This is a genomic window from Pseudomonas umsongensis (assembly GCF_002236105.1).
GTDB classification, from domain to species: Bacteria; Pseudomonadota; Gammaproteobacteria; order Pseudomonadales; family Pseudomonadaceae; genus Aquipseudomonas; species Aquipseudomonas umsongensis.
Genome location: NZ_NIWU01000008.1, coordinates 228,847 through 276,224, shown reverse-complemented (window position 1 = coordinate 276,224; position 47,378 = coordinate 228,847). Strand labels below are relative to the sequence as shown.

Annotated in this window: 22 protein-coding genes and 2 rRNA genes (1 of these 24 running past the window's edge); 17 read left to right on the top strand and 7 right to left on the bottom strand. The window is 61.9% G+C overall.

Annotated features, from left to right (window positions below; genetic code table 11):
• The first annotated feature begins 163 nt into the window (after positions 1 to 163).
• The 3 genes from PSUM_RS28365 to mrdA all read left to right on the top strand — a co-directional run bounded on the left by PSUM_RS28365 (position 164) and on the right by mrdA (position 5,532).
• A 23S ribosomal RNA gene (locus tag PSUM_RS28365) occupies positions 164 to 3,057 on the top strand.
• A 168-nt stretch (positions 3,058 to 3,225) separates the two neighbouring features.
• Positions 3,226 to 3,341: ribosomal RNA gene (gene rrf, locus PSUM_RS28360) — 5S ribosomal RNA — on the top strand.
• A gap of 298 nt (positions 3,342 to 3,639) precedes the next feature.
• Positions 3,640 to 5,532 carry a penicillin-binding protein 2 gene (gene mrdA, locus PSUM_RS28355; RefSeq protein ID WP_020795728.1) on the top strand — a complete coding sequence of 631 codons (1,893 nt, stop codon included), beginning with the start codon at positions 3,640 to 3,642 and terminating at the stop codon, positions 5,530 to 5,532.
• A 265-nt stretch (positions 5,533 to 5,797) separates the two neighbouring features.
• Here mrdA and sorB read toward each other — a convergent pair whose 3' ends face one another.
• Both sorB and sorA read right to left on the bottom strand, forming a co-directional pair.
• A complete protein-coding gene (sorB, locus tag PSUM_RS28350) occupies positions 5,798 to 6,445 on the bottom strand; it encodes a SorB family sulfite dehydrogenase c-type cytochrome subunit (RefSeq protein ID WP_020795726.1) in 648 nt (215 codons plus the stop codon).
• 10 nt (positions 6,446 to 6,455) lie between these two features.
• The gene (gene sorA / locus PSUM_RS28345; protein WP_083349553.1) at positions 6,456 to 7,697 is read right to left on the bottom strand and encodes a SorA family sulfite dehydrogenase catalytic subunit; all 1,242 of its coding nucleotides are present in this window, start codon (positions 7,695 to 7,697) and stop codon (positions 6,456 to 6,458) included.
• A gap of 426 nt (positions 7,698 to 8,123) precedes the next feature.
• Between sorA and PSUM_RS28340 the strand changes: the two genes are divergently transcribed.
• Genes PSUM_RS28340 through qhpG form a run of 4 tightly spaced genes read left to right on the top strand, consistent with a single transcriptional unit; the run spans position 8,124 to position 13,727 of the window.
• Positions 8,124 to 10,028, top strand: a complete 1,905-nt coding sequence (locus PSUM_RS28340; protein WP_083349552.1) for a sigma-54-dependent Fis family transcriptional regulator — start codon at positions 8,124 to 8,126, stop codon at positions 10,026 to 10,028.
• Positions 10,028 to 11,746, top strand: coding sequence for an ABC transporter ATP-binding protein (locus PSUM_RS28335; protein WP_083349551.1), 1,719 nt, complete (start codon positions 10,028 to 10,030; stop codon positions 11,744 to 11,746). The genes PSUM_RS28340 and PSUM_RS28335 overlap by 1 nt, the downstream gene beginning before the upstream one ends.
• 5 nt (positions 11,747 to 11,751) lie before the next feature.
• Positions 11,752 to 12,429, top strand: coding sequence for a subtilisin-like serine protease QhpE (gene qhpE / locus PSUM_RS28330; protein ID WP_083349550.1), 678 nt, complete (start codon positions 11,752 to 11,754; stop codon positions 12,427 to 12,429).
• Positions 12,426 to 13,727: a flavin-dependent monooxygenase QhpG gene (gene qhpG, locus PSUM_RS28325; RefSeq protein WP_020795721.1), complete on the top strand. Its 1,302-nt coding sequence runs from the start codon at positions 12,426 to 12,428 to the stop codon at positions 13,725 to 13,727. Before qhpE ends, qhpG begins: the two co-directional genes overlap by 4 nt.
• Before the next feature lie 116 nt (positions 13,728 to 13,843).
• Here the strand turns inward: qhpG and PSUM_RS28320 are convergent, their stop codons facing one another.
• Positions 13,844 to 15,334 (bottom strand): aldehyde dehydrogenase family protein, encoded by a 1,491-nt coding sequence (locus PSUM_RS28320; protein ID WP_020795720.1) that lies wholly within the window; start codon positions 15,332 to 15,334, stop codon positions 13,844 to 13,846.
• Between the two features lie 500 nt (positions 15,335 to 15,834).
• Here PSUM_RS28320 and peaA point away from each other — a divergent pair, with 500 nt between their 5' ends.
• The 4 genes from peaA to peaD all read left to right on the top strand — a co-directional run bounded on the left by peaA (position 15,835) and on the right by peaD (position 20,396).
• A complete protein-coding gene (peaA, locus tag PSUM_RS28315; RefSeq protein WP_083349549.1) occupies positions 15,835 to 17,415 on the top strand; it encodes a quinohemoprotein amine dehydrogenase subunit alpha in 1,581 nt (526 codons plus the stop codon).
• Positions 17,416 to 17,497: 82 nt separating this feature from the next.
• Complete coding sequence (gene peaB / locus PSUM_RS28310) at positions 17,498 to 18,928, top strand: quinohemoprotein amine dehydrogenase maturation protein (RefSeq protein WP_083349548.1); 1,431 nt, start codon at positions 17,498 to 17,500, stop codon at positions 18,926 to 18,928.
• A gap of 1 nt (position 18,929) precedes the next feature.
• Positions 18,930 to 19,253, top strand: coding sequence for a quinohemoprotein amine dehydrogenase subunit gamma (gene qhpC / locus PSUM_RS28305; protein WP_007971075.1), 324 nt, complete (start codon positions 18,930 to 18,932; stop codon positions 19,251 to 19,253).
• A gap of 24 nt (positions 19,254 to 19,277) precedes the next feature.
• Positions 19,278 to 20,396: a quinohemoprotein amine dehydrogenase subunit beta gene (peaD, locus tag PSUM_RS28300; protein ID WP_020795717.1), complete on the top strand. Its 1,119-nt coding sequence runs from the start codon at positions 19,278 to 19,280 to the stop codon at positions 20,394 to 20,396.
• 119 nt (positions 20,397 to 20,515) lie between these two features.
• Here the strand turns inward: peaD and PSUM_RS28295 are convergent, their stop codons facing one another.
• On the bottom strand, positions 20,516 to 20,917 hold the full coding sequence (locus PSUM_RS28295; RefSeq protein ID WP_020795716.1) for a lysozyme inhibitor LprI family protein: 402 nt from the start codon (positions 20,915 to 20,917) through the stop codon (positions 20,516 to 20,518).
• A gap of 146 nt (positions 20,918 to 21,063) precedes the next feature.
• Between PSUM_RS28295 and PSUM_RS28290 the strand changes: the two genes are divergently transcribed.
• Positions 21,064 to 21,552, top strand: coding sequence for an SRPBCC family protein (locus tag PSUM_RS28290; protein ID WP_033042975.1), 489 nt, complete (start codon positions 21,064 to 21,066; stop codon positions 21,550 to 21,552).
• 261 nt (positions 21,553 to 21,813) lie between these two features.
• Here the strand turns inward: PSUM_RS28290 and inhA are convergent, their stop codons facing one another.
• Positions 21,814 to 22,494, bottom strand: a complete 681-nt coding sequence (gene inhA / locus PSUM_RS28285) for an isonitrile hydratase (protein ID WP_083349547.1) — start codon at positions 22,492 to 22,494, stop codon at positions 21,814 to 21,816.
• 89 nt (positions 22,495 to 22,583) lie between these two features.
• Here inhA and PSUM_RS28280 point away from each other — a divergent pair, with 89 nt between their 5' ends.
• Positions 22,584 to 23,567: a GlxA family transcriptional regulator gene (locus PSUM_RS28280; protein ID WP_033042973.1), complete on the top strand. Its 984-nt coding sequence runs from the start codon at positions 22,584 to 22,586 to the stop codon at positions 23,565 to 23,567.
• 12 nt (positions 23,568 to 23,579) lie between these two features.
• Here PSUM_RS28280 and PSUM_RS28275 read toward each other — a convergent pair whose 3' ends face one another.
• Positions 23,580 to 23,969, bottom strand: coding sequence for a hypothetical protein (locus PSUM_RS28275; protein ID WP_033042971.1), 390 nt, complete (start codon positions 23,967 to 23,969; stop codon positions 23,580 to 23,582).
• A 237-nt stretch (positions 23,970 to 24,206) separates the two neighbouring features.
• Entirely contained in the window at positions 24,207 to 26,033 is a 1,827-nt protein-coding gene (locus PSUM_RS28270) for a glycoside hydrolase family 15 protein (RefSeq protein ID WP_083349546.1), read from the bottom strand.
• A 259-nt stretch (positions 26,034 to 26,292) separates the two neighbouring features.
• Here PSUM_RS28270 and PSUM_RS28265 point away from each other — a divergent pair, with 259 nt between their 5' ends.
• From PSUM_RS28265 to PSUM_RS28250, 4 genes are all read left to right on the top strand, one after another.
• The gene (locus PSUM_RS28265) at positions 26,293 to 27,489 is read left to right on the top strand and encodes an MFS transporter (protein WP_020795708.1); all 1,197 of its coding nucleotides are present in this window, start codon (positions 26,293 to 26,295) and stop codon (positions 27,487 to 27,489) included.
• A gap of 120 nt (positions 27,490 to 27,609) precedes the next feature.
• Positions 27,610 to 28,344 (top strand): thioesterase II family protein, encoded by a 735-nt coding sequence (locus tag PSUM_RS28260; RefSeq protein WP_083349545.1) that lies wholly within the window; start codon positions 27,610 to 27,612, stop codon positions 28,342 to 28,344.
• Positions 28,345 to 28,573: 229 nt separating this feature from the next.
• Positions 28,574 to 39,553, top strand: a complete 10,980-nt coding sequence (locus PSUM_RS28255) for a non-ribosomal peptide synthetase (protein ID WP_083349544.1) — start codon at positions 28,574 to 28,576, stop codon at positions 39,551 to 39,553.
• Positions 39,553 to 47,378 carry the 5' portion of an amino acid adenylation domain-containing protein gene (locus tag PSUM_RS28250; protein ID WP_083349543.1) on the top strand. The gene runs 3,928 nt beyond the window's last position, so 7,826 of the gene's 11,754 nt are visible here — the first part of the coding sequence; the start codon lies at positions 39,553 to 39,555; the stop codon falls past the right edge of the window. Before PSUM_RS28255 ends, PSUM_RS28250 begins: the two co-directional genes overlap by 1 nt.

Here is a 47,378-nt window from a genome sequence, read left to right as displayed (position 1 = left end):
CGTTCTTTAAAAATTTGGGTATGTGATAGAAAGATAGACTGAACGTTACTTTCACTGGTAACGGATCAGGCTAAGGTAAAATTTGTGAGTTCTCTTAGTTGAGAAATTCGAATTTTCGGCGAATGTCGTCTTCATAGTATAACCAGATTGCTTGGGGTTATATGGTCAAGTGAAGAAGCGCATACGGTGGATGCCTTGGCAGTCAGAGGCGATGAAAGACGTGGTAGCCTGCGAAAAGCTTCGGGGAGTCGGCAAACAGACTTTGATCCGGAGATGTCTGAATGGGGGAACCCAGCCATCATAAGATGGTTATCTTGTACTGAATACATAGGTGCAAGAGGCGAACCAGGGGAACTGAAACATCTAAGTACCCTGAGGAAAAGAAATCAACCGAGATTCCCTTAGTAGTGGCGAGCGAACGGGGACTAGCCCTTAAGTGGCTTTGAGATTAGCGGAACGCTCTGGAAAGTGCGGCCATAGTGGGTGATAGCCCTGTACGCGAAAATCTCTTAGTCATGAAATCGAGTAGGACGGAGCACGAGAAACTTTGTCTGAATATGGGGGGACCATCCTCCAAGGCTAAATACTACTGACTGACCGATAGTGAACTAGTACCGTGAGGGAAAGGCGAAAAGAACCCCGGAGAGGGGAGTGAAATAGATCCTGAAACCGTATGCGTACAAGCAGTGGGAGCAGACTTTGTTCTGTGACTGCGTACCTTTTGTATAATGGGTCAGCGACTTATTTTCAGTGGCGAGCTTAACCGAATAGGGGAGGCGTAGCGAAAGCGAGTCTTAATAGGGCGTCTAGTCGCTGGGAATAGACCCGAAACCGGGCGATCTATCCATGGGCAGGTTGAAGGTTAGGTAACACTGACTGGAGGACCGAACCGACTACCGTTGAAAAGTTAGCGGATGACCTGTGGATCGGAGTGAAAGGCTAATCAAGCTCGGAGATAGCTGGTTCTCCTCGAAAGCTATTTAGGTAGCGCCTCATGTATCACTGTAGGGGGTAGAGCACTGTTTCGGCTAGGGGGTCATCCCGACTTACCAAACCGATGCAAACTCCGAATACCTACAAGTGCCGAGCATGGGAGACACACGGCGGGTGCTAACGTCCGTCGTGAAAAGGGAAACAACCCAGACCGTCAGCTAAGGTCCCAAAGTTATGGTTAAGTGGGAAACGATGTGGGAAGGCTTAGACAGCTAGGAGGTTGGCTTAGAAGCAGCCACCCTTTAAAGAAAGCGTAATAGCTCACTAGTCGAGTCGGCCTGCGCGGAAGATGTAACGGGGCTCAAACCATACACCGAAGCTACGGGTATCATCTTCGGATGATGCGGTAGAGGAGCGTTCTGTAAGCCTGTGAAGGTGAGTTGAGAAGCTTGCTGGAGGTATCAGAAGTGCGAATGCTGACATGAGTAACGACAATGGGTGTGAAAAACACCCACGCCGAAAGACCAAGGTTTCCTGCGCAACGTTAATCGACGCAGGGTTAGTCGGTCCCTAAGGCGAGGCTGAAAAGCGTAGTCGATGGAAAACAGGTTAATATTCCTGTACTTCTGGTTATTGCGATGGAGGGACGGAGAAGGCTAGGCCAGCTTGGCGTTGGTTGTCCAAGTTTAAGGTGGTAGGCTGGAATCTTAGGTAAATCCGGGATTCCAAGGCCGAGAGCTGATGACGAGTTACCTTTCAGGTGACGAAGTGGTTGATGCCATGCTTCCAAGAAAAGCTTCTAAGCTTCAGATAACCAGGAACCGTACCCCAAACCGACACAGGTGGTTGGGTAGAGAATACCAAGGCGCTTGAGAGAACTCGGGTGAAGGAACTAGGCAAAATGGCACCGTAACTTCGGGAGAAGGTGCGCCGGTGAGGGTGAAGCATTTACTGCGTAAGCCCACGCCGGTCGAAGATACCAGGCCGCTGCGACTGTTTATTAAAAACACAGCACTCTGCAAACACGAAAGTGGACGTATAGGGTGTGACGCCTGCCCGGTGCCGGAAGGTTAATTGATGGGGTTAGCTAACGCGAAGCTCTTGATCGAAGCCCCGGTAAACGGCGGCCGTAACTATAACGGTCCTAAGGTAGCGAAATTCCTTGTCGGGTAAGTTCCGACCTGCACGAATGGCGTAACGATGGCGGCGCTGTCTCCACCCGAGACTCAGTGAAATTGAAATCGCTGTGAAGATGCAGTGTATCCGCGGCTAGACGGAAAGACCCCGTGAACCTTTACTATAGCTTTGCACTGGACTTTGAATTTGCTTGTGTAGGATAGGTGGGAGGCTTTGAAGCGTGGACGCCAGTTCGCGTGGAGCCATCCTTGAAATACCACCCTGGCAACTTTGAGGTTCTAACTCAGGTCCGTTATCCGGATCGAGGACAGTGTATGGTGGGTAGTTTGACTGGGGCGGTCTCCTCCTAAAGAGTAACGGAGGAGTACGAAGGTGCGCTCAGACCGGTCGGAAATCGGTCGTAGAGTATAAAGGCAAAAGCGCGCTTGACTGCGAGACAGACACGTCGAGCAGGTACGAAAGTAGGTCTTAGTGATCCGGTGGTTCTGTATGGAAGGGCCATCGCTCAACGGATAAAAGGTACTCCGGGGATAACAGGCTGATACCGCCCAAGAGTTCATATCGACGGCGGTGTTTGGCACCTCGATGTCGGCTCATCACATCCTGGGGCTGAAGCCGGTCCCAAGGGTATGGCTGTTCGCCATTTAAAGTGGTACGCGAGCTGGGTTTAGAACGTCGTGAGACAGTTCGGTCCCTATCTGCCGTGGACGTTTGAGATTTGAGAGGGGCTGCTCCTAGTACGAGAGGACCGGAGTGGACGAACCTCTGGTGTTCCGGTTGTCACGCCAGTGGCATTGCCGGGTAGCTATGTTCGGAATAGATAACCGCTGAAAGCATCTAAGCGGGAAACTAGCCTCAAGATGAGATCTCACTGGGACCTTGAGTCCCCTGAAGGGCCGTCGAAGACTACGACGTTGATAGGTTGGGTGTGTAAGCGCTGTGAGGCGTTGAGCTAACCAATACTAATTGCCCGTGAGGCTTGACCATATAACACCCAAGCAATTTGATACTCCTAGTTGAAAAGACGAAAGAGACCAGATTGCGGTGTGTGAAGACGAAACGAACCGAAAGTTCGAAGCTCACAAAACACCGAAGCTATCACATACCCAATTTGCTGATGCGAGGCCATCTGGTCACGACTCAGTACCCGAATTTCTTGACGACCATAGAGCGTTGGAACCACCTGATCCCATCCCGAACTCAGAAGTGAAACGATGCATCGCCGATGGTAGTGTGGGGTTTCCCCATGTGAGAGTAGGTCATCGTCAAGATTAAATTCCAAAACCCCTATCTGCGCATGCAGGTAGGGGTTTTGTCTTTGTGCCCGATTTTCCCCCTGTAGGAGCGAGCATGCTCGCGAAGAACCGGAGAGCGCCACGGAATATCAGGCCCCAGCCTTATCGTTAACGCCCACCGTCGAAACGCCGCCCGGAGCATGCTCGCGCCTACACACTTAAAGAAAATGACACGAAAGCGATCACTCCGTTTTGGTATGGTGCAGCTCGTTTTTTTAGCGGCCCGTTTTCAAACCAGGGATCGGTGTTTTTTTTCCAAAGAGTTGCCACAGAAATGCCTCAGCCGATTCCGATCAAAGACCACGAAAAAGAGACGCGACTGGTCAACAAGCGACTGATGGCCTGCGCCTTGTTAGTCGGCGCCATTACCTGTGCTCTGGTGGTGCGCCTGTACGTCCTGCAGGTGGTGGAATTCGAGTATCACTCCACGATTTCCGAAAACAACCGTGTGCATGTGCTGCCGATCACGCCTACCCGTGGCTTGATCTATGACCGCAATGGCGTGGTCCTGGCGGACAACCGACCCAGCTACAACCTGACCATCACTCGCGAACGCGCCTCCGATGTCAACCAAGAGCTGGACGAAGTGGTCAACCTGCTGCACCTGCCGGCTGAAGACCGCACGCTGTTCGACAAGGCGATGAAACAGGCGCGGCACCCGTTTGTGCCGGTAACCTTGTTCTATGAACTGAGCGAGGAGCAGATCGCGGTGTTGGCGGTCAATGAGTTCCGCTTGCCGGGCATCGATGTCGAGCCGCAGTTTGTGCGCCATTATCCGTTGGGCGAACACTTCGCGCATTCAGTCGGCTATGTCGGACGGATCAACGAGAAAGAATCCAAGGTGCTGGATACGGTCGAGTATCGAGGCACCCAATCCATCGGCAAGACCGGGATCGAAAAATTCTACGAGTCGCAACTGCACGGTCATGTCGGTTACGAGGAAGTTGAAACCAATGCCCAGGGCCGCGTGTTGCGCGTACTCAAGCACACGGACCCGGTGCCCGGTGAAAACATCGTCCTGAGCCTGGACGTCAAGCTGCAGGAGGCCGCCGAGCACGCCTTGGGCGATCGTCGTGGCTCGGTGGTCGCGCTTGATCCGTCGACCGGTGAAGTGCTGGCCATGGTCAGCAACCCGAGTTTCGATCCCAACCTGTTCGTCACCGGCATCAGCTCCAGGGAATATTCGACGCTACGCGATTCCATTGACCGACCGCTGTTCAACCGCGTGCTGCGCGGGCTCTACGCGCCGGGCTCGACCATCAAGCCCGAAGTCGCGATTGCCGGGCTCGACGCCGGCATCGTCACGCCGCAGACCCGAGTCTTCGATCCGGGGTATTACCAACTCCCGGACTTCGATCACAAGTACCGCAACTGGAACCACAGCGGCGACGGTTGGGTGGACATGGACGCGGCGATCATGCGTTCCAACGACACCTACTTCTACGACCTCGCGCACAAGCTGGGCATCGATCGGCTGCATGACTACATGGCCATGTTCGGCCTCGGGGAAAAGGTCTCGCTGGACATGTTCGAAGAGTCTCCCGGCTTGATGCCGTCCCAGGCCTGGAAGCGCGCCACGCGTCGTCAGCCATGGTTCCCTGGTGAAACCGTGATCCTTGGCATCGGCCAAGGCTACATGCAGGTCACGCCGCTGCAACTGGCCCAGGCCACGGCGCTGATCGCCAACAAAGGCGTGTGGAACCGTCCGCACCTGGCCAGGACCGTGGACGGTGTCGCGCCCGTAGACGAGCATCCGATGCCGAACATCCTGCTCAAGGACCCGCGCGACTGGGAGCAGGTCAACCACGGCATGCAGATGGTCATGCACGATGCCCGCGGTATCGCCCGCGCGTCGGCAGCGGGGGCGCAATACCGTATTGCCGGCAAGAGTGGTACCGCGCAAGTGGTGGCGATCAAGCAGGGCGAGCGTTATAACCGCGAGAAAACCCGCGAGCGCAACCGCGACAATGCCCTGTTCGTCGGTTTCGCCCCGGCCGAACATCCGCAAATCGTGATTTCGGTGATGATCGAAAACGGCGAGGCCGGCGGTCGTGTCGCCGGCCCTGTTGTGCGGCAGATCATGGACGCCTGGCTACTTGATCAGGACGGTCATCTCAAGCCGCAATACGCAGTGCCGAGCAAGGTACCGGGCGATCCTCACGTCTGAATCCTGTGTTCGGCATGGATGATCCCATGCCACCATGCCTTCAAGATCGATCCTTTGTCAGGCCCTGTGTCGCGTTCTCTAATGTCGGAAAGCTGAGTGATCCAGGTCACGCTCCTCTGTAGGAGCGAGCCTGCTCGCGATGGACTTCCAGACAACGCGCACATCCAGGCAGGGCGCGGTATCGTTCACGTCCATCGCGAGCAAGCTTGCTCCTGCAATGGATTGCGTCCAGACCTGTAATCAGGTCGGCTGTCTTACGGCCGGCTCACTGGTGCAGGATGAACGTCGCCAGGCTGTGCAGATTCTCCGGGCTTAACTGCGCAAAAGGTGGCATCGGGATATCCCCCCATTTGCCGCTACCGCCGTGCGCAATGCTGGACGTAACCTTGGCTAGTGCCTGCGGGTCGTTGGCGTATTTGGCAGCCACATCTTTATAAGCCGGGCCGACGACCTTGTGATCGATCGCATGGCAGGACAGGCACGCGTTGTTCTGCAGCAAGGCCGTGGCGTCGACTTTTGCCACAGGGGCTGGCGTGGGTTGGCCCGCCGACGGATTCGAGGCGGCTTGCACATCGGCATCGCTCGCCTTTGCACTGCCGTACGTGGCCGCCAGGTAGGCGCCGATAATGGTCACGTCCTGATCGCTGATCGGCGCACCGTACACGTGTTGCATCTTGCCCGCTTCTGCCGTCCACTGCGCCAGGCTCATGCCCGGAGGCTGGAAGCTGATGTAATCGGCAGAATGGCAGGTGGAGCATTTCTGCTGGGCCAATGGGTAGCCGGGCAGCGCACTGGGTTTGAACGCAGCCGTTTCGGGCGGCAAGGTGATCGACAGTGGCGCTGCGCTGGCCATGCCAGCCAGGAAAATTTGCGCCGCGCACAGCCAGCGGGTCATGAATTTCATGGATTTCATGCAGCTCTCCTCAAGCGACGGTCACGTGGCTGGTTTCGATGACGTGGCGGCGGTAACCGGCAGGGTTCCAGTCGGCTTGCAGCGGTTGCGTCTCGCCCGCGCTGTTGCTGGCTCGTACCATCAACTGCGTGGCGCCCTTGCTGGTGAAGGTGATTGCCAGCGTCCACTCGCGGAAAGAGAAACGGCCAAGGTCCTGCCCGAGGGTGGCTTCACGCCAGACTTTTCCGCCGTCGATGGATATTTCCACCTTGTTGACCCCGGCACCGCCATCGAACGCAATGCCCTTGAGCACCACGCTTTTATTCAACGGCAACACATCGCCCTGCTTAACGCTGGTGATGAAGCTGCGCACCGGTAGCTTGGAGATCGGCCGGGTTTGCGTCGGCGTGGTGCCGGGGGCGATGCAGAAACAATCGTTATCCGGGACTCGATAACCTTTAGCCATGAAGAAGCCGTCGTAAACATGGTCGAGCACTTCGATCTCGCTCAGGTGCTTGACCCAGTACGTGCCGAAATAGCCGGGCACTACCAAACGTATCGGGTAACCGTTGAGGAAGGGCAGGTCGGTGCCGTTCATCGACCAGGCGATCATGGGTTCACCGTCCATGGCATGGCTGATGTCCAGTGCCTTGATGAACTCCGGCGTGCTTGGCAACACAGGCTTGTCGAGGCCGCGGAACGTCACTTGCCTGGCATCGTTTTTCACTCCGGCCTTTTTCAATACGGCCTTGAGCGGCACCCCTATCCAGCGTGCATTGCCCATCGAACCATTGCCCAACTGAGCACCAAATACGCGCGGCATCGAGAAACCTCGGCTGTTCCCCGAGCACTGATTGACGGCCACCACTTCTACCGGCTGCGCCAGAGCCTTGAGCTCTGCCAGGGACAGTGACAGCGGAGTGTCGACCGCACCCTTGACGGTCAGACGGTACGTATCCGGATCGATGCTGGTGGGGAAATTGGCCAGGTGATAACGCACGAAAAACGCGTCATTGGGCGTGATCGGCCCTTCGTTGAAGACTGCGAAAGGCGTCTCCAGGTGCGGTGGGCGAGTGGTCACCAGGGTCAACGGCCGTTTTTGCGGGTATTGCACCAGCGGCCGTGGACCCGCCGCGAAGGTCACTTCTTCGGCGGTTTCGCCGGTTGCCCTGGCAATGCTTGCCAAGGGTGAAGCGGCCAAAGCCAGGGTGACAGCATCGCGTAGAACGCGTCGGCGGGTGAGCTTGCTGTTATCGAGAAAACTGAATTTCATTCTGCGCTCTCTTTGATTGTTTTTCTGAGATGCAACCGACAACCCCCGTCAGGGCTCAGAGGTATCGGGCTAGACGTGTCGCGTCACTGTTCGATGAGCAAACCAGTATCGTCACGCGCAGGTTGTCTGCTTCTCATTGGGCGTCAGGGAGTTAGCAATCGATGACAGTTTGGCAGCGCTGAGTCTTTCGGTGTCTGCTCCATGGCTATCGCGGGCAAGCCCGCTCCCACAGTGACCGAGTTGAGTCATAAACTTGGGAGCGACGCGAGCCTGTGGGAGTTGGATTGCCAGCGAAGAACGATGCCCCGATCCACCTGCCGGAACACAAGCGCCATGCGGCACTTGCCATCGCCCTTACGTTAACGTAAAGATTGCTCCAGGGCGCCGACGTATGAAGGCGCAAGGGCGGACGACCCGGAGCGCTTGATGACGCTAATAAAAACAAACTCCCCCAAACTTCACCGCGAAGCCCGGCTGGCCCGGGAAAAACTGCATCTGGAAGGCGAAGTCCCGGATGGCGTCCTGCGCGCGGAAATCGATGCTTCCTGGCGGCGCAGCCTCAGCCATGGCGTGCATTTCAATGCCAAGCATGAGCTGGCGCTGGAATCGAGTGCCAGCGTCGACGTATTGCTGGCGAGCAATCGCCTGTTGATCGATGCAGCGTTACCGGCGATCGATTATCTGGCCGAACGCCAAGGCAAGGAAGGGCTGATCATCCTCGCCAACTCCGACGCCACCATCCTTGCCGTCGAAGGTCGCGCCGACCGCCTCAAGGGCAGTGGCCTGCAAGACATCACCCTCGGCGCCTGCTGGAGCGAAGCCGCGCGTGGCACCAACGCCCTGGGCACGGCACTGGTCGAAGCCCGACCAACCCTGATCGATTGCGGCGAACATTACCTGGATCGCCTCAGTGACTTTTCCTGCACGTCGGTGCCAATCCATTGCCCCCAGGGCGACATCCTCGGCGTCCTCGACCTGACCCGCGAAGGCCCGCTGGGCCGCGCCCATGACAGCACCGCGCTGCTGGCCATGGCCGTCAGCCAGATCGAGAGCCGCGTCTTCAACGCAAGCTATCCGGACGAAATCGTCCTGGCGTTCCACAGTCGCCGGCAGTACCTCGAGTCGCCATGGCAGGGCCTGCTGGCGGTAAGCCTGGGTGGGCAGATCCTTGCGGTCAGCGCACAGGCCTGTCAGTTGTTGCATGCCGAACGTTCAGTGCTGGTCGGTCGGCGCTGCGAAGAGTTTCTTGGCGTCGATGGCCTGCAATTGCTGGCACGTCTGCACCAGGGCGGCGTCGGCAGCCTGCAGACCGCCAAAGGCGAATTCTTCTACAAAACCCTGCGCGCGCCGCAACGTTCGATCAACGTCGGTAACCCGCCACGCAGCGTCGCCAAAACCGCCAAGGCGCAACCGGACCTGGAATCCCTGGCCGGCAGCAATGCCCGCTATGCCCGTGCCCTGCGCATGGCCCGACAAGGCCTGGCCAACCAGTTGCCGGTATTGCTCCTGGGGGAAACCGGCACCGGCAAGGAAGTCATTGCCCGCGCCCTGCACATGGCCGGTAGCCGCTGCGACAAACCCTTCGTCGCGGTCAACTGCGCGGCGATCCCCGAAGGCCTGATCGAGTCGGAACTGTTCGGCTACCGCGAGGGCGCGTTCACCGGATCGCGTCGCGGCGGCATGGTCGGACGACTGCAACAGGCTCACGGCGGCACCTTGTTCCTCGATGAAATCGGCGACATGCCGCTGGCCTTGCAGGCCCGCCTGCTGCGCGTACTGCAGGACCGCAAGGTCGCGCCACTGGGCGCCGGCGAAGAGCAGGACATCGACGTCGCGCTGATCTGCGCGACCCACCGCGACCTCAAGCGCCTGGTGCAGGACAAGCACTTTCGCGAGGACCTGTTCTACCGGGTCAACGGCATCAGCGTGATGCTCCCGGCGCTGCGCGAGCGCGAGGATTTCAGCGCGCTGGTCGGCCGACTGCTGGCCAGGCTCGATGCGCCGAACGTAGTCCTGCACGACGACTTGAACCGCTTGCTCGAGGGTTATCACTGGCCGGGCAACATCCGCCAGCTGGAGATGGTCCTGCGTACCGCGCTGGCCATGCGCGAACCGGGGGAGACCGTGCTCACCCTCGATCACTTGCCGGACAGCATGCTCGACGACCTCAACGCCGGCGAACGACCCCAGGCCGGCAGTATCCGGGAAAACCAACTGGAGATGATCCGCCAGTCCCTGGACAGCCACCAGGGCAACGTCTCGGCCGCTGCCGACGCCCTGGGCATCAGCCGCGCGACTTTGTATCGCAAGCTCAAGCAGCTGCGCCCGTGATGCAGCGCCTGATCGTGCGGCTGATCGACAGCCAGAACCCCGAGGCCCTGCAAGCCGCATTACGCTGGCTATACAGCTTTGTGCGCCCGCACCGTCTGGCGATTGCCGGGCTGCTGGGCCTGTCGGTTTGTGCCTCGGCGTTGGTGCTGGTGCAGCCGTGGCTGACCAAGTTGCTGATCGACGATGGCCTGCTGGCGCGCAATTTCCCGATGCTGGTGTTGATCGCCGGGTTGATGATCGTCGCGGGATTGCTGGGTACGGCGTTGTCGGGGATCAATCGTTACCTGCACACGCGCTTGTCCGGGCGCATGCTGTTCGCCCTGCGCGATGACCTGTATCGGCATTTGCAGACCCTGTCACCGAGCTTCTACGGCCAGCGGCGCATCGGTGACCTGATGTCGCGTCTCGATGGCGACGTGGCGGAGATCCAGCGCTTTGCCGTGGATTCATTATTCTCGGCGGTGTCCAGCGTGATCGGCCTGGTGGTGGCCGTGGCCATGCTGCTGACGCTGTCGTGGAAACTGTCGCTGCTGGCGCTGGTGCTGATTCCCCTCGACGTGCTGTGGCTGCGCTGGATGCGGCGCAAGGTCGAGCGCGATGTGCGGCAGTTGCGTGAGCGCTCGGCGGACATGTCCTCGTTCATGGTCGAGACGCTGCCGGTGATGAAGTTCATCCAGTCTGCCGGCCAGCAACAGCGCGAGGCGCGACGACTGGAGAGCCTGGGCCAGGGCTACATGAGCCAGTTGCTGCGCCTGCAGGTCACCGAGTTTTTCACCCAGGCCGTGCCGGGCACGCTGACCTCGCTGTCGCGCGCCTGTGCGTTCCTGATTGGCGGGTATTGGGTCGTGCAGGGCACTTGGCAATTGGGCGCATTGATCGCGTTTTCCACTTACCTGGGCATGGCCGTCGGGCCGGTCCAGAGTCTGCTGGGGCTTTATGTGGCGATTCAGCGCATGACCGTCAGCCTCGGGCGGGTGATGGAGTTGCGCGGCGAGGAAGCCACCGTACTCACCCCCGAAACACCGAAACCGATGCCGGGTTCTGGCGAGTTGCGCTTCGATGACGTGTACTTCAGTCATCCCGGTCGCCCGACCACCCTGCGAGGCATCGAGGCGCGGATTCCCTACGGTTTGAAAGTCGCCCTGAGCGGCGGCTCCGGGGTTGGCAAATCGACCCTGATCGACCTGCTGCAACGCCACCACGACCCGCAGTCCGGGCGGGTGCTGCTGGGGGACGTGGATGTGCGCGAACTCGACCTGTTCGAGTTGCGCCGGCGCATTGCCGTGGTCAGCCAGGACATCGTGCTGTTTCGCGGCAGCCTGGCCGACAACCTGGCCTACGCCGTGCCCGACGCCAGCCGTGAAGCGATCGCCGACGTCGCGCGGCTGGCGCAACTCGACAGCCTGATCGCAACCTTGCCCGAAGGCCTCGACAGTCCGTTGGGGGAGCGCGGCCAGCAGTTGTCCGGTGGGCAGAAACAACGCATTGCCATTGCCCGCGCCCTGTTGCAGGACCCACTGATCCTGGTGCTCGACGAGGCCACTTCGGCGGTGGACGAAGCCACCGAGCGCGAAGTGATCGAAGCCATCGACCGCCTGTTTGCCGGGCGCACGCGCATCCTGATCAGCCATCGTCCTTCGACCCTGGCCGATGCCGATTTGCGCTTTGAATTGCTCGACGGCGTACTGGTGTCGAAAACGCTGTTGCATGAAGCCTGAGCCTTATGAAACCTGAGCTGCGAATTGGTGTGGTGGACAGCGGTCACTCGACCGCGCAACGGGTGCAGGTCGTCGCCGGGCGGCGTTTTTCCCTGGTGGAAGACGGGCTGAGCGAAAGCGACTTGCGTGATGATCCGTTGGGCCATGGCAGCGCTGTGATCGAAGCCATCGGCCGGCGTGCACCCTCGGCACTGTTTTGCGTGGCGCAAGTATTCGACCGACGCGGGGTGACCAGCGCCTTGCAGATCGCCACGGCCATCGACTGGCTGGTGGCGCAGGACGTGCGCTTGATCAATCTGAGCCTGGGTTTGCGCCAGGATCGCAACCTGTTGCGGGCTGCTTGCGCATTGGCGGTGGGCCAGGGCGTATTGCTGTGCGCGTCCAGCCCGGCCCAGGGTGAAGGGGTGTTTCCGGCGAATTATCCACAGGTGCTGCGGGTGACCGGCGATGCGCGCTGCGCCGAACTCGAATGGTCATGGCTCGACAGTGCCCAGGCGGATTTCGGCGCGTGCGTGCACGGTACTTATCCGGGGCAGTCCGGCGCCAGTCTCGGTTGCGCGGCGTTGAGCGGGCACATTGCGGCATTCCTGGTGGCGAATCCCGACGCCAGCAATGAACAGGTCGTCGAATATCTGCGCCACAACGCCCGTTACCGTGGCCCTGAACGGCGTATCGGGCCATGACCGCGATCGTCATCCTGGGCGCCGGGCCCGCGGGCGCGGCAGTAGCACTGGGGCTGCGACGACTGGGGTATGCCGTTACGCTGGTCAGCGAATGGCGGCGTTTTTCCGCCCTTGAAGGTGTTTCCCAGCGGGTGCTGGAGGCGTTGCGCGGCGCCGGACTGCAACAGGCGCTGGCGCAGGCGACGTTGCCCTCTCAACGGCAGGTGAACTGGAACGGCCAGCAGCACGCGCAGAACGTCGAGTTCCTGCTCGACCGTCCGACCTTTGACTGCGGCCTGCGCGAAGCCTTGCGCCTGGCCGGTGTTGAGCTGATCGAGGGTCGGGTGTTAGCGGTCCAGGCAGTCGCCAGTGGTCATCGAATCGAGATTGACGGTGGCCAGGCAGTGATTGCGGACTTTCTGGTGGAAGCCCGTGGCCGCCAGGCGCCCGCCCTGGGCAAAGGCTTGCGCGGGCCGGAGACGGTCAGCCTGCTCAATCGCTGGCAGGGCACGCCGGGCAACACCGCCAGCGCCGTGGAAAGCCTTGAGGATGGCTGGGCATGGATGGCGCGGCGGGCCGACGGCCAGTGTTATTGGCAATGGACGGTGGATGTGGCCAGCGCCGCTCTGCCGGGCAAGGCACAACTGCTCGAGTACTGTCGACAGCGGCGCCAGGCATCGTCGCTCGCCCAGGCGTTTTTCGCTGCCGACCCCGAGGTTGATTTGCAGTTGCATGCTCGCAGCAGCACGGCGATTCTCAGCCCGCAGGTGTGCGGCGACAATTGGATTCGGGTCGGTGATGCGGCGATGGCGGTCGACCCGTTGTCGGGCAACGGCATCTTCCAATCCCTGTCCTCTGCGTTGCAGGCGCCGACGGTGATCAACACCTTGTTGCGCAAACCCGAACGAGCGGCGCTGGCCCGGCGTTTTCATCAACAGCGGGTGGAGCAGCTGTTTCTCCGGTTTGCGCGGATAGGTCGGGATTTTTATGCCGATGAACAGCGTTGGGTCGATCAGCCGTTCTGGCAGGCGCGGCGGCACTGGCCGGATGCCGAGGTGGCCCATGCCGAGGCGGATTTCAATGCACTGCGGATCGAGCGGGCGCCGGTGCTGCGTAACGGGTTTGTCGATGAGGCCGAGGTGGTGATCACGGCGGATCAACCGTTGGGGATCTGGCATGTGCAGGGGGTGGAGTTGGCGCCGTTGGTGCGGCAGTTGCGGACCGAGCCTGCCGAACAAGCGCTGGCTGGATTGACTGTAGAGCAGGGGAGGATGGTCAGGAGTTGGTTGTTGGCTCAGGGTTTCAAACCAGCGCACTGATCGTTCCCACGCTCTGCGTGGGAATGCCGCCAGGGACGCTCCGCGTTCCGCTTCTGGAGGTGACGCAGAGCGTCACAGGATGCATTCCTTTGCTGCGCGTGGGAACGATCAGTGGGTCAGAGCTTGATCAACACCGACTTCAACTCGGTGTAATGCTCGATCGCCGCATACCCCATCTCTCGCCCCACCCCCGACATCTTGTAGCCACCAAAGGGCAGCGCCGGGTCCAGGGCGCTGTGGCAGTTGACCCACACTGAACCGGACTTGATCCGTGGGATCATCCGGTGCACCGCCGCCAGGTCATTGGACCAGATGCTCGCGCCCAACCCATAAGGGCTGTCATTGGCCATGCGCAGGGCATCGGCTTCGTCATCGAAGGGAATCGCCACCAGTACCGGGCCGAAGATTTCCTCCTGCACCAGCGAATGCTTTTGATCGACGTCGACGATCACCGTCGGCTTGACGAAAAAGCCCGGCCCGAACTGCTCGCCACCGCAGGCGATGGTCGCGCCGCTTTCACGGCCCTTTTCTATGTAGCCGTAGACCCGCGCCTGTTGCCGTGCCGAGATCAACGGCCCCATTTCCACGCTCGGGTCCAGGCCGTTACCCAGTTTCATGGCGTTGGCGATATCGCTGATGTCCGCCACCACATTGTCAAAATGCTTGCGCTGCACATACAGACGCGAGCCTGCGCAGCAGACCTGGCCCTGGTTGAAGAAGATCGCGCTGGCGGCACCGGCTGCGGCGGTTTTCAGGTCGGCATCGGCCATCACGATCGTTGGCGACTTGCCGCCCAGCTCCAGGGTCACCCGGGTCATGGAATCCATGGCGATCTTGCCGATCTGCTTGCCCACGGCGGTGGAGCCGGTGAAGGTCAGCTTGTCCACCAACGGGTTGTGAGTCAGCGCGGAGCCTGCGGTGATGCCGGTGCCGGTGACCACGTTGAACACGCCCTCGGGGTAACCCGCCTCGAGCACAAGCTCGGCGAGCTTCAGCGCGGTGAGCGGGGTTTCGTCGGCGGGTTTGAGCACCACGGTGCAGCCGGTGGCCAGGGCCGGGCCGAGTTTCCAGCAGGCCAGCAACAGCGGGAAGTTCCAGGCGACGATGGCGCCGACCACGCCCACCGCTTCGCGGCGGATGAAACTGTGGAACTGGTCGTTGGGCATCAGCGGCGCCGACACGTCGACCGTGGAGCCTTCGATCTTGGTCGCCCAACCGGCCATGTAGCGCAGGAAATCGATGGCCAACTGCACGTCCATCACTTGCGCCACCGCCGCGCTTTTGCCGTTGTTCAGGCATTCCAGCTGCGCCAGGAGCTCGGCATCGCGCTGCATCAGGTCGGCCAGTTTCCACAACAGATTCTGCCTCTCCCGTGGGCGAGTGCGGGTCCAGGCCGAATCATCGAACGCCTGGCGGGCGGCGAGGACGGCGCGGTCGACGTCTTCCGGTGTGGCCCGTGGCACTACACACAGCACTTCGCCGGTGGCGGGGTTGTGCAGGGGCATGGTCTGGCCGTCGGCGGCCTCGACCCAGTCGCCACCGATGAGCATGCGCGGGGCGCGCTGGATAAATGCCGAAGTGGCGGGAAGCAGGTTGGGAAGCGACATGATGAAACCTCGTCTTGTTCGTGTGGCGAGGTCTTTCGCAATGGCTGTGCCAGTTGTGTTTATTTGGGTGAAACATCGATTTGGTGGGGCTTGCGGGTTATTGACCAATGAAAAGGAGGTGAGCTGACGTCGCAAATTGCGACGCAGTGAGACATGCGAAGATCAAAAGATCGCAGCCTGCGGCAGCTCCTACAGGTGTATGCCGATTCCCGTGTAGGAGCTGCCGCAGGCTGCGATCTTTTGATCTTGATCCTATGCTTGTCTCAGAGTGCAACAGATGTCGCGATATTAGACGCGGGACGTCAGGTTTAGCAGTCGTCAATCACCCTGTATTTAACCTAAGCAATTGATAAAAAACACGATTCACAAGCTGGCACGCTCCGTGTATCGCTCATCGCAGACGTTTCTCCTGCCACCGTCAGCGGCTTGCCGCCGGCGGCAGAAACCCAAAAAACGATAAGCCACAAAAATAAGAAAGCACCGTGCGAGGTTCGACGTTGATGAAGAGAAAACTCCGTTCAGGCATGAGCGCCAGTCTGCTGGCCATCGCAGCTTGCGTGGCCCTGCATTCGCCTCACAGCCTGGCAGCCCGCGATGCCCAGACCATCCTCAAGGAAACCTGTCAGGGCTGTCATACCCCCGAAGCCGATAACGCCCTGAGCCGCATCAGCCACCAGCGCAAGACGCCGGAAGGCTGGCTGATGAGCATTGCGCGCATGCAGACCATGCACGGTTTGCAGATCAGCGATGAAGATCGCCGCACCCTGGTCAAGTACCTGGCCGACACACAGGGCCTGGCGCCGAGCGAGACCGACGGCGTGCGTTATGCCCTGGAGCGTCGGCTCAACACGGTCGAGCAGTTCGACGACCAAACCAGCCAGATGTGCGGCCGCTGCCACTCCGGTGCGCGGGTGGCCCTGCAACGGCGTCCGGCCCAGGAGTGGGAACGCCTGGTGAACTTCCACCTTGGCCAATGGCCGTCCCTGGAGTACCAGGCACTGTCGCGCGACCGCGACTGGTTCGACCTGGCGCGCAAAGAGATGGTGCCGCTGCTGGCCAAGCGTTATCCGCTGGACAACCCGGCCTGGAAAAAATGGCAGAGCGCCGCGCCAAAAGCCGAAGCCCTGGTGGGTGACTGGAGCTTCAGCGGTCACTTGCCGGGCAAAGGCGAATTGGCCGGTGTGATGAGCGTGACCGCCGATGGCAGTGATACCTTCAAGGTCAGCGTCAAAGGCCAATACGCCGACGGCACGTCGTTCAACGGTGACGGCAGCGCGATTCTCTATACCGGCTACGAATGGCGCGGCAACGTCAGTATCGATGGCGTGACCATGCGCCAGGTGTTCGCCGTCCAGGGCAACGCCATGCAGGGCCGGATGTTCGAGGCCGAGCACGACGAGCGCGGCCTGGATTTCGTCGCGGCCAAGCAGGGTTCCCAGCGTTTGCTGGCGGTGCAGCCGGGCTATGTGAAGGCCGGCAGCGAAAGCGAAGTCACCCTGATCGGCAGCGGCCTGGACGGCAAGCCGAACTTCGGCAAAGGCGTGGAAGTGCTCGAAGTCATCGAGCAGAGCCCGCAGCGGATCAAGGTCAAGCTCAAGGCCGCCGCCAATGCGCAACCGGGGCTGCGCGCGGTCACCGTTGGTACGCTCATGGGCCCGAGCCTGTCGGTCTACAGCAAGATCGACCAGGTCAAGGTGGTGCCCGAGTTCTCAGTGGCGCGGATCGGCGACGGCGGTGGTTCGACGCCGAAAGTCCAGGGCCGTTTCGACGCCGAAGCCTGGGGCAAGGGCGCCGATGGCAAGCCGTATCGCATCGGCGTATTCCCGGCGCAGTGGAAGGTCGAAGCCTTCGACGACCGCGCCAGGGAAGACGAAGACGTCAAGTTCGCCGGCACCATGCAGGCCGACACCGGTGTGTTCACCCCGGGCGATGCCGGGCCGAACCCGGCCCGCAAGATGTCCACCAACAATGCCGGCAACCTCAAGGTGATCGCCGCCGTCGACGACGCAGGGACCTCCCTGACCGGCGAAGGCCACATGATCGTGACCGTGCAACGCTGGAACAATCCACCCATTCCATGAGTGGTGCTGATCGACAGCGATTCAGACACTTTTCGGAATGACCGCACGCCCCGCCACGCGGGGTCTGCACAGGAGGTTTGCAATGGGCGCTATCTTGAATCTGGTCGAACGTAACCTGCACGAAGTGCAGGTCGATGCCGACCGCATGCTGTTTCACATCCCCAGCAGTTCGCTGTTCGCCAGCGATGAACTGACGGGCACCATCATCGATACCCTGCGCGGTCCGGGTTGTACTTCGGACGACCTGATCCAGCGTCTTGCCGCGCGTTTCAATGGCGAGGAGATCACCGAGACCCTGCGTGAGCTGATGGCCCTGGAACTGGTCAGCGACGGCTCGCCACTGACGCCGGACATCGCCACCAAACGGGTCGAGCGCACGGCGATCAATACCGTGGTACTCAACGTCAACACCGGCTGCAACCTGAGCTGCACCTACTGCTACAAGGAAGACCTCGACAAGCCGTCGGCCGGCAAGAAAATGGACGTCGAGACCGCCATCGCGTCGGTGGAAATGCTGTTGCGCGAATCGCCGGATGAAGAGCGTTTCACCGTGGTGTTCTTCGGCGGCGAGCCGCTGAGCAACCGCAAGCTGATCGAGTACATGGTCGACTACTGCGAGAAACGTTTTCGCGAAGCCGGCAAGTTCGTCGAGTTCGTCATGACCACCAACGCCACGCTGCTCACCGAAGAGACCGTGGACTACCTCAATGCCCACCGCTTTGGCTTGTCAGTGAGCATCGATGGGCCGAAAACCGTGCACGACCGCAACCGCATCACCGTGGGCGGGCAGGGCACCTACGACGTGGTACGGCGCAAGGCCGAAATGCTGCTGTCGCGCTACAACAGCCGTCCGGTGGGCGCGCGGGTGACCCTGACCACCGGCGTTACCGACGTCGAAACCATCTGGGATCACCTGTTCAATGAACTAGGGTTTGCTGAAGTAGGCTTTGCTCCGGTGACGTCCGGCGATATCAGCACCTTCAACCTGACCAGCGACGAGCTGATCGAAGTCTTCGCCAGCATGAAGAAGCTCGGCCGGCGGTATCTGGAGGCAGCGCTGGAGCACCGCAACATCGGTTTCTCCAACCTGCACCAGCTGATCACCGACATCCACGAAGGTCACAAAAAAGCCCTGCCGTGCGGCGCGGGCCTGAAGATGCTGGCGGTGGATCACAAGGGCGAACTGAACCTGTGCCACCGCTTTACCGGTTCTAGTCTGCCGACCTTCGGCAACGTGCATAGCGGCGTGAAACAGGTGGAGTTGAACGACTTCCTGTCCCAGCGCCTGGATCGCACCAATACCGGTTGCGAAGACTGTCAGATCCGCAACCTGTGCTCCGGCGGCTGCTACCACGAGAGCTACGCCCGTTATGGCGACCCGACGCACCCGACTTATCACTACTGCGAACTGATGCGTGACTGGGTCGACTTCGGCATCGAGGTCTACACCCGGATCATGGCTAACAACCCTGCGTTCATCAGCAGCTACATCACTCCGCGCAAGGCTCACTGATATGAAACATCTCAAGGCAATCAATAACAAAGCGTTGAAGCTGGATCAGGCCGCGGATGAAAACCGCATTGAAGAAGTGGTGGCGATGAGCTCCGTGGCGGGCTGTGCGTCGACCACCGACCCGGGCTGGGAAATCGATGCGTTTGGCGGTGTGTCGTCGCTCTGCCAGCCGATGGAAGCCGACCTGTATGGCTGTTCCGACCCGTGCTGGTGGCCGGCCCAGGTGCCGGACATGATGAGCACCTACCCGGACTGGAACAAGGATGCCCAGGCGTCCAACGAAAACTGGCGCAACCTCGGCACTGTCTTCCCGAAAGACAAGTGATCAGATAATAAGAAGGATTCCAGCATGCACAGCATCAACGCCTGCGGCCTGGCCGCTTTCGCCCTCCTGAGCACCTGCGCGCTCAGTGTCCTGGCCGATGAAAACACCGCATTGCAAGACGGTCACGAGTACATGGTGACCACCAACTACCCGAACAACCTGCACCTGATCGACCTGGCCACCGACACCTTGTACAAGACCTGCAAGATGCCGGACGCCTTCGGTCCCGGCACCGTGCAGCTGTCGCCTGATCGCAAGACCGCCTATGTGCTGAACAATCACTATGCGGATGTCTATGGCGTCGAGCTGGACAGCTGCAAGCAGGTGTTCCACGCCAGCATCACCCAGAAACCCGGGGAGAAAGCCAAATCTATGTTTGCCTTCACCGTCAGCCATGACGGCAAGGAGCTGTACACCATCGCCAACCCGACGCTGATGATGAACGATCGCTACGAAGTGCAGCAGCCCCGGCTCGACGTGTACAAGACTGACGCCGGCATGGACGCCAAGCCTGTGCGCAGTTTCCCTGCGCCGCGCCAGCTCACCATCATGCAGAGCGGTGACGACGGCACGCTGTACGTCGCCGGGGCGGATGTCTACAAGGTCAATGTGCAAACCGGCAAGTTCGACGTGTTGATCCCCAGCCGTCACTGGAAACGCCCGAACTACAGTGCGCCCGACGTGCTCTACGTGTGGAACCAGCAAACCTACCGGCATGATTTCTCGCTGCTCTACACCGCGGCGAAATTCAAGGACAAGAAGCAGGACCCGGCCACCGCCGAATACCTGTACGGCCTGTTCAGTGTCGACCTGAAGACCGGCAAGACCGAAACCACCGACTTCGGGCCCCTGACGGAAATCTACTTCAGCGGCATGCGCTCGCCCAAAGACCCGAACCTGATGTTTGGCGTGCTCAACCGCTTGGCCAAGTACGACATCAAGGAAAAGAAGATGCTCCAGGCGGCGACGCTTGATCACTCCTACTACTGCATTTCCTTCAACAAGGAAGGCAGCAAGATCTATCTGGCCGGGACGTTCAACGATGTGGCGATTTTCGATGCCGACAGCTTGAAGCAGGTGGGCAAGATCAAGTTGCCGGGTGGGGATATGGCGATCACCACGGCGCAGATTTTTGTGCGGTAATTGCCGACGCCTTCGCGAGCAGGCTCGCTCCCACAGTTGACCGAGTTCTTTCAGTAGGAACGCGATCAAAATGTGGGAGCGAGCCTGCTCGCGAAGAGGCCTTCAGCTTCACCATAAGTTCAAACCCCCGGCACCGGACACCCCAAATCCCCCTCCTGGCACTTCAGGTAAGTCTTGAACGTCTCCACCCGCGCCTTGGTCGATTCGGTCACGCAATTGCTGTAGATCAGCGGATAAACACTCCCACCCTCCACCCCGGAAGCCGAAAACTTGCACTCGGCATCGCGAAACGCAATCCACGAACGTTGTGCGCCCACCAGCAGCTTCTTGCTGTCGGGGTTACCCTTCAAACGTGTGGTGATCTGCTGGTAAAGCGCATTCAACTCCTTGTCAGCCGAGGCATGCTGCTGCGCTGCACACTGGTTCATCGTGGCCTGGTCGCTGGCGTTATCGCAGTCCAGGGCCTGGGCCAGGGGAGTGAACAGCAAAGGTGTGAGTGCCAGAAGAAAGCGTGAGTACATGCAGGAGGCTCGCTGTGACAGGGGAATTTGCGCCAGTGTAGCGATGCAAAGACGACGATTTCGACAACTGACAGCGGATGGATACAACTTTCGGGCTGGACTTGTGGTCTTAGAGGCCTACTGTTGTTCATTACAGGAGGTGACGTATGAAACCAGTACCCAATAGTTTTGAACGCAAAATCATGCTCAAGTCGCCCCGCGCCCATGTATGGCGTGCCTTGGTCGATGCCGAGGCGTTCGGTCAATGGTTTGGCGTTGCGCTCGAAGGCAGGCGGTTCATCGCCGGCGAGTGGACGCAGGGGCAGGTTACGTATCCCGGTTATGAACATGTGTTGTGGAACGTGCTGGTCGAGCGGGTCGAGCCCCAGCAATTGTTTTCCTTTCGCTGGCACCCCTACGCGGTCAATCCCAGGATCGACTACTCCCAGGAGCCCACCACGCTGGTCAAATTCGAACTGCAGGATTATGAAGACGGCACCTTGCTCAAGGTGTCCGAATCAGGTTTCGCTCACATTCCCGACGTACGCCAGAAGGAGGCGTATTACATGGACAGCCGTGGCTGGGAAGAGCAATTGAGCCGACTCGAACAATTCCTCGCCGAAAACGCCAAGGCCCGCGAGCGTGGGAGTGAGTGATGGCAGTACAGCTATAGCGAATGTCTTACACGCGGTTACAACTATGTCGTCTGTTACATATTGGATCCGATGCGTATTCTAGCCCCATCCACTGAGGTACAGGGAGTGCTCTCAGGATCATGGATGATCGGCCATTGGCAAGGAATGCTGACGACAGGGAGTTGTAATGGTCTTGGAAGAACCCGCTTCGGCGGGTTTTTTTATGGGCGTCAGAAAAACCTGGCTGCTCGAACCGCAGTTCTCGCAGCCAGGATTTCCTTGTCAGCCGAGTTTCGCCGCCGCCCGCTCGGTGATTTGCGCTCGCAGTTTCAATGACCCGGCGGCCCGTTGGCGAGCTTGCGCCAGTACGCGCGCGGGCGCCGTTTGCGGGCTACCCGCCTGGAATGGCGGCGCAGGGGCATATTCCAGCTGCAGTTGCACCAGCTCGGCGGTGTCCTGATCGAACAGCTCTGCCGCCAGGGTCAGGGCAAAATCAATGCCTGCGGTTATTCCCCCGCCGGTCAGCAGATTACCGTCGCGCACCACCCGATCCGCCACCGCAATCGCTCCCAGTGGCGTCAGCAACTCGTGATACGCCCAGTGGGTGGTGGCGCGCTTGCCCTTGAGCAGCCCCGCCGCACCGAGCACCAGCGCCCCGGTGCAAACCGACGTCACATACCGTGCGTTGGCGGCCTGGGCCTTGATGAACGCCAGGGTTGGCTCATCCTCCATCAACGGCCCGACCCCGCTGCCACCGGGTACGCAAATCACATCCAGCGCCGGGCAGTCGTCAAAGGTAACGGTCGGTTTGAGCATCAGTCCGGTGCTGGCGGTGATGGGCATCAGGTCCTTCCAGATCAGATGCACCTTCACATCCGGTAGAGACGCCAGAACGTCGTACGGGCCGGTAAGGTCGAGTTGCTGCACCTGTGGAAACAACAGAAAACCGATCTGCAAGGTCATGGTGTATTTCTCCTGAAGTGGGTGGACGCCTTTACTGTAGGGGGCTAGGATTTGGCGTATCCGCCAATCACCCCACGAATTACGCCAGCATGTCGAAAACCGTTCATGTGCTCGCCTTCGCCAATGTGCAAGTGCTTGATGTCACCGGGCCGTTGCAGGTGTTCGCGTCCGCCAATGACATCGCCCGCCAGCAAGGCTCACCGCCCCCTTATGCGCCGACGGTGATAACCGGTGGCGGCGGGGCGGTAATGTCGTCGGCGGGCCTGGCGTTGCTGGCCGAGCCTTTACCCGAGCAGGGCAGCGACACCTTGATCATCGCCGGCGGCTGGGGCGTCTATGCGGCGGCACAAGACCCTTCACTGGTCAGTTGGGTACGCGAACACGCGGCAAAGTGCCGGCGAGTGGCATCGGTGTGCACCGGGGCGTTTTTGCTGGCGGCCAGCGGCTGGCTCGATGGCCGGCGCGTGGTCACCCACTGGACCCGTTGCGAACAGTTGGCGCAACAACACCCACGCCTGCAGGTCGAGCCCAATCCGATCTTTATCAATGACGGCCCGGTCTGGACCTCGGCCGGCGTCACCGCCGGTATCGACCTGGCGTTGGCGATGGTCGAAGCCGACCTTGGCCGGACCATGGCCCTGGACGTCGCCCGGCAATTGGTGGTGTTCCTGAAACGCCCTGGCGGCCAATCGCAATTCAGCGTGACCTTGTCTTTGCAGAAAGAAGGCAATCGTTTCGACGAACTTCATGCCTGGATCAGCGAAAACCTCAGCAAGGACCTGGGCATTCCAACCCTGGCCAACCAGGCCGGCATGAGCGAACGCAGCTTCGTGCGCCACTACCGCGCCGACACCGGCCAAACCCCGGCCCGGGCCATCGAACAGATCCGCGTCGAAACCGCACGACGCCTGCTCAGCGATACCGGCGTGCCCATCAAGCGGGTGGCCGTGCAATGCGGATTCGGCAGCGAAGAAACCCTGCGCCGCAGTTTTCTGCGGGCCATCGGGGTGACTCCGCAGGCTTATCGCGAGCGGTTTTCGGTCAGTGCCGCAGCAGATCCAGTAGTGCCTTGAGTGTCAGCTTGATCACTCATTCGTTTCCGCTATCTGGTTGAAATACTTGGTCCGATCCGGTGTAAACATCACGACCATTTTCGTGCGTGAACAGGTCAGCACGCGCTCTTCGCCCAGATCCACATCCAGATCTTCCCCGCGCAAGCCCTGCCATTGGGCGAGGTATTTGAGGGAGCCGTATTTCTCCAGCTTCTTCAGGCTGCGATTGACGCCACCTTTCCAGCCCAGCACTGGCAGTTCGCCGGCCAGGCATTGCTGGGCGAGGTCGGGGAAGCGGGCAGCGCGCTGGCGGCCGACTTCCCAGCATTTGATCAGGCCCTTGTCGTGGGCTTCCCACAGTTCGTTTCGGTTCAGGCCGGTTCGAAGGGGGAGGTCGATGCTGCGGTGGATGCGTTGGGACATTCTTTTTCCTTGAATTCGGGTTTTGTTGGACAGCTCCGCTGTGCCCGTTGATTGGGGATGTTAGGTGGGGTTGTAGCGCCTGGCAACAAGGTATTTCCGGGTGTTTTGTTTAAAAAATGTCGGACGCCGGCCTACACAAAACCGTTGCCGGACGTCGGATCTGTAGGAGCCAGGCTTGCCGGCGAAAGCAATTTCAAGGACGCCTTTACCGGCATGTCTGGCTCCTACAGGTAGTATTCAAGGCTGCCAAAAACCCTTCTCGCCGCTGAGCTTGCGATCCAGAAAACACGCCGCGCTGATCAACGCCAGGTGCGTCAGGGCCTGTGGCGTGTTGCCCATGTGCCGTCCCCGGCTGTCGAATTCTTCGGCGTACAGTCCCAGCGGGTTGGCGTAGCGCAACAGTTGCTCGAACTCCAGATGGGCCTTTTCCACGTGGCCGGCCCGGGCCAGGCATTCGATGTACCAGAATGAACAGGCGGCGAATGCGCCTTCGGTGCCGGGCAGGCCGTCGATGTGTTGATCGTCATTGTGGTAGCGGTAGACCATGCCGTCGCGCACCAGGTTTTTCTCGATGGCCTCAAGGGTCGCGAGCCAGCGCGGGTCCTTGGCGCTGACGAAACGCACCAGCGGCATCAGCAGCATCGCGCCGTCGAGACCGGTGCCGCCGATGTGCTGCACGAAGTGCCCGCGTTCGTCGTTCCAGAAGTTTTGCCAGATGTCTGTGTAGATATCCTGGCGTGTCTGGTCCCAGCGGGCGAATGGCGCGGGCAACGAGCGTTTCGAGGCGAGACGGATCGCCCGGTCCAAGGCGACCCAGCACATCAGTCGCGAGTGCAGGAAGTGGTGCTGTTCGCCGCGCATTTCCCAGATGCCGACGTCCTCCTGCTGCCAGGTTTCGCACACTTGATCGACGACTTCCACGGTGTGCTTCCAGCCTTCGTGGGAAATGGCTTCGCCGTATTTGTTGACCAGGTACACCGCGTCCAGCAGTTCGCCGAAGATATCCAGCTGGACCTGCGCATACGCCAGGTTGCCGATGCGCACGGGAGTGGCGCCGCCGTGGCCGGACAGGTGCGAGAGTTCGATTTCCGGCAGTTCCTGTCGGCCGTCGATGCCATACAGGATATTGAGTTTCATCGGTTTGCCGCGACAGTCGCTGACCCGCCCGCGCAACCAGCGCATATAGGCGTTGGCCTCTTCGGTGAAGCCCAGGCGCATGAAGGCATAGACGGTGAAGGATGCGTCGCGGATCCAGGTGTAGCGGTAATCCCAGTTGCGTTCTCCGCCGAGGGTTTCAGGTAGGCCAAAGGTCGCCGCGGCGAGGATCGCGCCGTGTTTGCGCGAGGTCAAAAGCTTCATCGCCAGGGCCGAGCGGTTGACCATTTCCCGCCAGCGGCCGCGGTAGTTGGAGAGGCCGATCCAGTCGCGCCAGAACTTCAGCGTGCGTTCCAGGCATAGCGTTGTCGCCCCTTCCTTGAAGCGCGGATCGTCAACGGCACCCAGCAGGAACTCCGCGGTCTGGTCCTGCTTGAGGGTGAAATCGGCGACGGCTGCCTGCCCGTCAATGCGCAATGGCTGATCCGCCGCCAGGCGCAGGGACGGCTGGTCGGTGGCTTCGAAGATTACGTCCTGTTGATCCAGGCGGGCGAGGGTGTGGGCTCGCGCGTAGTCGTGGCGCACGGCGCAGTGCAGGTGAAACGTCGCTTGGCCGCTGACCACCCGAACCCGACGCATCAGCAGTGGCAGGTTGTCTTCGGTGTCGCCGATCGGCAACAGGTCGGTGATTTCCACTACGGCTTGATCACTGAGCCAGCGGGTTTGCAGCACGTTGGTATCGGGCAGGTAGATTTGCTCGCGGCGAGCATCCGGCAAGTCCGGGGACAGCTGGAAAATACCGGCCTCGGGCGTGTCCAGCAGCGAACAGAAAATAGACGGGCTGTCGAATTCCGGCCAGCAGAAAAAATCCACGCTGCCCTTGTCATTGACCAGCGCGGCGCTGCGCATGTCGCCGATGATGCCGTGGGCGTCGATGGGGCTTTGTCGTTCGGGGTGATGGTCGGGCATTGGCGCGGGGCTCCGGGTTACATCGAGGACCTTAATAGCTGACTGGTTTGAGCGGTGGAGAGTTCATTAGTCTGGAGCAGTGAGGTGGCTTTGCCGGCCCCTTCGCGAGCAAGCCCGCTCCCACAATGGACGGTGTGCACAGGTCAAATGTGGGAGCGAGCCTGCTCGCGAAGGGGGCTTCACATTCAACCAACAATTCGGCCCTTTCCCAGCTACCAGCCTTGTGGCAACTTGCAGGCCCTAATCGAGGCTGGCCCCCATGGCAAACCCCTACCGCGAACTGTTCAATGCCCCCGGCGCCCGAGCTTTCGTGCTGGCCGGGATGATCGCGCGCATGCCGATTTCCATGACCGGCATCGGCCTGATCACCATGCTGTCGCAGTTGCAGGGCGGCTATGGCCTGGCCGGGGCGGTGGCGGCGACCTTTGCCCTGGCCACGGCATTTTGTGCGCCGCAGGTGTCGCGGCTGGTGGATCGGTTCGGCCAGCGCCGGATCCTGCCGGTATCGGCGCTGATCGGGGGCGGCGCATTGTTGCTGGTATTGCTCTGCACCCGTTTGCAGGCGCCGAACTGGACGTTGTTTGTGTTCGCCGCGATCGCCGGCTGCATGCCGAGCATGTCGGCGATGGTCCGGGCGCGTTGGACCGAGTTGTATCGCGGCCAGCCGCAACTGCAAACGGCCTATGCCCTGGAGTCGGTGCTGGACGAAGTCTGCTTTATCGTCGGGCCACCGCTGTCGGTGGGGTTATGCGTGGTGGCGTTCCCCGAGGCCGGGCCGTTGGCGGCCTTGCTGATGCTGGCGATCGGGGTTACGGCTTTCGTGTTGCAACGCAGCACCGAGCCGCCAGTGCATGCCCATGAGGAACACCATAAAGGCTCGATCATTCGCTCCCGCGAGATTCAGTGGTTGATGCTACTGATGGTCGCCATGGGCATTATCGTTGGGGTGGTGGATGTGGTCAGCGTGGCCTTTGCCCAACAGCAGGGCCAGCCGGCCGCGGCGAGTATCGTGTTGTCGGTGTATGCGATCGGTTCGTGCCTGGCCGGATTGGCGTTCGGCGCGTTACGTTCGACAGTGCCGCTGCCGCGCCTGTTTCTTTATTGCGGCGTTGCGACGGCGGTAACGACATTGCCGTTGCTGCTGGCGGTGAACATTCTCGGGTTGTCGCTGGCGGTGTTTGTCGCCGGGCTGTTTTTTGCGCCGACCCTGATTGTCGCCATGGCTCTGGTGGAGCAGATCGTGCCGCCGGCCAAACTCACTGAAGGCCTGACCTGGCTGGTGACCGGGTTGAGCATCGGCGTGGCGATCGGTGCGGCGGGGTCGGGGTGGATGGTGGATGCGTTCGGGGCGCGCAGCGGATTTTGGCTGGCGATTGCGGCGGGGGTTGTCGTCCTCGGTTCCGCGATTGTAGGAGCGAGCATGCTCGCGATGGACCTCAACGAAAACGCTGGCTAACTGACACCCCGGGGTGCTTGCTCCTCCGTCGCGAGCATGCTCGCTCCTACAGGGGGGCATCCGACTAATTCCCCGGGGCGCTCGTCCGTTTTCTTACAGACAACTTTCGAGGAAAGCCCGGTGACCCCGCTGACATTGCTGTGCCTGCCCTATTCGGGCGCGAGCGCCATGGTCTATAGCCGCTGGCGGCGCAAGCTGCCGGAGTGGATCAAGTTGCAACCGGTGGAGCTGCCGGGGCGGGGGGCGCGCTTCGGCGAACCCTTGCATACCGACATGCGCCCTCTGGCGCTGCAACTGGCGCAGGAACAAAAAGCCATCCTCAAGGCGCCATATGCCTTGTTCGGCCATAGCCTCGGCGCGTTGCTTGCGTGTGAAATGGCCTATGTATTTCGCTCGCTCGGCTGCCCGGAACCGGTTGCGCTGTTTGCCTCGGGCACGGCTGCGCCGACCCTGCGTGCCGATTACGACCGTGGCTTTGCCGAGCCCAAGACCGATGCCGAATTGATCGAGCAACTGCGCACACTCAACGGTACCCGCGAAGAAGTGCTGGCCAACCAGGAGCTGATGAGCCTGACACTGCCGATCCTGCGCGCCGACTTCCAATTGTGCGGGCGCTACGAGCCGCTGCAACGGCCGTTGCTCAACTGCCCGGTGCACGTACTCGGTGGTAAGGCCGACCGCGCCACCAGCGAGCAGTTGATCGGCTGGCGCAACGAAACCCACGGCAGCTTTTCCGTGGACATGCTCGCGGGTGGGCATTTCTTTATCCATGAGCATGAAGCCAAGGTGCTCAAGGTGATCAAGGATCAGCTCGAGGTTCATCATCGGCGGCATGCCATGGCCGCCGTGGGTTAACCCCATCTCAAACTTCACCCCATTCCCTGTGGGAGCGAGCCTGCTCGCGAAAGCGATGGGTCAGCCAACATCAATGTTGAATGATCGAACGCATTCGCGAGCAGGCTCGCTCCCACAATGTTTTTCCTTCCTGATAGTTGTTCTCATTCGCTAATTTTTCCGCTTTGCATTCGTTTCATAGGGACGACGTGCCTTTGTGCTTCCTGCCTACTGATCCGGATGCTGAGAAATGAATGCTGAAGACTCCTTGAAACTTGCTCGCCGGTTTATCGGGTTGCCCCTGGAAAAGCGCCAGATGTTCCTCGCGGCCTTGCACAAGGAGGGCGTGGATTTCGCCCGGTTTCCGATCCCGGCCGGCGTCGAGGCCGAGGATCGCCAGGCGCTGTCATACGCCCAGCAACGCATGTGGTTTCTCTGGCAGCTGAACCCGCAAAGCGGCGCCTACAACTTGCCAGGTGCGGTACGCCTGACCGGCCGCCTGAACCTGTCGGCGCTGGAGCAGGCATTCGCCAGCCTGGTGGCGCGCCACGAAACCTTGCGCACGGTGTTTGCCGTGCAGGCCGACGACAGCTTGCTGCAAGTGCCGGCCACGGCGCCGCTGCTGATCGAACAGGTGGATTTCAGTACCTTGCCGGCCGCCGCGCGCGAGCAGGCCGTGGCCGAAGCCGCCGAGCGCCAATCGGTGCTGCCGTTCGACCTGGGCACTGGCCCGTTGTTGCGCGTGACCTTGCTCAAGCTTGCCGAACAGGAACACGTCCTGCTGCTGACCCTGCACCACATCGTGTCCGACGGCTGGTCGATGAACGTGCTGATCGACGAATTCATCCGCTGCTACGACGCCTTCGATGCCGGTACGCAACCGCAACTGGCAGCCTTGCCGATCCAGTACAGCGACTACGCCCTGTGGCAGCGCCGCTGGCTGGAGGCGGGCGAACAGGGGCGTCAGCTCGACTACTGGCAGGTGCAACTGGGCGACGAACATCCGGTGCTGGAGCTGCCCACCGATCACCCGCGCCCGGCGATGCCAAGCTATCGCGGCACCCGCTACGAGTTCGCCGTTGACGGACAACTGGCCGAGCAACTGCGGGCCACCGCGCAGAAACACAACATCACTCTCTTCATGCTCCTGCTCGGCGCCTTCAACGTGCTGCTGCACCGCTACACCGGACAGACCGACATCCGCGTCGGCGTACCGATCGCCAACCGCAACCGCGCCGAGATCGAAGGGCTGATCGGTTTCTTCGTCAACACCCAGGTGCTTCGTACGCAACTGGACGGCCAGGCCACGGTCGATGAACTGCTGCGCCGTATCAAGGAAACTGCACTCGGCGCCCAGGCCCACCAGGACCTGCCATTCGAGCGCCTGGTCGAAGCGTTGAAGCTGGAACGCAGCCTCAGCCACACACCACTGTTCCAGGTGATGTACAACCACCAGCCGCAGGTCGCGGACATTTCCACTGTGACCACGGCGTCCGGCCTGGTGCTGGGAACGATCGAGTGGCAAGGGCGCACCACCCAGTTCGATCTCACGCTCGACACCTTTGAGAAGGGTGGCAAGCTGCACGCCGCGCTGACCTACGCCAACGACCTGTTCGACGCCGCGACCATCGCGCGCATGGCACAACATTGGACGCACCTCTTACAGGGCATGGTCAGCGATACACGGCAGCGCATCAGCGATCTGCCGCTGCTGGAACAAGCCGAATACCAACTCATCGTCCACGATTGGAACCGCGCCGATGACAGCTTCGCCCAAGACCTGTGCATTCATGAGCTGATCAGCCAGCAAGTCGCCGCCACCCCGGATGCGCTTGCCGTGACCTTCGCCACCCGCCAGCTGACTTATGGCGAACTCGACCAGCAAGCCAATCGCCTGGCACACAAGCTGATCGAGTTCGGCGTCGGCCCGGAAGTGCGGGTCGGCGTGGCCATGCAGCGTTCCGAGCACCTGCTGGTGGCCTTGCTGGCGGTGCTCAAGGCCGGTGGTGCCTGCGTGCCGCTGGACCCGGATTACCCCGCCGAACGCGTGGCCTACATGCTCGAAGACAGCCGTGCTTTGGTGTTGCTGACCGAAGCGCAAGTGGCCAAATCCCTGAGCGTGGCGAGCGATACCCAAGTACTGCTGATGGACAGCCTCTCGTTGGCGGCTTACCCCATCAGCGCCCCCGTCACCGGCGTCACGCCGGACAACCTGGCCTACGTGATCTACACCTCCGGTTCCACCGGCAAGCCCAAGGGCGTGGCGATTGTCCATCGCAACGTGTTGGCGCTGATCGACTGGTCACAATCGGTGTACAGCCGCGACGACATTCAAGGCGTGCTGGCGTCGACCTCGGTGTGCTTCGACCTGTCGGTGTGGGAACTGTTCGTCACCCTGGCCAACGGCGGATCGCTGATCATTGCCCGCAACGCCTTGGAGTTGCCGCAGCTGCCGGCCCGGGATCAGGTGCGCTTGATCAACACCGTGCCGTCGGCGATCAACGCGTTGCAGCGCGACGGGCAGATCCCGTCGAGCGTGCGCATCATCAACCTCGCCGGTGAACCGTTGAAACAAAGCCTGGTGGACGCGCTGTACCGGCAGCCGAGCGTCGAGCACGTCTTTGACCTGTACGGTCCGTCGGAAGACACCACCTATTCCACTTGGACCCGCCGCGAGGCCGGTGGCCACGCCAACATTGGCCGCCCGCTCAAACACACCGCCAGCTATCTGCTGGATGCGGATCTGCAACCGGTGCCGCAAGGCGTATCCGCCGAGCTGTACCTCAGTGGCGCGGGCATCACCCGTGGGTACCTGGCACGGCCAGGCCTGACCGCTGAAAAGTACGTGCCCAATCCGTTTTCCAGCAGCGGCGAACGCCTGTACCGCAGCGGTGACCTGACCCGTTATCAGGCCGACGGCACCCTGCAGTACATCGGCCGTATCGACCATCAGGTCAAGGTCCGGGGCTTTCGTATCGAGCTGGGTGAAATCGAAGCGCAGCTGTTGCAGCAGGATGCTGTGCGCGAACTGGCGGTGCTGGCCCAGGACGGTATCAACGGTCAGCAACTGGTGGCCTACATCGTGCCGACCGATCCGGCGATGCTGGACGACCTCGACGCGCAGGCGCCCCTGCGTGAATCCCTGAAAGCGGCCTTGCGTCAGCACCTGCCGGACTACATGGTCCCGGCGTTCCTGCTGTTCCTCGAGCAACTGCCGCTGACCCCCAACGGCAAACTCGACCGCAAGGCGCTGCCGGCGGTGGACGGGAGCCAGCAACAACGCGAACACGTCGCGCCACGCAGTGCCCAGGAAAAATCTCTCGCGGCGATCTGGCAGGACGTACTGGCCATCGACAACGTCGGCCTGGAAGACAACTTCTTCGAGCTGGGCGGCGACTCCATTGTCTCGATGCAGGTGGTGAGCCGCGCACGGCAGGCCGGGATCCTGCTCAGCCCCAAGGATCTGTTCCAGCACCAGACCATCCGCAGCCTGGCCCAGGCGGCGCGCAGTGGCGAGCAACAACTGATCGACCAAGGCCCGGCCAGTGGCGCGGTGGCGTTGGCGCCGGTGCAACGGTGGTTCTTCGAACAGGCAATTCCAGAGCACCAGCACTGGAACCAGTCGCTATTGCTGGTACCGCGCGAGGCGTTGAACGTCGAAACGTTGGATCGTGCCCTGGAACATTTACTGACCCATCACGACAGCTTGCGCCTGCGTTATCAACAGACAGATAGCGGCTGGCAGCAGGCCTATGCCGCGCCGACCACCGACTCGGTGCTGTGGCAACACCAGGCACAATCGGTCGAGCAGCTCAGCACTTTGTGCGACGAAGCCCAGCGCAGTCTCGATTTGCACAACGGACCGTTGCTGCGTGCACTGCTGGTTTCAATGGCTGACGGCAGCCAGCGTTTGCTGCTGGTAGTTCACCATCTGGCGGTGGACGGTGTGTCCTGGCGTGTGCTGCTGGAAGACCTTCAGCACTTCTATAACGGCGGCACCGCATTGGCGAAAACCAGCTCGTATCAGCGCTGGGTCACGCGCTTGCAGGCGCATCTGCCAGCTTTTGAGCGCAGCCTCGGCCACTGGCAGAATCAACTGCAAGACGCGCCAGATGACCTGCCATGCGAACGCCCGAACGGCGCGCTGGAAAACCGCTTCGAACATAAACTCGAACTCAAGCTCGATAGCGAGCAAACCCGCAAGCTGCTGCAACAGGCCCCGGCGGCTTACCGCACCCAGGTCAACGATCTGTTGCTGACCGCACTGGCCCGCGCCGTTTGCCTTTGGAGCGGGCAAGGCAGCGCGCTGATCCAGCTCGAAGGCCATGGCCGTGAAGACCTGTTCGATGACGTCGACCTGACGCGCACCGTGGGTTGGTTCACCAGCCTGTTCCCGGTCAACCTGAAACCCGCTGCCGATCTCGGCGCGTCGATCAAAACCATCAAGGAACAACTGCGCAGCGTCCCGGACAAGGGGCTGGGCTACGGCGCGCTGCGCTACCTTGGCAGCGCACAGGCACGCGCCGAACTGGCGGCGTTGCCGCAACCGCGCATCACCTTCAACTATCTTGGGCAGTTCGACCGTCAGTTCGAAGCAGGGGCGTTGTTCACCCCGTCTACCGAAGGCAACGGCATCGCGCAGGACCCGTCGGCCCCACTGGGCAACTGGCTGGTGGTTGAAGGTCAGGTCTACGGCGGCGAATTGTCCCTGAGCTGGGGCTTCAGCCGTGAGATGTTCGACACTGCGACCGTCCAGCGACTGGCCGACGTTTACGCGCAGGAACTGATCGCGCTGATCGAACATTGCTGCACCGTTGAAGCCGCGCAAGCTACGCCATCGGACTTCCCGCTGGCGCGCATCGATCAGGCGCAACTGGACGGGCTGCCGCTCGCCATTGCCAATCTTGAAGACCTGTATCCGCTGTCGCCGATGCAACAGGGCATGCTGTTCCACACCCTGTACGAACCGCAGGTCGGCGCCTACATCAGTCAGTTGCGCCTGGACATCGGCGGGTTGGACATCGAGCGATTTACCCGCGCCTGGCAAGCCGCGGTCGAGCGTCATGACAGCCTGCGCAGCAGCTACCACTGGCAAGGCCTGGATACCGCACATCAGGCGATTGCCCGACAGGTCGCGTTGCCGCTCCAAGTGCTTGAAGCCACTGACACCGACGCACTGGCCGACGCCGAGCGCGCGCAAGGATTCGAGCTGGGCATGGCGCCGCTGTTTCGCCTGAAACTGGTACGTACCGGCGCTGATGCCTGGCACTTGATCCACACCAGTCACCACATTCTGATGGACGGCTGGAGCAACGCACAGTTGTTGGCCGAAGTGATCCAGCACTACGCCGCCGGCCAGCCGCTGCCAGTGCCAGCCGGTCAATACCGCGACTACCTGGGCTGGTTGCAACAGCAATCGGCAACTGCCGGCGAGCAGTTCTGGAAAGCCGCATTGGCACCGCTGCAAGCGCCGACCTTGCTGGCTGAAGCCTTGCGTCCACCGGTAGACGCGACGGGCAGCGAAGAGCATCGCCTCACACTCGACTGCCGCGCCACCCAGCATCTGGCCGACTTCGCCCGCCAGCACAAAGTCACCCTCAACACCCTGCTGCAAGCGGCCTGGAGCCTGTTGCTGCAACGCTACACCGGCCAGGATTGCGTGGTGTTCGGCGCCACCGTGGCCGGACGTTCGGCGCCGTTGCCGGGGATCGAACAACAGCTGGGCTTGTTCATCAACACCTTGCCGCTGGTGTGCGCGATGAAACCGGACCAGACCGTCAGCCAATGGCTGGGCGAACTGCAAGGCCTGAACCTGGCCATGCGCGAGTTCGAGCATGTGCCGCTGTACGACATTCAGGGCTGGGCGGGGCAGCAGGGGGCTGCGTTGTTCGACAGCTTGCTGGTGTTCGAAAACTTCCCGGTGGCCCAAGCGCTGAAACAGGGCGCGCCGGCCGGGTTGTCGTTCGCCAACCTGCACAACCACGAGCGCACCCACTATCCGTTGACCCTGGGCATCGAATTGGGCGAAGGCCTGGGGCTGGAGTTCAGTTATGACGCGGCGCGTTTCAGCGCGACGCAGATCGCCCAGTTGTCAGCCAATTTGCAGCACCTGCTGATGCAATTGGTGGCATCGCCAGAGGCGGCTTTGGGCTCGCTGGAACTGCTCGATGTCGACGGCCAGAACGCGGTGCTCGCGATCAGCCAACCGCCTGCGGTTGAGTTATCCACAACGCTTCTGGCTCACCAACAAATCGCCGCGCAAGCCGCCGCCACGCCCGATGCACTGGCATTGCAAGTGGACGGCCACAGCCTGAGCTACGGCCAACTCGATGCCCAAGCCGACCACCTGGCCCAGCGCCTGATCGACAACGGCGCCGGCCCCGGCAAGCGTGTCGGCCTGGCCGTGCGCCGTGGTCCGCAACTGATCGTCAGCCTGCTGGCGGTCCTGAAAAGCGGCGCAGCCTACGTCCCCCTCGACCCGAAATACCCAACCGAACGCCTGGCCTACATGATCGAAGACAGCCGCCTCGACGTGCTGCTCCACGAATCCGGCCTGCTCGAAGATGTGCCAAACGTACAACGCCTAACCCTCGAAGACACCACAACCCCTGTAGGAGCGAAGCTTGCTCGCGAAGAGGCCCGACCAGCCGCCGAAGATCTCGCCTACATCATCTACACCTCCGGCTCCACCGGCCAACCCAAAGGCGTCGCCATCACCCACGCCGCCCTGCGCGAGTTCTGTCAGACCGCCGCCGACTATTCAAGGCTGTCACCAACCGATCGCGTCTTGCAATTTGCCACTTTCAGCTTCGACGGCTTCGTCGAACAATGCTTCCCGGCATTCTGCGTCGGCGCAACCTTGATCATGCGCGGCGATGACCTGTGGGACGCTGGCCGACTGGCCACCGAAATCGTCGAGCAGGGCGTGACGGTTGCCGATTTGCCGGCCGCTTATTGGTTCCTGCTGGCCCGCGAATGCGCCAGCGGTGTCGTGCCAAGCCTCGGCGACTTGCGCCAGGTACACGTCGGTGGCGAAGCCATGTCGGTGGAAGGCCTGCGCCTGTGGCATCAAGCGGGTTTGAGCCACGTGCGCCTGCTCAACACCTACGGGCCGACCGAGGCGACCGTGGTGTCCAGCGTGCATGAATGCCGATTGGCCGATGCCAGCGATGCCTTTGGCATTCCAATCGGTCGCGGCATCCCTGGCCGTGCGCTGTACGTACTGGACGCTGCCGGCCAGCTACTGCCGGCCGACGGCGTTGGCGAGTTGTGCATCGGCGCACCGGCCTGCCTGGCGCAAAGTTATTTCGACCGCCCGGCGCTGACCGCCGAACGTTTCCTGCCGGATCCCTTCGCCCGCGAACCGGGCGCACGGCTGTATCGCAGCGGCGACCTGGCGCGCTACAACGGTAACGGCGATCTGGAGTACGTCGGACGGATCGACCATCAAGTGAAAATTCGCGGTTTCCGCATCGAGATGGGCGAGATCGAAGCCTGCCTGCAAGCCCGGGACGAGGTGCGCGAAGCCGCCGTCATCGCCCAGGACGGCACACAATTGGTGGCCTACATCGTCGCCAGCAGCACGGTGGTTTTGCAGGCTCAATACCTGCTAGGGCTCAAAGCCGTCCTGCAGCGCTCGTTGCCGGAATACATGGTGCCCAACCACATGGTCCTGCTCGACAGGTTGCCGCTCAACAACAACGGCAAGCTCGACCGCAAGGCCTTGCCACGGGTTGAAGCGGGCGATGTGCAACGCGACTTTGTTGCCCCGATGCAAGGGTTGGAGACGCAACTCGCGCAGATCTGGCAAGCCGTGCTGCAGGTCGAGAAAGTCGGTCGCGACGACAACTTCTTCGAGCTCGGCGGCCATTCATTGCTGGTGCTGCAAGTGATCTCCCGTGTACGCCAGCAACTGCAACTTGAGCTGTCGGTGAGCAATTTGTTCTCTGCGGCGAATCTGGCGGAGTTCGCCAAGCATGCGGCGCAAGCGAACCTCAGCGGCCAACCACCGTTGCAACGCGCATCGGACGATCAACCGCGCCTGCTGTCCTACGCCCAGCAACGCCAGTGGATTCTCTGGCAACTGGACCCGCACAGCGCGGCCTACAACATCCCGGCGGCGCTGCGCCTCAAAGGCCCGCTGAACCGCCGGGCCCTGCGCACAACCTTCGCCCAGTTACAGGTTCGCCACGAAACCCTGCGCACCACCTTCGAACAGAAGGGCCAGCAGGCGCGCCCGGTGGTGCATGTCGAGCTGCCGTTGCAGTTCAATGAACAGCCCATCAATGAGTCGGCAATCAACACTGCGGTGGCCGCAGAAATCGCCCGGCCGTTCGATCTGCGCCATGGCCCGCTGTGGCGTTGTTTGCTGCTGCACGTCAGCGCCGAAGACCATGTGCTGGTGCTTACCGTGCACCACATCGCCGCCGATGGCTGGTCGATGCAGGTGATGGTCGATGAATTCAGCGCGCTGTATCAGGCTGCCGTGCAAGAGCGTGCTGCCAACCTGCAGGCACTGCCGGTGGCTTACAGCGACTACGCCCGTTGGCAGCGCGACTGGCTGGAAGCCGGCGAGGGTGCGCGGCAACTGGCGTGGTGGCGCGACCAACTGGCGGGCAGCCAGGCGCCGCTGGCGTTGCCGAGCGAACTGACCCGTCCGGTCCGGCGCAGCGAGCGCGGCGCCAGCCTGGCGTTGAACGTCGATCGCCAGTTGCTGGCCGGTTTGCGCGAGCGTGCGCAAGAACAGCAAGTGACGCTGTTCATGCTGTTGCTGGCAAGTTTCCAGACCCTGCTGCACCGCCAGAGCGGGCAGTCGGGCATCAGCGTCGGCGTGCCGAGTGCAGGGCGTTCACGCCTGGAAACCGAAGGCCTGATCGGCTTCTTCATCAATACCCAGGTGCTGCGTGCCGAGATCGACGGGCAGCAACCGTTCAGCGCCTTGCTACAACAGGTCAAGCAAACGGCATTGGACGCGCAGGCTCATCAGGACTTGCCGTTCGAGCAACTGGTCGATGCACTGCAACCGGACCGCAGCCTCAATCACAGTCCGTTGTTCCAGGTGCTCTACAACCATCAGCAAAAACTCGGCGCCAGTGTCGAGCGCGCGGTGGCCGATTTGCAGGTCGAGCGCCTGCACTGGCAGCAGCACACCGCGCAATTCGATCTGGTGCTCGATACCCAGGAGCAGGGCGATGAACTGGACGCCAACCTGAGCTACGCCACCGACCTGTACGACGAGGCCTCGATGCAGCGCTTCGCCGAACAGTGGTTGAACCTGTTGCGCGCAGTGGTCGAAAACCCACAGCAGCGCGTCGCCGAATTGCCGCTGCTGCAAGCGCCGCAATACGGCGAATTGATCCAGCACTGGAATCCGACCTTCGAGGCACAAGCGCAATCGCCCACCTTGCATCAGCTGTTCGAAGCCCAGGCCGCGCAACGCCCACACGCCATCGCACTGACCTGCGAAGGCGAGCAGATGAGCTACGCCGCGCTCAACGCCGAGGCCAACCGCCTGGCGCGCAAACTGCGCGAGCAGGGTGTCGGCCCCGAAGTGCGGGTCGGTATCGCCACCGAGCGGGCAATACCGCTGGTGGTCGGCTTACTGGCGATTCTCAAGGCCGGTGGCGCCTACGTGCCGCTGGACCCGCAATACCCGGTCGAGCGCCTGAGCTACATGATCGATGACAGCGGCATTGGGTTGCTGTTGACCCAATCTCACCTGATCGACGGCTTGCCGGCCCGCGAAGGCGTGCAGGTTCTTGATCTGACGGCGTTGCAGCTGGACCGCTACAGCGCCGACAACCTGGCGCCGTTGGCAAGCCCGGACAATCTGGCCTACGTGATCTACACCTCCGGCTCCACAGGCCGCCCAAAAGGCGCCTTGCTCAGCCATGGCAACGTCGGGCGCCTGCTCACGGCCACTGCTGGCGAATTCAATTTCGGCGCCGACGATGTCTGGACCCTGTTTCACTCCTACGCCTTCGATTTCTCGGTGTGGGAGTTGTTCGGCGCGTTGTGCACCGGTGGGCGCCTGGTGATCGTGCCGTACTACATCAGTCGCGAACCGCAGGCGTTTCATCGCTTGCTCTGCGATGAAGGGGTGACGGTGCTGAACCAGACCCCGACCGCGTTCCGCCAGTTGTTGCCGATTGCCTGCGCCAGTCCGCGCAGCCTGGCGTTGCGCCAGGTGATCTTCGGTGGCGAAGCGCTGGAAGTGGCCAGCTTGCGTTCCTGGTTCGAACGCTTCGGTGACCAACAACCAACGCTGGTGAATATGTACGGCATCACCGAGACCACGGTGCACGTGACCTACCGCGCGATCCGCCTGGCCGACCTCGATGCCAAGGCGCAAAGCCCGATCGGCCTGCCGATCCGCGACCTGCGCTGGTACTTGCTCGACAGTCAGTTGCAACCGGTGCCAGTGGGCGTGGCGGGGGAGCTGTACATCGCCGGCGCCGGCCTGGCGCGCGGTTATCACGGGCGTAGCGGCCTGACCGCCGAGCGTTTCGTGCCAAGCCCCTTCGATGCGGCGCAGCGCCTGTATCGCAGCGGCGACCTGGCGCGCCAGCGCGCCGACGGCAGCATCGACTACCTGGGGCGGATCGACCAGCAAGTGAAGATCCGCGGGTTCCGCATCGAACTGGGCGAGATCGAAGCGGCCGTGCTGGCGCAACCGGGCGTGCGTCAGGCGGTGATCAGCGTGCATGTCGATGACGGCGGTCCGCAGCTGTGCGCCTACGTCGTCGCCGAACTCACTTCGAATGATCCGATCGCCTGGCGCGACACCCTGCGCGCCGCACTCAGCGTCGATCTGCCGGATTACATGGTGCCTAGGCACTGGTTGTTGCTCGATGCCTTGCCGCTGACCAGCAACGGCAAGCTCGACCGCAAGGCCTTGCCGCTGCCGGATGCCGAAACCTGGCAGCGCCCGTTCGAAGCCCCCGAGGGCGAGCTCGAACAGCAGCTGGCGGCGATCTGGGCCGAGGTGTTGGGCGTGGCCCGGATCGGGCGGCGTGACAACTTCTTTGAATTGGGCGGGCATTCGCTGCTTGCCGCCCAGGCCAGTGCCCGCGTGGAACTGGAACTGGGCATCGAGCTGCCGCTGCGCGTGCTGTTCGAAAGTAACGACCTTCAGGCTTATGCCGCCAACGCCTGGCAACACGCCCCGATTGACAACGATGCACGCCTGGATGCGCTTGAGTCGCTTCTGGACGAGATGGAGATCAACTGATGGAACACAGCACCGCCTCGCGTATCGCCTCCCGCTTCGCTGGCCTGCCGGCCGACAAGCGCCGTGAGTTTCTGGCAAAAATGCAGGAGCAGGGCGTGAGCTTCGGCCAGCTGCCGATCCCGCCCGCCACCACGCCGCAAGCGACTTTCGAATTGTCCTATGCGCAGCAGCGTCAATGGTTCCTCTGGCAGCTCGACCCGCAGAGCAGCGCCTACAACATTCCAGCGGCCCTGCGTCTGCAGGGGCTACTGAATCTTGCGGCGCTGCAACAGAGTTTCGACGTACTGTTGGAGCGTCATCAGAGCCTGCGCAGCCGTTTTGTCGAGGAAGTCGGCCAGGTGATGCAAGCCCTGGCGAGCTTCAACACGCTGCCCATCGAACAGCACGATCTGCGCGCCGAGCCCGAGGCGCTACGCCTTGAATCGGCGATGAAAAAAGTCGAGGCGGAGATTGCCCGTCCGTTCGACTTGCAACACGGCCCGCTGTTGCGCGTCAGCTTGTTACAGCTGGACGTTGATGACCATGTGCTGGTGCTGACCCTGCATCACATCGTCACTGATGGCTGGTCGATGGGCGTGCTGGTCGAAGAGTTCTCAAGGCTCTACGCGGCCCATTGCCAAGGCCAGAGCGCTGGACTTGAAGCGTTGCCGATCCAGTATTCGGACTATGCGGCCTGGCAGCGGCGCTGGATGGAAGCCGGCGAGCTTGAACGTCAACTCGATTGGTGGCGTGAAAAGCTCGGCAGCGAACAGCCGTTGCTGGAGTTGCCCATCGATCGCCCGCGTCCGGCACAACCGAGCCAGCGCGGCGCTCGTCTGGACTTCGCCTTGGATGCCTCGCTCGCCACCGGCCTGATGTCCCTGGCCAGACAGCGCGGCGTCACGCCATTCATGCTGTTGCTGGCCAGTTTCCAGGCCTTGCTCTATCGCTACAGCGGCCAGTCCGACCTGCGTATTGGCGTGCCGATCGGCAACCGCAATCGCGCGGAAACCCGTGGCCTGATCGGCTTCTTCGTCAACACCCAGGTGATGCGCGCCGAACTCGATGGCCGGCTGCCGTTCGCTCAGTTGCTCGAGCAGACCCGCGCCTTTGCGCTGGATGCCCAGGACCATCAGGACTTGCCGTTCGAGCGCCTGGTGCAGGCCCTGCAAGGCGAACGCAGCTTGAGCCACAGCCCGTTGTTCCAGGTGATGTTCAACCACCAGCAGGCCAAACCCGCAGCGGTCAGCGGCTTGCTCGCCGGCCTGCGTGTCGAGGTGCTGAACGCCACGGCGCACACCACCCAGTTCGACCTGCAACTGGACACCCAGGAAGAGGGCGACAAGCTGTTCGCCAGCCTGACCTACGCCACGGACCTGTTCGACGCCGAACGCATCGAGCACCTGGCCCGGCATTGGCGCAACCTGCTGGCCGGGGTGCTGGCGAACCCGCAAATCCCGCTGGCCGAATTGCCGTTGCTCGATGCCGACGAGCACCTGCGCATCCTCGACGACCTCAACGACACCGCTCAAGACTATCCAGGCGAAGTCTGCGTACAGCGGCATTTCGAAACGCGAGTGATGGAAAATCCACAGGCGACGGCGCTGGTGTTCCAGGGCCAGTCCCTGAGCTACGCCGAGCTCAACCTGCGCGCCAACCGCCTGGCCCACCACTTGCGCGCCCAGGGTGTCGGCCCGGAAGTGATCGTCGGGATCGCCTGCGAGCGTTCGCTGGAAATGGTCGTCGGCCTGCTGGCGATCCTCAAGGCCGGCGGCGCCTACGTGCCGCTGGACCCGCAATACCCGCTCGATCGCCTGGGCTACATGATCGAGGACAGCGGCATTTCCCTGCTGTTGACCCAGGAACACCTGCTGGCGCAACTGCCGACGCCGGACAGCGTGCGCACCCTCTGCCTGCAAGCGCATTCCGAGTGGCTGAGCGAACTGCCGGGCGATGATCTGCCCAACCTGGCTGTCGGCGAAAATCTCGCCTACATGATCTACACCTCCGGTTCCACCGGAAAACCGAAAGGTGCGGGCAACCGTCATGTAGCCCTGCATAACCGCCTCGAGTGGATGCAGCAGGCCTACAACTTGCTGCCGAGCGACCGCGTGCTGCAAAAAACACCGTTCAGTTTCGACGTGTCGGTGTGGGAGTTTTTCTGGCCGCTGATGAAAGGCGCGACGCTGGTGATCGCCGCTCCAGGCGAGCATCGCGATCCGCAACGCCTCGCTGCACTGATCGTCGAGCAAGCCATCACCACGCTGCACTTCGTGCCGTCGATGCTCTCGGCCTTCATCGCTGCCGATGAGGCGCTGGCCTGCACCTCGCTGACCCGCATCATCTGCAGCGGCGAAGCATTGCCGATGGAACTGCAACGCCAGACCCTGCGCAGCCTGCCGCAAGCCCGACTGTACAACCTGTATGGCCCGACCGAAGCTGCCATCGACGTGACCCACTGGACGTGCGTGGAAGAGGGGCGCGACAGCGTGCCGATCGGCCGGCCGATCGCCAACCTGCGCACCTTGATCCTCGACAGCGAACTGCAACCTTTGCCGCTGGGCGCGCTGGGCGAACTGTACCTGGGCGGTATCGGCCTGGCCCGGGGTTATCATCGCCGTGGCGCGTTGACCGCCGAGCGTTTCGTGGCCGACCCGTTTGGCAGCGGCGAGCGTCTGTACCGCACCGGCGACCTGGCGCGCTACCGCGCCGACGGTGCCATCGACTACTGCGGACGGATCGATCACCAGGTGAAGATTCGCGGCTTGCGTATCGAGCTGGGGGAAATCGAAGCGCGCCTGCAAGAACATGCCGGCGTGCAGGAAGCCGTGGTGCTGGCCCTCGACGGCCCGAGCGGCAAGCAACTGGTGGCCTACATCGTGCCGCAGGATCGCGGCTTGGTCAGCGCCGATGCGCAGCAGCAAGGCGCCTGGCGCGAAACCCTGAAAAGCCACCTGCTCGGCAGCCTGCCGGACTACATGGTGCCGGCGCAGACCGTGCTGATCGAACAGATGCCCCTGAGCCCCAACGGCAAACTCGAGCGCAAGCGCCTGCCGGCCCCCACCGCGCAGGTCAGCCAGCGCGCGTTCGAAGCCCCGCGCAGCGAACACGAGCGCGTGCTGGCGCAGATCTGGCAGGACGTGCTGGGCCTGGAGCAGGTCGGCCGTCAGGACAACTTCTTCGAACTGGGCGGTGACTCGATCATTTCGATCCAGGTGGTCAGCCGCGCACGGCGTGCCGGTCTCGGCCTGCAACCGCGCGACCTGTTCCAGCAACAGACCCTGCAAGCCCTGGCCGCGGTGGTGAAAGAACAAGCCGCACCGCTGGCGCAGCAAGGGTCGGTGGATGGTGTGCAAACACTCACGCCGATCCAGCGCTGGTTCTTCGAAGAACCGATCCCGCAGCGGGCCCACTGGAACCAGGCGGTGTTGCTGACGCCGCGCGAAACCCTCGAACTGCCGCGCCTGCAAAGCGCCCTGCAACGTGTGCTCAAGCAGCACGATGCCCTGCGCTTGCGTTTCAGCCAGGTCGACAGCCAATGGTCGGCGCGTTATGTCGGCGCCGACAGCGCCGATGTCATCGACATGCTCTGGACTGCCCGCGTCGCCAGTGATGCGTCGCTGGAATCGGTGTGCGATGAAGCCCAGCGCAGCCTCAGCCTGCAAGACGGGCCGCTGCTGCGCGTGGCGCTGATCGCCCAGGCCGATGGTTCGCAACGTTTGCTGTTGGTCATCCACCACCTGGCGGTGGACGGGGTGTCCTGGCGCGTGCTGCTGGAAGATTTGCAGGCCGCGTATCAAGGCCAGGACCTGCCGCCCAAGACCAGTGCCTTCCAGGCCTGGGCGGACAAGCTCAATGCTTATGCGAAGTCCGAAACGGCCATGAATGAATTGAGCTGGTGGCAGAGTCACCTGCACGGTGCCAGCGATTCGTTGCCGGCGGCCAATGCACAAGCCAATCAGGCCGGGCATCTGCGCCAAGGCGTCAGCATCGGTCTGGACCGCGAGCAGACCCGCCAGCTGCTGCAACAAGCCCCGGCGATCTATCGCACCCAGGTCAACGACCTGCTGCTGACCGCACTGGCTCGTACCCTCAGCCGATGGACCGACAGCGAATCGGCGCTGATCCAGCTCGAAGGCCACGGCCGCGAAGAACTGTTCGACGACATCGACCTGACCCGCACCGTCGGCTGGTTCTCCAGCCTGTTCCCGGTGCGCCTGACGCCGACGGCCGACCTCGGCGGCTCGATCAAGGCGATCAAGCAGCAACTGCGGGACATCCCCGGCAAAGGCCTGGGCTACTGCCTGTTGCGCTACCTGGGCGATGCAGCGGCGCAAGCGACGCTGGCCACGTTGCCGCAAGCGCGGGTGACCTTCAACTACCTCGGCCAGTTCGACCAGAGCTTCGCCGAGGACGCGCTGTTCACGCCTGCACGCGAATCCAGCGGCGCCGCGCAATCGGCGGATGCACCGTTGCCGAACTGGCTGTCGGTGGACGGCCAGGTCTATGGCGGTGAACTCAAACTCGACTGGACCTTCAGCCGCGAGTGCTTCGAGCTGCGCGAGATTGAAACCCTGGCGAACGATTTCCGCGCTGAACTGTTGGCGCTGATCGACCATTGCCTGAGCGACGGCGCAGGTGGCGTGACCCCGGCGGACTTCCCGCTGGCGCGCTTGAGCCAGGCACAACTCGACGCGCTGCCAGTGCCACCGGCGCAGATCGAGGATGTGTATCCGCTGTCGCCGATGCAGGCGGGCCTGTTGTTCCACAGCCTGTACGAATCCGAATCCGGCGCCTACGTGAACCAACTCAGCGTCGAAGCCCGTGGCCTCGATGCCGATCGTTTGTGCCGCGCCTGGCAAGCCGTGCTCGACAGCCACGCGATCCTGCGCAGCAGTTTCCACTTCCCCGAAGGTTTCGAGGCACCGGTGCAACTGGTGCATCGTCATCTGCCATTGCCGATGACCTGCCTCGACTGGCGTGGCCGCGAGAATCAGGCCGATGCGCTGGCGCAACTGATCGACAGCGAACGCCTGCAACTCGATCCGACCCGCGCTCCGCTGATGCGCCTGACCCTGGTGCGCCTGGACGACGAGCGCCAGCAACTGGTCTACACCCACCATCACCTGTTGCTCGACGGCTGGAGCAATTCGCTGCTGCTCAGTGAAGTGCTGCAGCGTTATGCCGGGCAGGATGTACCCGCACCCACCGGGCGATTCGCCGACTACATCGGCTGGCTGCAACGCCAGGATGACGAAGCTGACGAGCTGTTCTGGCGCGAGCAATTGGCGAGTCTCGACAACCCGACGCTGCTGGCCGAGACCATGGGCTTCAACAACCGGGCGAACACGGCATTTGCCGATCACCGCCAGACCTTCGACGTCGCCACCAGCAAGCGCTTCAGCGACTTTGCCCGGCAGCAGAAAGTGACACTCAACACCTTGGTGCAAGGTGCGTGGGCACTGTTGCTGCAACGCTACAGCGGCCAGCGCAGCGTAGCGTTCGGCGCCACGGTGGCGGGGCGCCCGGTGGACTTGCCGAGCGCCGAAAGCCAGCTCGGCCTGTTTATCAACACCCTGCCGGTGATCAGCAGTCCGGACGCCATCGAAAGTGTCGAGCAATGGCTGACGCGTTTGCAGGCGCAGAACCTGGAACTGCGCGAACACGAATTCACCGCGCTGGGCGATATCCAGCGTTGGGCCGGACGGGCCGGCGAGCCACTGTTCGACAGCTTGCTGGTGTTCGAAAACTTCCCGGTCGCCGAGGCCTTGCAGCAGGGCGCACCGGCTGGCTTGAGTTTCTCGATTCCACAAAACCACGAGCGCACCAACTTCCCGCTGACCCTGGCGGCCACCGCGGAAAACCAACTCAGCATCAACTGGAGCTACCAGTGCAGCCACTTCAGCCGCGAGGCGATCGTGCGCATGAGCGAGCACCTGGCCGCGTTGTTGACGGCGATGGTGGCTGCACCACAAGCGGCCTTGAGCGAGCTGGACCTGCTGACCGAGGTGGAACGCACGCAGCAATTGCTGGAGTGGAACCCGCCGTTCACCGCAGAAAGAAATCCGCTGTGCGTGCATCAACTGATCGAGGCCCAGGCCCTTATCCGACCTGACGCCACGGCGCTGATCTTCAGTGACCTCGAACTGAGCTTCGACCAACTCAACCGCCGCGCCAACCAGTTGGCCCATCGCCTGCGCGCCTTGGGCATCGGCCCGGAAGAGCGGGTCGGCCTGGCCATGCAGCGCTCGCCAGAGATGATCATCGGCCTGTTGGCGATCCTCAAGGCCGGCGGTGCCTACGTGCCGCTGGACCCGGCCTACCCGGCGGAGCGCCTGCGCTACCTGATGCAAGACAGCGGCATTTCCCTGCTGGTCAGCCAATCCTGGCTGCGGGAAAAACTGCCACTGCCCGAAGGCTTGCCGGTGCTGGAAATCGACCGCGAAGCGCTTGAGGGGATGCCCGACAGCAACCCGGTCAACCTGACCTGTGGCGAAAACCTCGCCTACCTGATCTATACCTCGGGTTCCACCGGGCGGCCCAAAGGCGTCAGCGTGGCCCACGGCCCGCTGGCCATGCACTGCGTAAAGATCGGCGAGTTGTACGGCATGACCCCGGACGATCGCGAGCTGCAATTTGCCTCGATCAGCTTCGACGGCGCCCACGAGCGCTGGCTGACGCCCCTGGTGTTCGGTTCGGCGGTGATGCCGCGCGACGACGAGTTGTGGAGCGTGGAGCGCACCTGCGCCGAGATCGAAAAGCACGGCATCACCGTCGCCTGTTTCACCCCCAGCTACCTGGGGCAGATCGCCGATTTCATGGGCGAAGCGGGACGTGATCTGCCGATCCGCTCCTACACCCCATGCGGTGAAGGGATGGCCAAGCATGCGTTCGACGAAGTGCAGCAAGTCCTGCAACCCAAGCGCCTGATCAACGGCTATGGCCCGACCGAAACGGTGATCACGCCGCTGATCTGGCTGGCCTATCCGGAGACCGAATTCGACTCGGCGTTCATGCCGATTGGCCGGCCGGTGGGCAACCGCAGTGCCTACATCCTCGACAGCGGTTTGCAGCCGTTGCCGGTTGGCGTGGCGGGTGAGTTGTACCTGGGCGGCGAGGGCGTTGCCCGTGGGTATCACCAGCGTCCTGACCTGACTGCCGAACGCTTCGTGCCCGATCCGTTCGTGCCGGGGGCGCGTCTGTACCGCAGTGGCGACCTGGCGCGGTTCCGTGCCGATGGCGTCGTCGAATACCTCGGCCGTATCGACCAGCAAGTGAAGATTCGCGGCTTCCGTATCGAACTCGGCGAAATCGAAGCCTGCCTGCTCGAACATGAAGGCGTGCGTGAAGCCTTTGTGATTGATCGCGACGGTCCGGTGGGCCGGCAACTGGTGGGCTACGTGGTGCCGCGCGATCCGCTGGCTGACGAACAGGAACTGCAGGATGCATTGACCGCGCACCTGCGCAGTCGCTTGCCGGCGCACATGCTGCCAGCGCATTTGCTATGCCTGGCCGCGTTGCCGCTGACGCCGAATGGCAAGCTCGATCGACAGGGTTTGCCAGCGCCTGAGGCGACTCGACACACTCAGGATCAAGTGGCCGCCGCGTCGCCTGCCGAAGCGCTGTTGGTGGACATCTGGCAGGACTTGCTCGGCCTGGACTCGGTGGGCGTCACCGAAAACTTTTTCGAACTGGGCGGTGATTCGATCATTTCGCTGCAAGCGGTGAGCCGGGCCGGGCAGCGCGGACTGGTGTTCAGTCCCAAGCAGTTGTTCGAGCAGCAGAGCATTCGTGCACTGGCCGCGGTGGCGAGCCGTCGTGAAGCCTTGTTGGTCGAAGTGCCTGC

Excerpts from the sequence above, each read along its gene's own strand:
- sorA (WP_083349553.1), bottom strand. The coding sequence starts at position 7,697 with ATGAAATTCAGTTTTCTCGATAACAGCAAGCTCACCCGCCGACGCGTT.
- PSUM_RS28255 (WP_083349544.1), top strand. The coding sequence starts at position 28,574 with ATGAATGCTGAAGACTCCTTGAAACTTGCTCGCCGGTTTATCGGGTTG.
- peaD (WP_020795717.1), top strand. The coding sequence starts at position 19,278 with ATGCACAGCATCAACGCCTGCGGCCTGGCCGCTTTCGCCCTCCTGAGC.
- PSUM_RS28295 (WP_020795716.1), bottom strand. The coding sequence starts at position 20,917 with ATGTACTCACGCTTTCTTCTGGCACTCACACCTTTGCTGTTCACTCCC.
- sorB (WP_020795726.1), bottom strand. The coding sequence starts at position 6,445 with ATGAAATCCATGAAATTCATGACCCGCTGGCTGTGCGCGGCGCAAATT.
- PSUM_RS28265 (WP_020795708.1), top strand. The coding sequence starts at position 26,293 with ATGGCAAACCCCTACCGCGAACTGTTCAATGCCCCCGGCGCCCGAGCT.
- mrdA (WP_020795728.1), top strand. The coding sequence starts at position 3,640 with ATGCCTCAGCCGATTCCGATCAAAGACCACGAAAAAGAGACGCGACTG.
- PSUM_RS28270 (WP_083349546.1), bottom strand. The coding sequence starts at position 26,033 with ATGCCCGACCATCACCCCGAACGACAAAGCCCCATCGACGCCCACGGC.
- qhpE (WP_083349550.1), top strand. The coding sequence starts at position 11,752 with ATGAAACCTGAGCTGCGAATTGGTGTGGTGGACAGCGGTCACTCGACC.
- inhA (WP_083349547.1), bottom strand. The coding sequence starts at position 22,494 with ATGACCTTGCAGATCGGTTTTCTGTTGTTTCCACAGGTGCAGCAACTC.
- PSUM_RS28320 (WP_020795720.1), bottom strand. The coding sequence starts at position 15,334 with ATGTCGCTTCCCAACCTGCTTCCCGCCACTTCGGCATTTATCCAGCGC.
- PSUM_RS28275 (WP_033042971.1), bottom strand. The coding sequence starts at position 23,969 with ATGTCCCAACGCATCCACCGCAGCATCGACCTCCCCCTTCGAACCGGC.
- peaA (WP_083349549.1), top strand. The coding sequence starts at position 15,835 with ATGAAGAGAAAACTCCGTTCAGGCATGAGCGCCAGTCTGCTGGCCATC.
- qhpG (WP_020795721.1), top strand. The coding sequence starts at position 12,426 with ATGACCGCGATCGTCATCCTGGGCGCCGGGCCCGCGGGCGCGGCAGTA.
- PSUM_RS28340 (WP_083349552.1), top strand. The coding sequence starts at position 8,124 with ATGACGCTAATAAAAACAAACTCCCCCAAACTTCACCGCGAAGCCCGG.
- peaB (WP_083349548.1), top strand. The coding sequence starts at position 17,498 with ATGGGCGCTATCTTGAATCTGGTCGAACGTAACCTGCACGAAGTGCAG.
- PSUM_RS28290 (WP_033042975.1), top strand. The coding sequence starts at position 21,064 with ATGAAACCAGTACCCAATAGTTTTGAACGCAAAATCATGCTCAAGTCG.
- PSUM_RS28335 (WP_083349551.1), top strand. The coding sequence starts at position 10,028 with ATGCAGCGCCTGATCGTGCGGCTGATCGACAGCCAGAACCCCGAGGCC.
- qhpC (WP_007971075.1), top strand. The coding sequence starts at position 18,930 with ATGAAACATCTCAAGGCAATCAATAACAAAGCGTTGAAGCTGGATCAG.
- PSUM_RS28280 (WP_033042973.1), top strand. The coding sequence starts at position 22,584 with ATGTCGAAAACCGTTCATGTGCTCGCCTTCGCCAATGTGCAAGTGCTT.